The 40,945-nt window shown below is 57.5% G+C and carries 43 protein-coding genes, 1 tRNA gene and 2 pseudogenes (1 of these 46 only partly in view); 11 read left to right on the top strand and 35 right to left on the bottom strand.

Annotation, left to right across the window (positions count from 1 at the left end):
- From AC1DCP_RS11390 to AC1DCP_RS11365, 6 genes and pseudogenes are all read right to left on the bottom strand, one after another.
- A pseudogene (locus tag AC1DCP_RS11390) lies at positions 1-1,996 on the bottom strand (hypothetical protein); the annotation flags it as partial.
- Between the two features lie 66 nt (positions 1,997-2,062).
- Positions 2,063-4,237, bottom strand: a complete 2,175-nt coding sequence (locus AC1DCP_RS11385) for a phage tail protein (RefSeq protein WP_476774290.1) — start codon at positions 4,235-4,237, stop codon at positions 2,063-2,065.
- Entirely contained in the window at positions 4,234-4,650 is a 417-nt protein-coding gene (locus tag AC1DCP_RS11380) for a DUF6950 family protein (RefSeq protein ID WP_476774289.1), read from the bottom strand. The genes AC1DCP_RS11385 and AC1DCP_RS11380 overlap by 4 nt, the downstream gene beginning before the upstream one ends.
- A 6-nt stretch (positions 4,651-4,656) precedes the next feature.
- On the bottom strand, positions 4,657-5,268 hold the full coding sequence (locus AC1DCP_RS11375) for a hypothetical protein (protein ID WP_476774288.1): 612 nt from the start codon (positions 5,266-5,268) through the stop codon (positions 4,657-4,659).
- Positions 5,268-5,996 (bottom strand): hypothetical protein, encoded by a 729-nt coding sequence (locus AC1DCP_RS11370; protein ID WP_476774287.1) that lies wholly within the window; start codon positions 5,994-5,996, stop codon positions 5,268-5,270. The genes AC1DCP_RS11375 and AC1DCP_RS11370 overlap by 1 nt, the downstream gene beginning before the upstream one ends.
- 1 nt (position 5,997) lies before the next feature.
- Positions 5,998-9,063 (bottom strand): C40 family peptidase, encoded by a 3,066-nt coding sequence (locus tag AC1DCP_RS11365; RefSeq protein ID WP_476774286.1) that lies wholly within the window; start codon positions 9,061-9,063, stop codon positions 5,998-6,000.
- A 60-nt stretch (positions 9,064-9,123) separates the two neighbouring features.
- Between AC1DCP_RS11365 and AC1DCP_RS11360 the strand changes: the two genes are divergently transcribed.
- Positions 9,124-9,576 (top strand): YbjQ family protein, encoded by a 453-nt coding sequence (locus AC1DCP_RS11360; protein WP_476774285.1) that lies wholly within the window; start codon positions 9,124-9,126, stop codon positions 9,574-9,576.
- On the opposite strand, the pseudogene AC1DCP_RS11355 reads toward AC1DCP_RS11360, so the two are convergent.
- From AC1DCP_RS11355 to AC1DCP_RS11265, 19 genes and pseudogenes are all read right to left on the bottom strand, one after another.
- A pseudogene (locus tag AC1DCP_RS11355) lies at positions 9,573-9,749 on the bottom strand (phage tail assembly chaperone); the annotation flags it as partial. The gene AC1DCP_RS11360 and the pseudogene AC1DCP_RS11355 sit on opposite strands and share 4 nt — an antisense overlap.
- Before the next feature lie 26 nt (positions 9,750-9,775).
- Positions 9,776-10,147: a hypothetical protein gene (locus tag AC1DCP_RS11350; RefSeq protein WP_476774284.1), complete on the bottom strand. Its 372-nt coding sequence runs from the start codon at positions 10,145-10,147 to the stop codon at positions 9,776-9,778.
- A gap of 2 nt (positions 10,148-10,149) precedes the next feature.
- Complete coding sequence (locus tag AC1DCP_RS11345) at positions 10,150-10,581, bottom strand: phage tail tube protein (protein ID WP_065687863.1); 432 nt, start codon at positions 10,579-10,581, stop codon at positions 10,150-10,152.
- A gap of 56 nt (positions 10,582-10,637) precedes the next feature.
- Positions 10,638-11,042 (bottom strand): DUF3168 domain-containing protein, encoded by a 405-nt coding sequence (locus tag AC1DCP_RS11340; RefSeq protein ID WP_476774292.1) that lies wholly within the window; start codon positions 11,040-11,042, stop codon positions 10,638-10,640.
- Positions 11,043-11,047: 5 nt separating this feature from the next.
- Positions 11,048-11,563 (bottom strand): HK97-gp10 family putative phage morphogenesis protein, encoded by a 516-nt coding sequence (locus AC1DCP_RS11335; protein WP_476774283.1) that lies wholly within the window; start codon positions 11,561-11,563, stop codon positions 11,048-11,050.
- Positions 11,538-11,912 (bottom strand): head-tail adaptor protein, encoded by a 375-nt coding sequence (locus AC1DCP_RS11330; protein ID WP_476774282.1) that lies wholly within the window; start codon positions 11,910-11,912, stop codon positions 11,538-11,540. The genes AC1DCP_RS11335 and AC1DCP_RS11330 overlap by 26 nt, the downstream gene beginning before the upstream one ends.
- Complete coding sequence (locus tag AC1DCP_RS11325; protein WP_476774281.1) at positions 11,887-12,078, bottom strand: hypothetical protein; 192 nt, start codon at positions 12,076-12,078, stop codon at positions 11,887-11,889. The genes AC1DCP_RS11330 and AC1DCP_RS11325 overlap by 26 nt, the downstream gene beginning before the upstream one ends.
- Positions 12,078-12,707 (bottom strand): head-tail connector protein, encoded by a 630-nt coding sequence (locus tag AC1DCP_RS11320; RefSeq protein ID WP_476774280.1) that lies wholly within the window; start codon positions 12,705-12,707, stop codon positions 12,078-12,080. Before AC1DCP_RS11320 ends, AC1DCP_RS11325 begins: the two co-directional genes overlap by 1 nt.
- Positions 12,607-13,062: a hypothetical protein gene (locus AC1DCP_RS11315; RefSeq protein WP_476774279.1), complete on the bottom strand. Its 456-nt coding sequence runs from the start codon at positions 13,060-13,062 to the stop codon at positions 12,607-12,609. The genes AC1DCP_RS11320 and AC1DCP_RS11315 overlap by 101 nt, the downstream gene beginning before the upstream one ends.
- A 61-nt stretch (positions 13,063-13,123) precedes the next feature.
- Positions 13,124-14,395 carry a phage major capsid protein gene (locus AC1DCP_RS11310; protein ID WP_476774278.1) on the bottom strand — a complete coding sequence of 424 codons (1,272 nt, stop codon included), beginning with the start codon at positions 14,393-14,395 and terminating at the stop codon, positions 13,124-13,126.
- A gap of 40 nt (positions 14,396-14,435) precedes the next feature.
- A complete protein-coding gene (locus AC1DCP_RS11305; RefSeq protein ID WP_476774277.1) occupies positions 14,436-15,035 on the bottom strand; it encodes an HK97 family phage prohead protease in 600 nt (199 codons plus the stop codon).
- Complete coding sequence (locus AC1DCP_RS11300) at positions 15,019-16,293, bottom strand: phage portal protein (protein WP_111795419.1); 1,275 nt, start codon at positions 16,291-16,293, stop codon at positions 15,019-15,021. The genes AC1DCP_RS11305 and AC1DCP_RS11300 overlap by 17 nt, the downstream gene beginning before the upstream one ends.
- Complete coding sequence (locus AC1DCP_RS11295; protein ID WP_112515155.1) at positions 16,293-18,011, bottom strand: terminase large subunit; 1,719 nt, start codon at positions 18,009-18,011, stop codon at positions 16,293-16,295. Before AC1DCP_RS11295 ends, AC1DCP_RS11300 begins: the two co-directional genes overlap by 1 nt.
- Complete coding sequence (locus tag AC1DCP_RS11290) at positions 18,011-18,487, bottom strand: AraC family transcriptional regulator (protein ID WP_476774276.1); 477 nt, start codon at positions 18,485-18,487, stop codon at positions 18,011-18,013. Before AC1DCP_RS11290 ends, AC1DCP_RS11295 begins: the two co-directional genes overlap by 1 nt.
- A gap of 84 nt (positions 18,488-18,571) precedes the next feature.
- Positions 18,572-18,769 (bottom strand): HNH endonuclease, encoded by a 198-nt coding sequence (locus AC1DCP_RS11285; protein WP_416333323.1) that lies wholly within the window; start codon positions 18,767-18,769, stop codon positions 18,572-18,574.
- A gap of 334 nt (positions 18,770-19,103) precedes the next feature.
- On the bottom strand, positions 19,104-19,757 hold the full coding sequence (nusG, locus tag AC1DCP_RS11280) for a transcription termination/antitermination protein NusG (protein WP_476774275.1): 654 nt from the start codon (positions 19,755-19,757) through the stop codon (positions 19,104-19,106).
- A complete protein-coding gene (locus AC1DCP_RS11275) occupies positions 19,747-20,967 on the bottom strand; it encodes a helix-turn-helix domain-containing protein (protein WP_476774274.1) in 1,221 nt (406 codons plus the stop codon). Before AC1DCP_RS11275 ends, nusG begins: the two co-directional genes overlap by 11 nt.
- The gene (locus tag AC1DCP_RS11270) at positions 20,964-21,257 is read right to left on the bottom strand and encodes a hypothetical protein (protein ID WP_476774273.1); all 294 of its coding nucleotides are present in this window, start codon (positions 21,255-21,257) and stop codon (positions 20,964-20,966) included. The genes AC1DCP_RS11275 and AC1DCP_RS11270 overlap by 4 nt, the downstream gene beginning before the upstream one ends.
- On the bottom strand, positions 21,254-21,811 hold the full coding sequence (locus AC1DCP_RS11265) for a hypothetical protein (protein ID WP_476774272.1): 558 nt from the start codon (positions 21,809-21,811) through the stop codon (positions 21,254-21,256). The genes AC1DCP_RS11270 and AC1DCP_RS11265 overlap by 4 nt, the downstream gene beginning before the upstream one ends.
- An 86-nt stretch (positions 21,812-21,897) precedes the next feature.
- Here AC1DCP_RS11265 and AC1DCP_RS11260 point away from each other — a divergent pair, with 86 nt between their 5' ends.
- Positions 21,898-23,205 carry a hypothetical protein gene (locus tag AC1DCP_RS11260; RefSeq protein WP_476774271.1) on the top strand — a complete coding sequence of 436 codons (1,308 nt, stop codon included), beginning with the start codon at positions 21,898-21,900 and terminating at the stop codon, positions 23,203-23,205.
- A 2-nt stretch (positions 23,206-23,207) separates the two neighbouring features.
- Here AC1DCP_RS11260 and AC1DCP_RS11255 read toward each other — a convergent pair whose 3' ends face one another.
- The 4 genes from AC1DCP_RS11255 to AC1DCP_RS11240 all read right to left on the bottom strand — a co-directional run bounded on the left by AC1DCP_RS11255 (position 23,208) and on the right by AC1DCP_RS11240 (position 26,159).
- Positions 23,208-24,779 carry an MT-A70 family methyltransferase gene (locus AC1DCP_RS11255; RefSeq protein ID WP_476774270.1) on the bottom strand — a complete coding sequence of 524 codons (1,572 nt, stop codon included), beginning with the start codon at positions 24,777-24,779 and terminating at the stop codon, positions 23,208-23,210.
- A 217-nt stretch (positions 24,780-24,996) separates the two neighbouring features.
- Positions 24,997-25,218: a hypothetical protein gene (locus AC1DCP_RS11250; RefSeq protein WP_476774269.1), complete on the bottom strand. Its 222-nt coding sequence runs from the start codon at positions 25,216-25,218 to the stop codon at positions 24,997-24,999.
- Positions 25,215-25,709, bottom strand: a complete 495-nt coding sequence (locus tag AC1DCP_RS11245) for a hypothetical protein (RefSeq protein ID WP_476774268.1) — start codon at positions 25,707-25,709, stop codon at positions 25,215-25,217. The genes AC1DCP_RS11250 and AC1DCP_RS11245 overlap by 4 nt, the downstream gene beginning before the upstream one ends.
- 219 nt (positions 25,710-25,928) lie before the next feature.
- Positions 25,929-26,159, bottom strand: a complete 231-nt coding sequence (locus AC1DCP_RS11240; RefSeq protein WP_333704466.1) for a helix-turn-helix domain-containing protein — start codon at positions 26,157-26,159, stop codon at positions 25,929-25,931.
- Between the two features lie 94 nt (positions 26,160-26,253).
- Between AC1DCP_RS11240 and AC1DCP_RS11235 the strand changes: the two genes are divergently transcribed.
- From AC1DCP_RS11235 to AC1DCP_RS11220, 4 genes are all read left to right on the top strand, one after another.
- Positions 26,254-26,601 (top strand): helix-turn-helix domain-containing protein, encoded by a 348-nt coding sequence (locus tag AC1DCP_RS11235; RefSeq protein WP_476774267.1) that lies wholly within the window; start codon positions 26,254-26,256, stop codon positions 26,599-26,601.
- A 269-nt stretch (positions 26,602-26,870) separates the two neighbouring features.
- The gene (locus tag AC1DCP_RS11230; RefSeq protein ID WP_333704464.1) at positions 26,871-27,062 is read left to right on the top strand and encodes a hypothetical protein; all 192 of its coding nucleotides are present in this window, start codon (positions 26,871-26,873) and stop codon (positions 27,060-27,062) included.
- A 54-nt stretch (positions 27,063-27,116) separates the two neighbouring features.
- Positions 27,117-27,320 (top strand): hypothetical protein, encoded by a 204-nt coding sequence (locus tag AC1DCP_RS11225; protein WP_476774266.1) that lies wholly within the window; start codon positions 27,117-27,119, stop codon positions 27,318-27,320.
- A gap of 238 nt (positions 27,321-27,558) precedes the next feature.
- Entirely contained in the window at positions 27,559-28,647 is a 1,089-nt protein-coding gene (locus tag AC1DCP_RS11220; protein WP_476774265.1) for a site-specific integrase, read from the top strand.
- Between the two features lie 100 nt (positions 28,648-28,747).
- Here AC1DCP_RS11220 and AC1DCP_RS11215 read toward each other — a convergent pair.
- Positions 28,748-28,832, bottom strand: a tRNA-Leu gene (locus AC1DCP_RS11215).
- A gap of 296 nt (positions 28,833-29,128) precedes the next feature.
- Between AC1DCP_RS11215 and uppQ the strand changes: the two genes are divergently transcribed.
- On the top strand, positions 29,129-29,770 hold the full coding sequence (uppQ, locus tag AC1DCP_RS11210) for a polysaccharide biosynthesis GNAT family N-acetyltransferase UppQ (protein ID WP_003511246.1): 642 nt from the start codon (positions 29,129-29,131) through the stop codon (positions 29,768-29,770).
- Between the two features lie 63 nt (positions 29,771-29,833).
- On the opposite strand, the gene AC1DCP_RS11205 is transcribed toward uppQ, so the two are convergent.
- The 5 genes from AC1DCP_RS11205 to secA all read right to left on the bottom strand — a co-directional run bounded on the left by AC1DCP_RS11205 (position 29,834) and on the right by secA (position 37,622).
- Positions 29,834-31,105, bottom strand: a complete 1,272-nt coding sequence (locus AC1DCP_RS11205) for a GNAT family N-acetyltransferase (RefSeq protein ID WP_003511245.1) — start codon at positions 31,103-31,105, stop codon at positions 29,834-29,836.
- An 8-nt stretch (positions 31,106-31,113) separates the two neighbouring features.
- Positions 31,114-32,529, bottom strand: coding sequence for a Wzx-type polysaccharide biosynthesis protein UppV (gene uppV / locus AC1DCP_RS11200; RefSeq protein WP_019564817.1), 1,416 nt, complete (start codon positions 32,527-32,529; stop codon positions 31,114-31,116).
- A 57-nt stretch (positions 32,530-32,586) separates the two neighbouring features.
- Complete coding sequence (locus AC1DCP_RS11195) at positions 32,587-33,789, bottom strand: acyltransferase family protein (protein WP_081308484.1); 1,203 nt, start codon at positions 33,787-33,789, stop codon at positions 32,587-32,589.
- A gap of 81 nt (positions 33,790-33,870) precedes the next feature.
- Positions 33,871-34,764, bottom strand: a complete 894-nt coding sequence (locus tag AC1DCP_RS11190) for a DMT family transporter (protein WP_013761727.1) — start codon at positions 34,762-34,764, stop codon at positions 33,871-33,873.
- A 149-nt stretch (positions 34,765-34,913) separates the two neighbouring features.
- Entirely contained in the window at positions 34,914-37,622 is a 2,709-nt protein-coding gene (secA, locus tag AC1DCP_RS11185) for a preprotein translocase subunit SecA (protein WP_065688010.1), read from the bottom strand.
- 243 nt (positions 37,623-37,865) lie between these two features.
- Here secA and AC1DCP_RS11180 point away from each other — a divergent pair, with 243 nt between their 5' ends.
- The 4 genes from AC1DCP_RS11180 to mutT form a co-directional block, all read left to right on the top strand.
- A complete protein-coding gene (locus tag AC1DCP_RS11180) occupies positions 37,866-38,729 on the top strand; it encodes a peptidylprolyl isomerase (protein WP_013761725.1) in 864 nt (287 codons plus the stop codon).
- A 92-nt stretch (positions 38,730-38,821) separates the two neighbouring features.
- Positions 38,822-40,063 carry a bifunctional glutamate N-acetyltransferase/amino-acid acetyltransferase ArgJ gene (argJ, locus tag AC1DCP_RS11175; protein ID WP_065687837.1) on the top strand — a complete coding sequence of 414 codons (1,242 nt, stop codon included), beginning with the start codon at positions 38,822-38,824 and terminating at the stop codon, positions 40,061-40,063.
- Positions 40,064-40,081: 18 nt separating this feature from the next.
- Complete coding sequence (locus AC1DCP_RS11170; protein WP_013761724.1) at positions 40,082-40,858, top strand: GNAT family N-acetyltransferase; 777 nt, start codon at positions 40,082-40,084, stop codon at positions 40,856-40,858.
- Positions 40,855-40,945, top strand: the beginning of a protein-coding gene (gene mutT / locus AC1DCP_RS11165) for an 8-oxo-dGTP diphosphatase MutT (protein WP_003511235.1). It continues 323 nt past the right edge of the window; the window shows 91 of its 414 coding nt (coding positions 1-91); its start codon is at positions 40,855-40,857; the stop codon falls past the right edge of the window. Before AC1DCP_RS11170 ends, mutT begins: the two co-directional genes overlap by 4 nt.

Below are 40,945 nucleotides of genomic sequence, written 5' to 3'. Positions count from 1 at the left end.
GCATGGGTTCGCCAAATGCGGTGAGGTCGGTTGAGCCATCGCGAACATTGCCGCGAACGCCGGTTGTTGGCCCTGCGAGAGCGCCGGGCGTTCCCGTGACGGCGTAGCCGATGGAAGATGACGTGACCGCGCCGGGATCGCCGGTCAGAGCGACCGTTATCTGCCGTGCACCGGTTTTCGTGACAGTGGAAATCGTGCGCGCCGTGCCGCCCGACTGTATCCACTCGAAACCGAAGTTTGCGGGGTCGGTGACAAGTGTTGTGTCAATGGCAATTTCGGTTGCCGCATCGCCCCCGGCATAGGTCAGAACGATATTCGCCCCGGTTCTAACGGCGGCGCTGATATGCAGGGGAAGCCAGTTCCCGCCTGTCGCCAGAATTCTGGCAACACGTCCCTCGTAAGCTCCCTTGCGGGCCGACGCAGGGCCAGTCAGGTGGACGCCGTCTTCGACGGTTTGAAGGTGATACTGCGGGCCGACCAGTTTGAACTTTACCGGATGTTCAAGGGCGGCCTGCAATTGCGCCATCGGCACGCCGGAGGTCGCCAGTCCGTAGCTTGGTGCGGTCCAGTTCGAAAGCTGCTCAAGCAGGATAACCGTCTCGGGGGCCGCACCGCTGTAAATTGCGAAGTCAGCAGAAACGTCTGTCTGTAATTCAAGCAGCTTTGCGAGATAGGCCGCCTGCGTATTGGCGATATTGGCCTGACCCTGATCGTAGACCATACAGGGGATTTGAAAATCGAAGCCGTTCAGATCGGCAATGATCCTTGCGCGTCTGACGCCCGCAAGCAGGTTGGCATAGGGTTGCGTTCCCTTTTTCAGGTTCTCATAGCTGAAACCCGACATACCGAAGCTGGCAACGAGGCCTCCTGCTGCAACCGGGAATCCCTTCGCGGTATCTGTGAGAACATATCCCAACTGGGTCGCCGGACTTTCGCGACTGGTCAGTTCGCGAATGTCGACAAGACTGTAAAGTCTTTCCAATGGCAAAGGCGCATCGCCCGCAACATCTCTTCGGGGACGTGCACCGCCCTCAAACATCACCGCCCGACCGGGGCACGGCGCATTTGCTGAAACGACAGGCGTCGAGGACGCGCCCTGTTCAAGAGATTGCCCATATGTCGGTACGAACACGAGCTTGGAGATCGTCGCAAGAAGAGAGGTTTTTCCGACACCCTCTTCACGTCTGGCAACGTAGCTGCCACCGTTTTCCTCGATATAGGAAACGAACTCGCCGGAGACCTTCGGCGCAAATGCACCGTGTTCGCCAAAAGTGATATTAACCAGATGGCCGGAACCGGTCAGCGCCAGAACGCGCGAAATGCCCGCGACTTCGCGCTCGAACACCTGAAGGTCGGCCGCACTGATACCCTGACTGACAAATGCGCCGTTGCTGTCAAAGCCGAACAGCAGATATCCGTCTTCCGTGACCCACGCATAAAGCAGGTCATCCGCAACGGCCGGAACGCCGGGAGCCGTCGCGATCTGCGCCCACAAGCTGCCAAACTTGTCGAAACCGGCCTCCACGTTTCCGGCGCTGTCTCCAAGCAGGACGTTAGTCCAGTCATCTGAAAGTGTTGGTGTGTCGACTGGCGCAGGGAAAAGGCGTGTCCGGCTTTCGCGCAGGAGATCGGAGAATTTTTCGTCGATCATATCGCCGACCCGCTGCCAACCGGCCGGAGCCGTGTTCCAACGATACTCCCCACTGTTTGACACGGTTCCGCCAACGACTGGATCGATATGCGTTCCGGTATCAGACACAGCAACGCGTCCCGGTTGACCTGCCCTTGTGCCATTGGTGGCAGCAAGAGCCGCCCAGGTTGACGCGATGATATAGCCTTCTGCTGACGCTTGAGCCGCCGAAAGGGCGGAATCGATCTGATCTTGGATCACTTGCCCAACATCATCCCTGATACGCCGCTTTTCAGGTTGCGACGGCCGCGAATGCGGACCATCAGCGTAAACAGCATTAAAGGCGTTGCGAATTTCGTTCGCCATGATTTTCTCCAAGGAGCATCGCTCCGGCCGCGACCAGAGACATTGATTTCAATTTTGTTGAAGCGGTTATCCGACCGTGAAGGCACCCGTCGCGACGGGTGCACTCTCCACCCCTGAGCGATTGACTGACGTTATCCAGCCATAGCGCGTACCCGCACTGATTGATCTTTCGGCGCTGTCCGCAGCGTTCGGGCTGCCATACTCGACAGGCCCGACAAAGGAAGAGGTCGCGAAGTCGTTCACGGTGCTCCAGTAGATTTTTGCACCGGCATAATTTTGGCTATTGGGAGCGATCCACGAAAACAGAGCAGTAGCAACGCCGGTTGACACAGAGTCCACATCGATCAGGCCGGGCGGCACTGGATCGGAGGTTGAAGTCACAACCTCCGTTGCAGAAAAGTCCCCGTTCTTGCCATTCGAAGCGGCAAACCCCGCCTGAACGTCCAGTTGCCTGTCCGATGGCACAATGTCAGTGGAAACGGTGATGAAGCCGCCTGATGGCTGAACATCAGAAAAACCCTTCTGCACCCAATCTCCCGGAGAGCCGCCGCCAGCATCAGAAACCCTATATCTGACAATGGGGGTCAAACTCCCATCGTCCGGCTGATTGATCCGAACACGCAAATAGACGGAACCGCCGTTAGCCTCGACAACCACCGAGTTGATAACGGCGGTTTCGATATCGTCCGCGTTCAGTCGAGTTGGAACCGGAGGCGCTGCACCCTCATCCGTGGCAGGGTTCCATTCCTCTATGTTCGCCGGGTGCTTGATGAAGTCCATCGAGAAACCACCTTGCAATATAGAGAGTGTGGATTTGCGGTTTTCGATCAGCTGGCTGTTCAGGCGCGGCAACATAAATGGTGCGTTGACCCTGACCCAACGGGCATAAACCGCGTTGATACCTGAAAGGCGCACCACAAGATTGCCCCTAATTTTCTCCCTGACCCGGAGCCAGTCTCGCTTGCCAAGCCGTCTCGCCTGCCGCCATTGCTGACACCATTGATAATCGGCTTCCTGCGCCAAGACGCGACCGGCTGTTAGTTGTGCCGAGAAATCTTCGAAGAAATCGGTATCGCTGGTGGCGTAGCCCGTGGCGGGGTAGGTGAACTTCGGAATGAGACGATTGATTTCATCTTCTGGCAGAACATCATACTCGATCTGATAGCCAGTAATATCGGCGTCCGTTAAAGTGGCAACGCGACTTTCACGGAATTTGCCGACCGTGAACAACAAGGCCCCGTCGCCTCGTTCGCAAATCCAGCCGTCGCAGGTTGCCAGGATGGCGTTTGTCCCGACCTTCGGGTCGTTTTCGGTGCTGTCGAATCCGTTGCACTCGTAGCGTTTTTCCGTTCCACCGCCTGCCAGGGCGATATCTTCGTCGCAGATATTGGCTTCCTCGATCCACATGTCGAGAAGCGGCAGGATAGCCCGGTTAAAATCCCGTTTGTGGCCGAACTCATTGAAGCACTGATGCCAGCACATAATGAGAGCGGAATTCCTCGACCACACCCACGCCGCTGCGTTCGACGGATCGGAACTGACGCGGTAATCGAAGACATAGGCGAGGTCAGCCTCTACCGAGAGCTGCGGAGCACCATATGGAAATCGCGTATTCTGGTCCTTGGCTGCGGCGTTGGTGGCGATGTAAGCTATGGACGCCTGCCCGTCGCCACGGTGATTGTGCGTCCAGACGCCGCTCGCGCCCAACTCTGAAACAATCTCGCCGTAGGCAGTCTCCGGGTTATTACCAAGCCTGCGAAGGATCTGGACATTGGAACCGTATCGGTCGCCTTCGGTCGTGGTGCCGCCAGCATTGATTTCAACCTCATCGTCATGAAGCCAGTACCGGTTGACACCCCTGATACGGTGGCCGGCTATTGCCTGAACGGAAAAAAGCTTGGAGCCTTTTGCGGTCCAAAGCATCTGCGCGCCAGCGAGACGGCAACGACCAACACCCCACTGACGGTAAGGTATGGACTGAATTTTCGGGACGCGGCCATCCTCCGGCTTTGGCGGTTTGGGTGCCATCAGAGCCTGAATGCCGATCGTCAGCGCCGTGACCGCGATTGCCGACGCGATAGACGCGTAGGTAATCGTGGCGGCACCAATGGTAAAACCGGCCGAGCCAAACACCGCCGTGAAAATCGGCGTAAAGATGGGGTCGAAAAGCACTTGGCTGTAAAGGCTGGTGGTGTGACCAAGACCATACCTTTGCAGCATCATTCGTTGATGAAAGCTCATGGCAAAAATCTCCAAGCCGCCACAAAGTCAGCTTGCGTTGCCCGCACGCCAGCGGGAGAAATGGAAGCCCACAAGGGGCCAAACCTCACAGCGCCAACCAGTGTGAGGCGCATATCGGATGAGTTTTCACCTGCCAGCATGCGGACGATGCCGATATCACCATCTTGCGGAGACTGGACGCGCCGGGCGTTTACCGCCGACAGGTGACGCTCCGCAAAGGCGACTTCGCCGCCGTGGGCAGCAATCAACGCTCGCGCTTCATCGCGAGACCGATAAGTCCCGCGAAACTGCGAAGCGGGATCAACCCCCGAGTGTTCCAGACACCACGACGCAGGGAACGTAAAGCAGTCGTCGCCGCCCATCCCGCCCCATCGAAACCGATGCGGCAGGGCCAAAAACTCGTGAATGTTCATGGTGCCTCAGTAGTTAGGCCATACCGGATTGATGGCGCGGGCAAGTTCGCCCGTTCGGCTGCAAAATTCATCCGTAGGCGATATCGCCTTCTGCATGGCATCCGACCACAAGACCCTTGCGGCGCGGGAGCGGGTATTTTCGCCGGCTACGACAGCGAGGCCGAGGGAGAGGGTTGCTGACTCTCCGGCTTTTGTCGGTTGCCGGGCTTCTTTGGGGTGTGACGCACTCCCGGTCCAGATCGGTATAACCTTGCTCATTGGCTGGTAGTATTGATCGAGCGTCGTCAAACCGACCTGCACGAGGGCACCCCGAACAGGCGGAATACTGTCGAGCATCGCGGCTCCGGTCGCCGGGTCGATACCGGACACGAAAAAATCAACCGCATCGGACGTGCCATTCACCAGAACCTCAAGCGAGGGAATGCCGATCAGGCGACCGCCACCAAGATAGACTGTGCCATCCTCGTCAACCCCGTCAAAGCCCGCAGGCACATCGTTGACCCCGAACCACATATGCAGCGGCGGATCAGTGCCAATACGCAGAAACACGCCGAGCTGGTGCGAACCGCGTTGAGCCTCGATAATCTCAGGCGGCACATAATCGACAGAATATGCCATTAGAATGCCTCGACGAACTGGATTGTCTGACGCGTTACGAAGAATGCCTCCACCACTGACGGCAATGTGAAATCACCCTTGAACTTCGCAACGAAGCGCGGCCGGGCGAATTCCACTCGAGTTCCGGCCGCCGTCGCCTCACGCAATGGCGGCGATAGCGCAAGCGTGTAAACCGGAGCCTCTTCGTCGGTTACGGACAGAACATCCCAATACCGATAAGCCCGCCATCCACGCGTCGGATGATAGATCGAGAACCAGTCAGACCACCGTAGCGGGCGCGCCAGACCGTAAACCCGCATCTTCAGGATGCCGGCATTCAGTGCCGCACCCTCGACAACCTCACCCCATACAGTTGCTTGCGAGTATCCCGTCTCATCAGAGAAGAATGCACCGTCCGAATGAGGAATGCCCCGGATGATTGGCGTAGGAAGTTTCGGCAATTTGGGGAAAGGTCCGAACCAGTCGGTAATGATCGGCACATTGATGAACCTGAAACCGCCGTTCAGTCGAGCGCCGAGCCAGTTGACGTATTCGTAGTGCTCGGGGTCTTTAATCATGCAGTCTTCGTAGGTGGCGGACACGATACCGCCACCACTCACTTCTATGGCAAGGGTTTCGCCAAGCCCGTTTCGACCGCCATCCACGGCGGAACCCGGCACATCAAAGGATGTGCGCACCGGAGCCAGAAAATCCGCCTCCAATGTTGGCTGGTTGAGAAACCTAGACATGCTACCCCTTTTGTGACGCGTATTTCGTTTGCAATGTGCCGAAACCGCCCCGGCGCATGTCGTCGTTTTGCCTTGCCAGCGCCTCGTCAACACCTTGCTTGACCAGAGTTCGCACATGGTCATCACCATTCGCGCCGCTGACTTGCACAGTTAAGGCAGTCTCATTGCGGACCGTCTGCATGTTGGATCGCGGCGCGAGATTCGGTGCTTTTGGAGCAAGCAGCTCTTTCGATTTACCGTGCGGGATCACTTGCGACCCCTGCGGAAGGTTGACGATTTCCCAGCCACGCTCGCCAACGACCGCAGGACCGCCCGGAGAATAGTTGGTGCCGTTTGCAAACATGCCTGTGATCTTGCCGGATTTGGCGAGGTTCCATTGCGAACCGCCGCCATTGAAAAGACCACCCAACCAAGAGAACAGGCCACCACCACCGCCGCCACCGCTTGCAGCTGGAGCTGACGGGAAGAACGAGGTTGAAAGCTGCCCCAACTGTCCGAGACCTTGCGTTGCCGCGCCGGAGCTGGATGCGACCTTTTGCAAAGCCCCCGCAGCTTCGGTCGCACGCCGCGCCTGAAGTTGGGCGGCATCAACCCATGTCATCGAAACACTGTCGGACGAGTTGCCGGACAGCATTTGCAGCTGCGTGCCGTTCTTGCCCATCCGGCTAGCACCGGTAGCCAGGCCGACATGTCCGCCCGCCTGATTTGCGCCAAGCCCACGGCTCTGCAACAACACGTCGCCCCGCATGATCTGGCTTGGATCGACAGATTGCCCCCAGTTCTTGAAGGAATTGGCAGTGAGCGATCCGGTGCCCTTTAGGCCAACCTGCGCAAGCGAAGAGTTGACGAATGCCGCACACCACGCGGTTTGGGCCGCGTCGATATCAACGCCACCCTGCTTCAGGAAAGCGTTGATGCTGGAAGCGCTCGTGTTTTCATTCTTGCCCAAAAGGCCGGACGCGAGATCAACCGCACCGGAGGAACCGGCCGAGGCCGCACCGCCACCTTTTACAGCCCCAAAGACAGCGCCGATGGCGCCGCCACCGCCAGCCGCTCCGGCCGCACCGCCGCTTGTGCCGAGCACGCCATTGATGATCTGGTCGAACACCTTGTCCCAAAGCTTGGAGGCTTGGTTCATGAGTGCATTCTGGATAGCGCCGCCAAGCGCTTTGCCGAGGTCACCGCCACTGGATAGTAACTCACCCTTGAAGTCTCCGAAGAATGTCTTCAGTTCATCGCGGGCATCACCAATGCGGAGGTTTTGCCGAATCTGGTTCGCCTCGCTGCCACCGAGATCTTCCGACAATCCGTACTGGCGCAGCGTTGTGACAATCTTCTGATCTTCTGCGGATAGTGAACCAAACCGCCGATCCATGAGGAGGTCTTGCGCAAGCTTCGCTTTCGACAGGGTTTCGGAATACTGCCGGTAAAGCGAAACCTTTTTTTCCAGTTCGGCACGCTGCTCGGCCGACAGTGACCGACCTTTGTCTTCCGCCTGCTGAAACAGATCGAGCGCAAACCGGGCCGTATCCGCTTCAATACCGAACCTGCCCAACAGGTCAATTTCCTGCTGGACCTGCGCAATACGATCATCCGCGGACTTTTTCAGGTCACGGTAGGCGTTGGCAGCTTTCTGCGCGGCAGTTTCCGCCTTCTTGTCGGCGTCTTTCGAGCCGGGCAAACCTTCCAGCTCGACAAGCGGACGCCGTTCAGGAGTAGGCGGATTTGCAACATCGAAGAAGCCCGGGTTTTGGATCGGGCCATCGGCCGATTGACCATCGCGGCCGAGGCGGCGCTTATCCGGGTCGTAGCTTCTCCATGTCGAGATATCCTGCGATCTGGCGACAGCATCATTTGCCTTCTGGACGCTTCCCGCCGCACCGAGCGCAGACGTAGACAGCGTGTCGAAGAACTTTGCAAATTCAGTGAGCGCGGGAATGCCAGAACTGTTGATTGCCGCAGCGAGTGCCGTCTGCACCCTCTCGACATCGGAAGTTTCAAGCTTTCCTTCGTTGGCCGATTTGGTGAACTGCTGGAATGCAGCCTGTAGCCGCTTGATAACTTCTTCTTCTTCACCCGCCGCGCGAAGTTGGGAAACAACATCAGAAACGGTGATCCGCGCCGCGTCCAACTCCTTACGGACACTGGCCAACGACTTTTCGTTGATGAGGGTGATACCCTCTTTAAGATCGGCGGCCTCTTTGGCGCGGTTCAGCTCATTGGCATAATCGCGCAGCATGGGGATGGTATCACCCCATTTTTCGGCAACCGCCGTGATGAGCTGCGCTTGCTCCTTAAGCTTTTCTTCGACCTCTCCGCTCCCCGATACGACACCGGAGAAATACTGAACAGCGGCGGCGGTTGCGCCGATTGCGCCGATTGTGACGAGTGATATCGGATTGACCAGCTGCAGAAAGGCACCGGCCACAGCAGGGCCGATCCTCTGACCGCTCAACCTGATATCATTAAAGACCTGAGCAACCTGCGGGCCTTGCTGGAGCGCAACGGTGTACCACGGCATAAAGGCCGCAGTGGCGGCGATATCAAAGCCCTGCGCGGCAAGGTTTGATGTCTGGAACGAGTTCGCACCATCACGACCGCCAGAGGTTACGACAGTGGCTTGAAGCGCCTGATTGCGACCCTTGATGGCAGCGGTCGCCGCGAGCGCCGCTTGACGTTCGCGTCCAATAGCCTTCGCCATTTCGTCGGTGGAAATCGCACCAACAGCGTGAGCCTGCCTGATTTCAGAAACAGCGTTTTTGTAGTTGTTGATCGTGTTGAACAACGGGCTGTATTTGGCCCGCAACCGTTCAAGCTCTTTCCCTTGATCGGCAAGCGCGCCAGTCCACTCTTTTGATGCCTTCGCTCCGATACCAACCATAGCATTGATGCGATTTTGCATCGTCGTGGTGATAGACTTGTCGATTGCGTTTCCAGCGCTGGCGAACTGCTTTTGCACAGTTGACGCCAAGCCGGACACGTCACGCTCGATACGCTGGATGCTGCGGCGAAGCGTGGCCTGATCAGTCGATATCGAGATAATCAGGTCGTCGGTATTGTCAGACATAGAAATCACACTCTAAAGCTGATTGCCGTAACATCGAAGGGCAAGATTAGTGGAGGTACGATGCCGAGCTGCAAAAAATGCGGAACCACATTTTGGATCGGCAGCACGGACTATTGCGTCGATTGCGAGGAGAAAGCGAAAGGCGAACTCTCACGGAACGCCATCGAGTCCATGATTTTAACGACAACAATTGACGTTCCGGGTCGCGAAATGGAAAAGTCGATTTCCATTGTTGCAGCTGAATCAGCCATCGGCATGAACTTTTTCAAAGACATCGCGAACAACTGGCGTGATTTTTTCGGTGGAACATCAGCGACCTCACAGAACGCGCTGAAAGACGTTCGAAACGAATGCCTGCAAAAGCTGAAGGCAGAGGCTATCAAAGTTGGCGCGGATGCCGTTATCGGGGTTAGTTTCGATTATAACCAGATCAACACTAGCGGTCCCGGGGGCATCTTATTCGTTGTTGCAACAGGGACCGCCGTAACGTTGAAACCGCTACGGCAGAACTAACCATATTTATGGAGAAGATCCGCCAATTCCTTATCGGAAGGCGCTTTCGTTTCCGGCTCTTCACCGTTTGCGGCGTTGCGACCGCGTATGGCTTCAAAGAACTCGGTGAGCGTCATCGCCCAAAAATCAACCGGCCTGAAACCAAGCCCGCCGATGCCAATCCGCATCCAGTCCCGCCATGGGAAAGGGTCGTCCGGCTCTACTCTGCCGCCTTTTCGGCGGCTACTGCGTTTCCCTCGTCACCGTCGAAGTGATGCATGAGAACGGAGAGGTAGGCGGACTTGCAGTCGCCAAAATGCTTCAGCTTGAGTTTCATGATCGCAGCAAGAGCATCACCCTTGATCGTGAGAAGCTCGATGCCGGCAACTGTGGCGCCGACCTCGACTTCGGAAAGGCGGGTGAACAATTCATTGAGTGACCGGCATTGCAAACGACTGGAGAGCGCTGACAGCCGCTCCATTTCAGCGGCAATGACAAGTTCGACGCCGTCAATGACGAGACGCGCTTCGCCGCGCGCCTCGTTGACGGGAAACTTAAAGACCGGCTTTGCGGCCTGTTTCACGTCTTCCATGTTTACGCCTCCGCCGTGAATTCGAGGACGTTAGCCGCCTCGAATGTCGCGCTGAATTCCATGTTCGGCTCCACGTCGCCGCTGAACTGGAAATCCGTTACCATCCAAGAGCCTTCATAAGTGCCATCGCCCGGAACGATCACCTGTGCGTCAAAGGGTTCGGAGGCGCGAACTTTATCGAGAAAGCGCTTGGACGAGGCGTTCTTTACGAAGTTCCCGGAGCCGGAAAAGGTCCGGTTGGAAATGCCAGGACGACTGGTTTTCTGAACCGGACCACCGGGATTGGTGCAGCTGGGAATTGTGGTGTCCACCGAATTGGCAGAGAGATTGAAACTGCGCGTCTTGACGCCGCACAATGGGTCGAATTGAGCCGGGTCTGCGCCATCGCTGATTTTGATCAGCAAAAGGCGGCCAAGCTGCTGGCCATCAGCCATCTTGCTTTCCTTCCATGATTTTGGATTTAGGGTGAAACTAGCCGTTGCAGATCGCGCTACAGCTTCTCGACATACGCCACCATTTCGATGACGGCGTGAGAGGTTTGCCCGTCACGATCGCGAATCGTCCGCGTCTGACGATGATTAATTGAAACAAGCCTGTATGACGGCATAGGAATAGCCGCATGATGCAGTGCATCGACCACAATACCGGCGACCTGTTTAACTTCGCGAAATCCCGGTTCATGGGACCATGCATGCAAGGTCAGGTAAACATCACCTGCCGTCAGCCCCGATGCGTCGGACCGAATGAACTGGGCTTCGCCAATGGTCACATACGGCACAACGGCATTCTCGGGTACCGCGTCATATATCCCGTCACCAACCTCGCCTACCAAGGCGGCGTTGGCTGACAGAAGGGTGAAAATACCCCCCTGCAATTCCAACTCGGGATTAGCCATCAGGCTCACTTTCTCTTTGCCTCGCGGATCGCCTTATTCACTGCGGCGCGGATGCGCTTCCGGATTTTCGGCTTCATGGCGCGATATGTCGTAAAAACGTGAGGATGCGGCCGGGAGCCGGGATGCATATGGACAGCATTGCCATCGTTTAGCTTTTGCCCGACAACTGTACCGCCACCCTTGGCAACATTGTGCGGACGCGTTCCAAATTCCAGAAAGCGCCAGATGAATTTGGCGAACAGACCCACAGCGTACGGGTCTTTCGTTGCGCCGATACCGATCTGCTCTTGCGCGGGCCGATCTTTGAGAAAATCTGCCTGAATACTCTCCATGTAGTCCAGCGTCTCGCCCGTCGGGGCAGAGTTGCGAACACCCTCGGCCAGTTCATCGCCCGCAACCTTCTTGGCGTCAGCCGTGTATTTCTCGACATTCGGCGCAAGCTGGTTCAAGCGAGCCATGAGCTTTTCGCGGCCACGTAACTCTCCTTTAAACATCTCAATCCGCCCCACCAGACTGCACAAGGAAATCTAGCCAGGCCACGTCATTCGTCAGGGTAATGTCTCTGATATTGAAGGTCGGGCCGCGCCAGATGCCGTCAATAAATTCGCCCGAGCGCACATCGCGCACCCGCCAGTCTGTCGATACCTGTTTCGTGAGCGACGAGGCGCGGACGAAAACCACCTGTGTATGCCGCCCCGAAAGACGTCCAGCCATGACGTCTTCACCACCACGCAAATGGATTACACCTGCGCGAACATCGAACTGCTGTTCCCATCCGCCCTTGGTATTGCCATAGCCATCATTGACGTTGACACGCTTGTCGAATGCATACCGATGGCGCAGATCACCCGCGCCGCGCCTTGTCGCCATCTGATAATTTCCCCCTTAACGGAAGTTCCACGGCCTTTCCGGCCGCCTTGGCTTTGTTCGCGCAATCGCGCTTTACCGTGCCCTCCCATCCGGCACGGTAAACGATAGTGGTCGCGGTGAGCGGCACATCGTATTTGAACTTCTCGGTGAATTTGACGCGGGCCATCACGCTCCCCTCCTGAAATTGATCAAGAGGGAGTCGAAGTCCGACCATTCGCCCATGGGCGCGTTCTCACGGCCACGGTAAACAGATCCGACACGCGACAGGATTGCAGCACGGATTTCGTATGGAATGCCGTCCGCGTAACCCGCATCGAGCGTCACTGTGATCCGTTCGCCAAAACGAGGAAGAGGCCAGACGTAGCCGGCCTTGAGGACAATCGAGGCTTCCAGCCCATCGAGCTGAAGGCTGTAGCTGTCCGCAGTGACAGTCTGGATGTTGCCCGATTGATCGACGTAGCCGATTTCTTTGATGGCACCCGTAAATACAGGCCCATCAGGTAGTCGCCGGAAATCCCGAAAGCCATCACACTGACTGAGCAGTGTTTGCGGCATGAGCCGGATATTGCAATAGCTTTCGACGTAAGCGGTTGCCTCACGGACGATATCGGAAAGCAAACCGTCATCGTCCGAATGATCGACGCTAAGGCGCACCTTAACGTCAGCAAGAGGAACCGCCAGTGCATCCGGGTCTTTAGCTACCGCGTTCGCCGCATACCACATCAGCCTGCCCCCGATTTGCTTTTCTTGCCCGATCGGCAGCGCCGTCGCCCAGCGCCTTTTCCAGTTCGGCAACACGGCCCTCCAGCACGCCGCCACGTTCTGTAGCCTCGGCAAGCGATCTTTCAGCAACTTCTGCACGCTGCTGGAGCGCATCCTTTTCGCCGACGAGAACGACAATCCGCGCTTCGCTTTCTTCCAGTCGCGTAGCGAGCGGCCGCAACTCTTCCAGTTCCTTGAGCAGATTTTCGTTGTCGAGCGTCAGCGCAAGAGTGACTTCGGAGGATTCATCATCCTTCACCCATTCCGCCAAACCCGCATCAACAAGTCGTTGCGCCTCCTTGTCGGAAAACTGGTCGTCAAGCGGGGTATCCCCCGGCGCCAGCGAGAAATTCGCACCGGCCAGACCTAAAAGCATTTTGATTTTCATGTGAGCCTCCATCGGTTTTGTCAGCGGGCGCGATGTCGCGCCCGCCTTGCAAAGCCGAGCCTTAGGCAGCGGTTTTGAGGTGCTTGATGGCAGCAGTATCGCCCAGCTCGCCATCGAAGCGGATCAGGCCGGCAATACCAACCTGCGGCCAGAAGCGTTCGCGCAACACGCCGATGACGGGAGAGCCGACCTTGCGGACGAAGTACTTGGAGAAGTCACCGAACACCATGATGCGCTTGTCCGCCGCGATTTCTTCCATGTGCTGATTGATGGAGTAAGGCTTACCGTTGAAGCTGTCCGGCGTGCCTTTCTGGACATCGCCTTTCTGCCAAAGGTAGTTACCCTGTCCATCTTTCAGCTTGCGAGCGGCGGCAAGCACCTTGTCATGGAACATGTAGCGGCACTTCGGAGAGCCTCGATATGCAGGATCGACGGAATGCTCCAGGTCCATAACGTCATCCCAAGTGAAGCCGGTGGCAGCGGCCGTCACTTTGCCCTGACTGGATGCAGTTACCAAGCCGTTCGGCTGTCCGACGTTTGTGCCAGACGTCAGGCGGCGGTTGCCGATCCGGCCGAGGCGCTCACCGACCAACGAACCGAGCAGCTGTTCCATATTGAAGATGGAATCCGCATCGAGTTCGAACGACCATTTTACGAATGGCGTAGCGTAGACAAAAGCTTCCAGAAGCTTTTGTCCGAACTCGACGTCACCGCTGTTGTCGTCCAGCACGTCAGCGCCTTCGGCCTTTGCGGCGGCCTCTTCGTTGGTGTCGTCAACGGTCGGGACTGTCATGGGGTTGCCGCTTGCGGTCGTAATGACCGTGCAGATGTTTTCATCGAACAGCGGACCCCACGCTTTCATCGACTTGATGATTTCGTTGGCAAGCTCGGTCGGCACGGTGTAGCCGCCAGCGGCCGCAACGCTGGCAACCTGCGTTCTGGTTTCGAATTTGGTTGCGCCGCTGCGCAGGACGGAACGCTCTTCCGCCGTCAGCTCGGACGGATCGACACCGCAAACGACCTTCGCGAAGACGCTGCGATATTCAACCTTGCCACCCTGCGGATCGTCGGAGGCGCGATATTCTGGCGTGTCACGCAAGGGGCGCTGCTGCGCGCGGCGCTCATCTTCGCGGCGCTCCAGCTTTGCGAGATCATCCTCGCGTTTGATGAGAGCTTCCAGCCGGTCATATTCGGCCATCGCCGCATCGTGCTGGCCTTCGAGTTCGGTAGCGCGGGCAGCATCGGTGTTTTCCCCGATGCTATCGAGGCGTTCACGCGCTTCGGTAACAATGCGCGCCTGCTTTTCACGCAGTTCTTTGAGTTTCTGCGACATAAAAATCTCCATGTTGTGGTGAGGCAAAAAAGAAGCGCGGCTATTTCCGCAGCGCGAGGTCGATACCGACTTTCATGCGCAAGCGGCTTGCCGGCAGGATCGATCGGATTTCAGAGGCGGCGCGGGCATTATCCCGCGACCGCAAGGCAACGGAGGTTCCCGAGTAGGCGGGGTTCGCCACGATCGAGACCTCATAAAGCTCAACATTCAGGATGCGCCGACGCGGGGGATCGACCGAGAAATCCCATTTCTCGGAAATAGTGTCCGGCACGTAGAAGCCGAAAGACATTCCCGAGATATCGCCGCGCTGAATGAGTTCACGGACATCGCGGCCATTGGTGGTGTTCGGCAGGTCGATTTCAACCGCCAAACCCTTGGTGTCCTCTTTCAGCCGAAGTGTTCCGGCTGACTTCCGGCCCAAGATGCAGCAGGGGTTATGCTGGTAGAGCGCAAGGACATCTTCGCCGTTGATCGAGCGCTTGAACGCCCCCGACTCGATAACCTCAATGAACTCTTCGGCAATATCCGTTTCCTGCCCGAAGACTGCCGCATAGCCTGCGACTGTCATTTTTTCACCGTCCGCCCTTGTTTCCACCGGGCGGACAAGAGCGCGTATTTCCCGTTCAATCTTGCCGGTCATCATCCACCTGATTTTCGTTGGTATCGTCACCAAGAGGCGGACCGCCGTTATGGCCCACGCCCGCAGTGTTCGTTCCGATTGGAACCGTGCCGCTCTGGATATGCAGACGGTCGGCGGCGGGATCGGGGTTTTTGGGTCGCCCCTCGATTTCCCGCGCTTCGTTCGGTGTCAGCAACGCCGCGTTCACGCCCGCAGCAAGAGCGCGAAGCCGGCTTAGGTAGTCGCCACGCATCAGGCCGTCGAGATTGTGACGGACATAGCGACGGGTCGAGAACCTTCCGAATAGCTTGAGGTTCAACTCACCTTCGAAGGCGATGGCCCACTGGCTGACAATGTGCTTCACCAGATGAAGGTCGTTTTGCTCCACGTTCGAAAAGGTGGCACGGGACAGGTCTTGGAGGAAGTTCGGCGGTATCTGCCACGCGCGCGCGATTTCCTGCACCTGATAGAGCCGGGCTTCGGTCATCTGCCCCTTCGCAGGGTCGTAACCCACCTGCGTGAGCTTGTATCCCGAAGGCAATTGCACAAGTGGCAGATGGTCTTCGCGAGCCGCTTCAACGGCACGCTTCACATCTGACCGCGCCCGTTTCATCGCCTCTGCGTTGGCTGGCAGCGGACCTTCCAGCGCGAGAGGCGGGACACCGCCGCCAGCGAAGAAGTTTGATGCGTAATCGTTCATTGCCAAAGCGAGCTGGATGGCCTTTTCGGCCATCGCAACAGGGCCACGATGGTTGACCATGTTGCGCTTGAGCATGAACGGAATATCGATCACATCAGCGGCCGGGTACTCTTTCCCGTCGAACTTGTAGAAAAGCTTTCCGCCACGTCGAACAACCGAACAGGAGCCGGGATCGATAGGCCATATGGCTTCTACGCTAGCGCCCTTTCGCTCGATCCATGCAAGACCGCGTCCACCTGTGAACACCTGTTCCCAAAAGTAACGACGAAACTTGGAGGTATCCATTTCGTCGTTGGGGTTTTCCTCGATCACGGCGGCGAGTTTGCCGCCGTGCCGAACCGGCCCGCTTTCGACCTTACGGTAAACATGGAGCGGCAGCGATGCCAGTGTCCGGCTAAGGAAGAGAACCGCCGCCTGCACCGCTGGCACTTTGAGCGCGCTTTCAATCGTCACCGAAGGGAGCGAGCCGCCCATTCCGCCGACGCCGAAAAACTCCATGAAGTTTTCAGCACTGACGGGAATGGATTGCGACTCCAGAGAAGCGGACCGCTTCTCCAGTTTCTTTTTCTTCGAACCCATCAGGCCACCATCGTGTAATCAGGATCGTCCCAAGGTGACGCGACTGTAGCCGCAGCGACCGGGCCAACTTCCATCAGTTTGATTGCGTTGAAGAGAGCGCAGAGCGGATCGATTTTCGCTTTGCCTGCGGTTTCCTTGGTGATGAGAACGGCGTTGCCGCGCTGTTCCGCCTTTGCGTTGCCCACGCAGAACGTCATGAGACCCTGCCCGGCATGCCAGAAGGTTTTGTCTTTCAGCTTTCGCTCAAGGCTCCAGACTGCCGAGGACAACCGAAAACCTTGAGGAACGGACGTGACGAGCGGCCGGCCAATACCGTAGCGCGCCAGCTCATCAACCATTGCGCCGACACCTTGCGGGTCGAGACCAATTCCGTATTCGTCCGGCAGCAAACCGGCGTCGCGGACCTTCTTGCAGATTTCCACCACGCCGACGATGTCAGCCGTGGCATCATCGCAGAACGTCAACGACCCTTCTTTTTCGGCGTCCAGAAGATTGGTCGCGATGTCTTTACGGAGATTCAGGACATCGCGCTGACACCAAGCGTGGACCCAGCAGAGCCAATCTTGCGTGAGGCGATGACGTCCGAGGACAGCCAGACCCAAAAGGTCATCAAGTCCGCCACCATCGATTCCGACCGTAGCGACCTCCGATTGCTCCAGAAGATATTCGAGGCTGACGAGTTTCGGCAACGCCCGCTCTTTCCAGAAATGAGAACCGCGCCAGCCGCCGAGAGATTGCCCTACCTCAACGTTGAAATGTTGCGAGGCAAACAACAGAAGGGCGGCAAGCCCTTTCTCTTCCGCCGCCGCCAGCTCGTCCACAAGGAACGCTTCGTCAACGGATCTATTGAGGTTCGGATTGACGATTCCCCAATTTTTGGGATTGCGCCAACCATTGTCGTTCGCCACCTCGAACGGAAGTTCGTACAGGATCGGCAGCAATGAGCGCTTCAATTCGCCGTCCCGGACCTGCCGGGCAATATTCAGTTCGTCCTTGAAAACTCCGGCGGGCGGCGCTTTTGATTGCGTCGTGATGATAAGCAGGAAGCCATCCGGCCGTGCAGCAAGCGAGCCGCGAATTTCGGTCATCAGGTCGGCGGCACGCGGCTTCTGTGCAAACACATGCAGCTCATCTATGAGGATGAACGTCGCCTTGCTGCCGGTGATAACATCTGCCTCCGCAGCCTTGATAACGATGATCGCGCCAGAGGTGCGGTGCGTAATCGTCTTCTGGTGCGTCTGCGGATGGAACAGCGCAGTCAACTGTTCATCAAGCTTGATGATGCCGATTGCCTGCCGAAAGGCGATTTCCGCGATCTTCTTTGTCGGCGCGATCAGCAGCAATTCCGCTTCCGGTCGCATATTCAGGATTGCGGCAGTAACGATGATGCCGGCGGCGATAGAGCTTTTCCCGTTCTTCTTCGGAACCAGCAGGAAGAACTCACGGATCATGCGCCGCTTGGCTTCTACGTCGAAAGAGCCAAAGATGACACGCACAAGGTCAAACACCCATGCATCGCAAGCCTCGCCATATGTCGGCTGGCCGATAATATCCGGCACCCGGAGGCGCTTGAAAATGCGGAGCGCCTTTTCGGCCTCAAAATCAAACAGCGGCAGTTTCGGTATGAGCGACTTGCGCTGCATGATCCGCTCTTTCCAGTCCGGGCATGCCGTTGACCAATCGCGGTCTACCTTTGCCTTGGGACTGGAAAGAGCCATCAATATACCCTTCCTCTGAATTTCAGATCGTCGCCCCAGGTATCGCTTTGCTCCGCCTGTTCAGCATCGCGTTGCGCCTGTTCCTTTTTGCCGATCTTTTCGGGTTTCGGTTCTTCGTCGTCGTCACCGCGATAGGCGCGGGCCGCCACCATGGCGTCGTTCTTCTCGATGACGCGGGAGAGTTCCTTGAAGGCACCGACGTTGCCGGCCATCGCCAAGTCCCAAAGCTTCAAGGCTCTGGCCGCTTCCATCTGGTCGCGCGCGGCAGACCGCTGTTCGAGCACCTGAAAATAATTCTTCCGCAAAGTCGGCTGCGAAATCTTCATGGCGGTGGCAATGCGTTCGTTGCTCCAGCCGAAGGCCAGTAACATCTTGACGCGGTTGATGTTTTCGGAAGTTGCTATGTGGGCTGGTCGGCCACGCTTGCCGTGCCCATCGGGAATTGGCACCCCGAAGAGGTCAAATTTATCGTCCATCCGAAAAAAAATCTCCGCATGAGAGGGACGGCGGTGCGGAGGCGCTCGCCTTCCGAGAGATCAGACCCACCCCTCCCTTCGGGGTCAGGTCACGCCAGCGGCCCTTGCGGCCTTGGCTTTCGCCGTCTTCGTGTTGTGACAGGGCAAGCAAAGGAGTTCGACGTTTGCCGGATCAAGTTCCGCACCGCCGTCTTTTCGCTCGTGGATGTGATCGCCAATGATGCGGCCAGTGGCTCCGCAACGCTGACATCTGTTGCCGCGTGTCCGCTTTAGTGATGACATCAGCGAGCGCCATTCCGTAGACTGATAGAACGCTTCGGCTTTCTTCGGGGGACTACCGATACGGTCAGGTAGTCTGCCGAGACGTGAAGGAAGAGAGGATAGATTGCCCATATCCCTTAGACGAAAAAAGCGACCCCGGAGGATCGCTTTTCTGTTTGGTTCGCCATGGCCTGGACATAGCTTGCGCACCAGCCCTGAATCGGTCCCTCGTCTGCGAGGGCGTCAAGGCGGGGGCTGACCGGTGTACCAACTTCGGGATTGTTATCCCCGCGTTCTACCGCGTTCTCAGAAGCTCACTAGCAGGATCATCAGCTCGTCCGTTGCCAACGTATAGTCACAGCTTTTCGAGGTTTGCAAGAGGGACAAGCATGGGCACTGGCTTGCCGAGCAGCATGATTTCAATCACCGCATCACCTATGCCATCGCCCGGCGCCGTCACCACTGAACCACCTATTCCACCGAACGGACCTTCGGTGATGCGGACCTTTTCACCAGCGCGAACGATGATACCGGGTCGCTCGTAGTCGTAGGCTCCTGCTGCCGCCTTCTCTATGTATTTGTTGACATATTCCTCATTGATGGGAACTGGTGTTTCCCATCCACCAAGCACGCCAATGACATGCTCAACGCTTTCGATACCCGCCATCGCTGTTGTTGAATATACGCAACGAACGAGGACGTATCCGATCAGGACGGGAACATCTGCGGCCGGAATTACCCGCCCACGGCGATGGTAAACCTTGCCCTTTCTCATCGGGACGAGGGTTTCAATATCGCAATCTTCAAGTGATTTTTGCACAGACTTTTCGCGGCCGGTCATCACCCGAAGGCAAATCCATCGAGCATGATTCGGATAGTCCGCCACGATTCGGCGGCTTGCCATGGATAGCCAGCGTATCTTCGCGGCCTGCTCGTCGGCAATTCGTGCGAGCTTGATAAGACCGCTATCCGAGACAGCGCCGTCGAACAGATTGCCTCTATGCTGCATCATCGTTGCGTCCCTCGTTAACGTGCGCCTCAAAGGCGGCCCAAGCTTCGGTCACCGCCAATTCCAAATCCGTGACTTCTGCCGGTACTGGTGGAAAGAACAGCCATTCGACGCCGTTCGGAACTTCGGGCCAAGGAAGCCCCATCCGCTCAAAGAGACGCGCCCAAGCCTTCGAAAGATCGCCGTCGCGATGCGCCTTCTCGAAACCTTCCGATATTCTGAAAATGCTTGGGGGAACCGTCACGCCCTTTCGGTCGCCGGATCGCTCGTCCATCGTGTTGACCTTGGGCCAACCATATTTGCGACGATGATCCCGCAAGGTCGCTTCCGCCTTCTCACCACCAGCATCCACGATCCGGCGAAGGAACGGGGCGAGTTGGGGCATGACCGATGAGATGGGTTGAAGCAACTCGGCACAGCGCCGCGCATGCCAAGCCCTCGTAAATGGACCGTGCACAACAGGCAGCGCGACATCCGACTTCGGATCATCGAGCTTTTCCCAATCGCGGCCAGTCAGGTACGGCCCTGCCCACGGTACTTTCACACCCTTGGTTGCATTGGCCCGTTCGATGTAGAGCGGGGATTTGGCTATGCACTCAGCCCGCTGTGACGGCGTCAGCGCCTGCCATGCACGTTCGGCAGCATAGGCGCTATCGATCTTGCGTGTCGGCCAATCGCCGTACCAACGCCGAAACGCCCTAGCCACAGCCTTGGGGTCTTCCTCCCCTTCCGAAACAGCGTCGCGCGCATCTCCCTCTTGCTGATAATCAGTATTTGCTGAATCTAAGTTATTACTATGTGCCGATTTTACCGGCGACGGCGAAACCGGCGACGGCATTACCGGCGACGGCTTTTCAGTCTGCGGTAAAGATGCAACATTTTGTGGCGCTCCAGCGTCCGTTGCGGCGCGCGGTTCATCGAAAATCACCATGCTTGCAGCGCTGAATCGACCTTCGTCGCGCGTCTGGTCGCGTTCGGCATAGCCGGTTTCAACAAGCTCCGCGATCATCTTGCGAACTTTGTCTCGTCCACAACCGCCCTTGTTGATGATATCGCCAACCACAACGGTCCAGTTGTCCGGCTTAGACAGGAGATAGCAAAGCAGCCACCGCGCATCCATGGACAGCCGCTTGTCTTCAAGCACATGGTTCGGGATGGCAGAATAACGTGCGTTACGCACGCCGCGCCGGATAGTTGCTTCGCCGCTCATGCCGCACCACCTTTCCGGGCCAGCGCTTCCATGAAGCTACGTGCGGCGCTTACGACAGCATCTGTTTCGGCAGGCAGCCGCCCGAAACGGTCCCGCGCTAAAAGAAGAGCCGAAATCTCGATGTTGACCAGTTCTTCACCGCGTGCGAACCGGGCGTTGCGTAGGACGCGATAGATGGCGGTTTGCTCACGGTAGAGCAGAACGACCGGTATTTTGAGCAGCCAGCGCGCCCGCTCCGCATCGTTGACGCAATCCTGTAATTCTTCGACAACCGGAGAGATTCCTGTCATGCCCGGCCCCTTTCTTTCCATGCCTGATAGTCGGCGCGCAGATCGCGAAAAGCTGTCTGCGCCCGAGCTTCTGTGTTGAGTTGTTTTTTGCTGGTGATGCCGATTAGCTTCTTGAGCGTCGTGTCGGCATGGTCCTTGTCGTAAATGGCGCGTGTCGGATCGCGGCGCTCCAGGTATCGATGAAACAGTGGCTCCGCGCAGAGGATCGCGGCGTTAGCTGCAAAGTCGCCATCGCGCAGCCGATCTTGCGGGTGCGGAGGTGGTGACCTGCCTTGGCCCGACCGAAAGGCTACGATTGCCATACGCCGCAGTTCAAGGAACAGGGTGGCATCCGAAAGCGCGCCACTGATAAGCTCGATTTCATCGGGCAAAGCGTCAGCGTAGATTGTGCAAAGCACTGAATGCTCGCCGGTCGAGCGGCGGGCGATCACATGCGTTTGTGTGCCGTCCGTATCGATTTCCCACCGGTCGCCGTGGCACCTGTCGGCAATGGCAGCAATACGGGCGACGCGCGCTTTCTGGCGCTCGAGCGAGGCGTGGGATGACGTCATCATGCCGCACCACGCGAAAGAAAATTAACTCTTCCGAAAATTGCGTCGAGGTAGCTTAGTACTACAATTAATGGATGTAAGGGGGAGAGATGAACCTCGAAATTTTTGAAATGTTGAGCAGGCCTTTTCAACCCCAGTTTGTTGAGAAGGATATCACAGATACATCTGTTCAAGTCGCAAAGCAGTCTTATGCACGTCTGATCGCGATGCTTGGCGATGGGGTAGCGAGGAGCGTCTTGTCCGGTGAGCACTACCTCGACTTGGTGAGAGCGATCGAGGGAAGTTTGATAACCCACCTTGAAGCATCGATTAAGCCTGGAAGAGTAGAGAAACCGCTGGTTCCGATGATCACGGAAGACGGTGCAACTCTTTGGATCTCTGATTTCGATCAGCGTTTTCGAGGACTCAGCGGCATGTCGCGTCCTGTACTCGCTGTATTTGCACTTGCAGGGTTGTGTTACGAAACGCGTGCACTCTGGACCATCGATCCTGAACTTCGCAGGATTGACACGCCCATTATTACACTCGATCTTACCACAGCGATGGAGAGCTACGGTTTCTGGAAGGCTGTACAGCGACGGGATATTGAAGGCTTCGATATGTTTGGTACACGTCAAGCAATCGAAAGCTTCATTGCGGAACAAACCACGCGTATTGACCAATCGCTTTTGCGGTACGGATCTAACGCAGTTGAGATGCAAGATCTTGTCATAAAGACAAGTGAGAACTCCGCAAAACTCTTCGCAGATGTCAGAACTAGTCTCGCGGATGCAACCACCGCCGTTGAGAAGGTGAAACAAGAAGGCCTTGAAAATCAAGAAAGGCTCGAGAAGATCGTAAGCGGTGTGGACGCGGCCGAAGGGCACGTTAGCGCATTTGCCGCGTCCGTGCGTGAGGAGCTTAGCATAGACACGACCAAAAGCCTTTGGAAAGATAGAGCTTTTTGGAGTGCAACTTCCTTTTGGATATCGGCCGTGGTTGTCGCTTTCGCGATATTGGCTCCTCCATTGTGGGCATTGACACACATCGAAACGGTGCTCGCTCTCCTGAAGCGAATAGGCGACGCGGCAACGCAAGGCTTGCCCGTGGACGCGACGGCCGCGCAACTCACCGCCGCTACCATAAGTCGGTTGGTGGTGATATCTGCGCCTTTGGGCCTCTATTTCTGGGCTATAAAGCTTCTGGTACGCTTCAACACACGCTCCATGGTTCTGATGGATGACGCGCGGCAACGACACACCACGATGGACACATATTTTCATCTTATAGAACGCAGCGGTGCTACGACGGAGGAGAGGGGATTGATGCTCAACGCTTTGTTCAGACCATTGCCCGGACAAGGGCAAGAGAATGTCGAGCCACCGAATTTCATGGAGTTGGTCAAAAAGCCTGAATGATATCATTCCGCCCCGCCTTGCGGTGTACCGGCTTGATTTCCCCAAAAGTTCCACATGCCATTTAGACGAATATCGCCTTCAGCTAAGCTGTCGCGGCGCTGGAAAAGCTCAATTTTGCGGAGAGACGGCCATTGCCGCTCGATCTGCGCAGCAAACCATTCCGGTTTGCGGCTATGTTCCGTTTTTGGTTCGGAATAGAGACTTTCGGGCTGCGTTCCCATTTCCGGCGCAAGCGAAATCTTGCCGCGCTTCCCGATAAGCAGCAGTTCATGCCGATCCCGAACCCACCGGCCCATGCCGATGTGCACTTTATCCCACACCTCGCAGGTCACATATTCGAAGCCCCACGCCTCCAAGACGGCGATGCCATCAGGAACGCGGTTAGCTGTCACCCAAAGGAACAGCACGGCATCCGGCGTGAACGGCGTCCTGTCGCCAGCGCACAGTGCCTTGATTTCGTCCACTGACATGGACGGGTATTTGAGGCCCTTGTCCTGTCCGGTTTCGTCGCTCCATGCCTCCTGCTCCCAAGGCGGGTCAGCGTAGCCGATGGCATAGGCGCGGCGGGGGAGGTCGCCGCCCCACTTGCGCCCGGTTTCGGCAATCAGGCTGACTAGGCGGATGCGCGATGCCCGGTTGCTGGCTCGTATCGCCGTGCGGATTTGTTTGCTTTCGGCAGCAATTGCCTTATCCGCCGCGATCAGTTCTCGCGCATACTGTTCTTGCGCCTGCTTAGTTTCCAGTCGCTTGAGCTGGTCCAGCGTCACGCCTTTGTCGTGGCGGGTGCCGCGCAGCATTTGCAAGGCCGTGGCCGAGATTTTCTCGCCGCGCTCAACGTCGAGTTGGATGGTTCGTTCTTTTTGCCCGGTCGCAGCGGCTGTTGCGGCGGTGAAGCGCTCGGCTTTGGAGCCTTCGCAAACTTTGCGAAACCTCGTATGCTGGTTTTCGCCCGCAGCCGTTTCCGGGTGCTTGATAAGGTAAATCTCCTTCCGGCGCGCAAGGAAAAGCGCCCGATCAGTAGGCGTCAGATCGGCCCGGATCAGGTTTTCATCAATCTCACAAAGCTGCCGGTCAAGCTCGTCACCGTCATGGTGGAAGCATAGAACCTTTATGCCGAGGCGGCGGCAGGCTTCCAGCCGGTGTCCGCCAGCACCGAGTTTGACGCTGGCATCCGATTGTCTGCCATAGACTTCGATGGGCTGACGCTGGCCGGCGCGCGTGAAGGCATCCATAAGAGCGAGGACGGTTTTTTCGTCCAGATCACGCAAACGGTTGCCTGCGTCGATGGAGTGCGGGTCACGCGCGACAACAACTTTCATGGCTGGATTGTCGAGCGCATCTGTGTCCGGCAGCTTGCCCAACTCACGAGCGCGAGCCAACACCGCAATAGCTTTTTCGCCGGGCCGAAACAGATTTCCATCCTTCGGGTCGCGCGTGAGATAGCGATGTGCCATTGCAGTAGACGCTGAAATTGTGTCGTTCGCGCCCTTGCACCGAAACTCACCATCGCGAACCGCAGCGGCGATGATCGAAAGGCCGTGGCTTTTGGGCATAGGAAGAGACTGCGCCGCCATTACGCACCACCTTTCCGGGCAGAGAGGCCACGGTCGGTTATGGCGAGGCGGGCGGCACAACCATGGGCGGAAGCGCCGCGCCGCAGCAGACGTTCCGCCATGCCAGGGTGAAACTCAAAGGAAGCAAGGTTAATGGCTTGCCGAACCGCTTTAGGCAACGCGTCGAAACGAGCCATGCGCGCGGTTAGGGTTTCTGGCTGGGAGGACATGTTATCCATCAGTGCGCCCTCGCCAGTCGGTCGAGATACGCTTGCCCATCGTCAGTCACGCAAACGCGCCGGAACTTTTCGAGCCGGACGAAACCCGCAATCATGCAGTGTGCGGCGGCAGGCGCTTCGCCGTCGAGCAGATCACGCGAACCGCCCGCATGTGAAACGCTGCGGAGGAATGCGCGATCTCGTTCCGAAATCGAGCGATTGAACAGGGAAAGGCTGGTCATTGTTCACCGCCTTTCGAGATCGCCTTTGCAAGTATCCGATGAATTTTCGCAACAAGCGAATCCGCAGAGCGCCGCACGTCCTCGGCCTTGGGAAGCATTTCCAGCATTTCCCGGTCGGAGAATTGGCCATCGCTGGCGGCCTCCGAATAGGCCGCAAAGAATTCGGCATGCTCTGTCATCAACTTGGCGGAACCGGAGTGAAGGCAATCACGGCCGCGAGCTTCGCCGGTCGGGTCGAGGACGCTTGCGCCAGTCAGGACGGCCATAGTGCGAGAGACAACAGGCCGGCCCAGATCAGTTTCCAGCACAATGATTTCCCATTGCGCCATCAAGTCGGGATCATGCCAGTTGTTGTATCGGCCGATTTGTCCGACCGAACGGCTAAGCAGCAGCGCCGCGCGATCCATCCCGCCCACAGCCTTGATGAGATCGCGCTGCGCGCCCTTGACCGGGCGGAACCACGGCTGAATTTGGTATTCCTCTTTCTTCATTGCCAAGCTCCAGACGAACGAAAGCGCAATGAGAATTTTTCTGAAAAATTCTCATCGAACGCAGGTGCGCAAAAATGCAAAGTGAGTGGGAGTCAGGCGCCTATGGAGGCCCGCATGCAAAACGAGAGTTACCCGCACTGGAACGACCGGAATATCGCGCTCCGGTGCGGGTCGCGTCAGGCCGGGAGGAGCGCCAACGCGAAGGGAGTGCAAGGCGGGTCATTCTGCCGCCTCCAAACGTCGATGAGCGAAGTTGAATGCTCGGACTATTGCACTCGCAGAAATCAAACCGTTGGTAACATTCTCAATTTTTTCGATGAAATCCGGGCGAGGCAAAATCAAACTAGCCTCCCATCTCGACACCATGCCTTTGGTCGCGCCAACAAGACGCCCGAACGCAGCTTGCGTCAGAAAGTTATTGCGCCGGTATGTTGTGATCGGATGTTCCATAGCTCAGAAGTTTCATAACTTGAAACTTTTTGCAATAGGCTTGGTGTCAACTTAAGCCGACGAAATCTGGCGAAGATGGGATTAAAGTTGCACAATGAGCAACATTGAGCGGATACACTCTGGCAAAACGCCGCGCAGAATCCACTTCATCCCTGAGTGGGCGGAAAAGCGTCACCTCAAGCAAGCCGATATCGTCCGCGAGGTTGGTGCTGATAAGGGGCTTATTTCCAAATGGTTTAAGGGTACGCTCCCCAAACAAGAGTACCTTGAGCGCCTTGCTGCGCTGTTTGGTACTGACATCCCGGGCCTGTTCCGGCACCCGGACGACGATTGGCTCGCGCAGTTCTTCCTCGATAGAACCGAAGAACAGAAGGAAAAAGCGATTTCTATGCTGAGATTGCTCTTCGAAGAAACGGAGTCCAAGGTCAAAAACGGCCGGTAATTGTTTGCCTCATGCGCTTTCGAGCGAATCGCGCCAACTCAAATCCCAACACAGCAAAGCCGCACTTCCTTGCGGTGCGGATTTGTTGCATCTTGTTTCCCGCGAAGTTTCATTGTGTGAAACTTTTTCCCTTGTGTGAAGTTGCAAGTTATGCAACTTTTGTCGGCATCCCACGCCCGTAGCCCAGTGACGGCGCGGGACCAGCCGGGCGGCACACTCTCGAAACGTGAACCAGTCGCCCGGCTCCCTCATCAGGATGGAGACCCGGCATGCATATCAAAACGTCTAATGAAAACGAACTGACGCAGGCGATGGCGGACGCCATCCAGCGCGTGGGCGACGGCTGCACAAAAGCCGATCTGCGGGAGTGGTTTACGGCAGAGGAAATATACCGCTGCGGCGATGCAGCTGTTTCCCGGTTCCACGACATGCGCGTTCAAGACGCGCGTGCTGCGGCCTGAAACGTCCGCTCCGGTTTCCGCCTCATGCGAGGCGGAAACCGGATGGAGAGAGCCTTGATCCAGATTTCACCCATGATCCCGACGGAGCGGCCGCAGCAGCCAACGCCGCCCTACATCCGGTTCTTTCTGACTTGCATTTGTGCCGCCCTCATGCTCGCCGTGATTGGCGCCGCAGCGCTTTGCGCTACCAGCCTCGCCGAGATCAAGCGCCACCACGCCGCCAAGATGAAGATGGTTCCTTATGACAGTTCATACTGAAGCCAGACCTGAAAGCGCGTGCCCATTGCCGCCAGTGCTGGGACTCAATTGCGAACAGGCTGCGGCTTATATCGGGGTTTCCAAATCTCTGTTTGCCGAAATGGTGGCCGATGGCAGAATGCCAAAGCCCAAAAGGGCGAATAGCCGTACGATTTGGGACAGGAGGTCGCTTGAAAAGGCTTTTGGCCGTCTGCCCGGAGGCGACGACGATGAAACAGAGGAATGGGATTTCGCGTAGATGCCCAAGAAATTCGCAAAAAAATATGTAGTCGAAGATCGAACCGGGGGCAGTCTCCGGTTTTATTTTCGGCGCAAAGGCCAACCGAAAGTTCGGCTGCCGGGGTTGCCCGGAACCGATGAATTCAATGCGGCCTACTACGCCGCGTTGGAGGGTGTACAAAAAGAGGATTCCGCCGGCCCTAAAATGGCAGGGAAGGGGACTTTCCGCTGGTTATGCCAGCTCTATTTCCAGAGCGCAGAATACAAACAACTGGACAGCAAGACGCGCTATCGCCGTAAGCTCATCGTTGAGGCGATGTGGAAAGAACCGATCAAGAAGGGAGACAAGAAGTTATTTGAGGACGTGCCAGTGGCTGCATTCACTGCGAAAGCGGTTCGAGTGCTGCGGGACCGAAAGGCGGAAACACCGGATGCGGCGAATAGCTGGCTTAAGGCGTTACGTGCAATATTCGGGTGGGCGACGATGCCAGCCGTGGAATTGTGCGTGACTAATCCGGCCCGAGACATCCCCTATTTCAAAACCGGGTCTGAAGGCTATCACTCTTGGACAGAGGACGAGGTTGACCAGTTCATTGGCAAGCATCCTATCGGCACAAAGGCATATCTAGCCTTGATGCTGATCCTTTTCACAAGTCAGCGCCGCAGCGATATTGTGCTGTTTGGAAAGCAGCATATGACAAAGGGATGGCTGCGCTTCGTCCAGGAGAAGGACAAGAAGCGAAAACCTCGCAGGTTGGAAATGCCGCTGCATCCCAATCTTGTTAAGGCAATCGAGGCCGGCCCATGCGGCGATCTGACATTACTTGTCACCGAGTTCAATAAGCCCTTCACGTCGAACGGCTTTGGCAACTGGTTTCGGAAAAGATGCAATGAAGCCGAGCTGACGCATTGCAGCGCCCACGGCCTGAGAAAAGCTGCCGCTGCACGGCTCGCAGATCGCGGTGCGACGGAACATCAGATTATGGCAATTACCGGCCATACGACGTCTAAAGAGGTAATCCGCTACACCAAGGCGGCTCGCCAAAAAGTGCTTGCAAAGAGCGCCGTAAAGCTCATGGATCAGGCTGTAGACGACGGCGACGACTGACCAAAAGAAGAACAAAAGTGTCCAACTTTTCTAGGTGGTGTGAACTACTTGGACACTTTGGAACAGAAAACCTAAGCAAATCAATATGATTTTTAGGTAATGGTACCCCAAGCCGGGATCGAACCAGCACTCCTTGCGGAACCGCATTTTGAGTGCGGCGCGTCTACCAATTCCGCCATTGGGGCAACGGTGGTAATGCCACGGCGTCTATCACGGCCAATGGCATGCGTGCAACCCCAAAGCTGATTTTTCCTGTCTAATGACGTGCGTTTGCAGCCTTCATTTCAGAGCTTTTACCGGGCGGGGAATGAAAGGAGAGTCGCGTTTGTCCGTCCCGTATCGGTACACCGACGGTTGTGGCGTTAAAGCAATATTAGATACCACTAATAAATTAGAATATACACAATTGCTAATTGAATTATGATGTTTGCGTGGAGTTTCCACGCGGGGCGGGAGAAGCCAGAACTCATAGGAGGAAATTATGAGGGCGCTTTCTCGCAATTTGTTACTGTCTGCCTGTCTGATTTTACCGGTCAACGCCCACGCGCTGGATATCGGGATTGGCGGTGAGAACGGGGTGAATGCCAGTGTGGGCGGCAATGGCAGCGGTGGGCTCGGTGTCGATGCTTCCGTGGGTGGCAGCAATGGCGTCAATGCCAGCGCTGATGTCGGCGGCAGGAGCAGTGGCGGACTGGGCGCGGATGTCAACGCGTCGGTCGGTGGCAGCAGCGGGGTTAATGCGGATGTCAACGCATCCGTCGGCGGCTCKAGCGGTGTCAGTGCGGGCGCCAATGCTTCGGTTGGCGGCTCCAGCGGCATCAATGCCAATGTTGGTGCGAATGTGGGCGGATCGAGCGGTCTTGGCCTTGGTGTCGGGCTTGGCATCGGCGGCTCCAGCTCGCCAGGCAATCCGGGGAACCCCGGTAATCCGGGCAATCCTGGAAACCCCGGCAACACGGGGCCGGTATCGCCCGGTGGCATGCGCAATGCCATACAGGCCTATAACGACATGTCGCGAAACGAGCAGATCAAGCTTGCCCGTCGTTGTGTCGATATTCTCGGCGGCGGATATGACGCCGCACTGACCCAATTGTGCAAGATGATCCGGACGGCCTCGCGCTGACGCAGCGTCAGCCCTGTGGATAGTCAGATACCAAACCGAAGGATGCTGCGGCATCCTTCGGGATTAACTGTTCTTGCGCCCGAAGGAGAGGATTTTCTGGCGCAGGCTGCGGGCGAGGTTGCGGGTGTTGCGATACATGTCCACCTGCGTGGAAACCTGTCGCACGTCACGGTCGCTGTTCTGCGCAAGCCCGACGACCAGAGTGCCCATTTCCTGCCGTTCCTGCCAGAAGCGGCTCATGATCGGATGATCGGGCACTGCGCAGCTGTCGCTGCGCAGAATATTGGCGTCGTCCAGCTGCCAGTCGGTCAGTTTCTGCACCAAAAGTTTGCCGGGTGAAAACCGCGAATAGGATTCGTCAAAGGCGGTCTTCCACGTATAGGCCTCGCCAGCCGTCATGAAGACGATCATGGAGGCGATGGCGCTGCCATTGAGATCGATGGTGTGAATGCGCACCGCATCCGCTTCGGCCAGATTGGTGATTGCCTCGCGGGCGAAGGCGGCGCGATAGCGGTCATTCACCAGCGCGCTGCGTTTGCGGCCTTTCCAGCCACTCGCTTCCAGCGCCAGGAATTCCTCCATGCGGTAGCGTATGTCCTTCGGTTGCCGGGTAACGGTGTAGGAAAGGGCCCCGAGTTTTTCGAGCTGTCGCCACTGCCTGCGCATTTCCCGCAAATGATGTGGCGCAAGTGAATTGCGCAGATAGGCTTCGCCGTCCAGAAGGCTCTCCAGCATCGGCCGCTGATAGTTACCAGTCGTCGTCACCGGCAGGTTGCGGCTGATTGCTATGGCCTTGAACATCCGGGCAAAAGGCCCTTCAAGCCGTACATCCGGCAGTACCAGAACATTCGGCAGGCGCATTTCCCGGTCGGAAAGGGCATCGAAAAGATTGTCGAGCGTTTCTGCGGCACCTTCGGTATCGACCAGCGGCGTGCCGAGAGGGCCGAAGGGGTTGGCCCAGCCACGGATGATGGAGGGACCGATGGAAAAACCTGGCTTTTCCACGGTGAAGGGCATCAGAAAGCGCATGCGGCTTCTAGCGCCGTTCTCGTCGCGAATAAGGGCGAAGCGCACGGACTTGTCATCGATACGCGGCATGGCGGGTGCAAGAAGCCGCCCTGTGAAGAAGACATTTGCCTCCATGACGCGGTTGGACAGGAAGTCGAGTTCTTCCTGCATGTCGTAACCGAGCCGGCCAGGATAGATGCAGAATTCGCGGCCGTCGCGTCCCACGCGCCGGCTGCTGTCGGCCACGGGGCGGTCACGCTCCGTAGACGCCATCAGCGCAGCGATGCGCGGGTCCTGAAAATCCGGATTCTTTGGGTCGCTGGACATGCTTATCGTTACACCGCCTTCCCAGTGTCTTGACCCGCCCGGGGATCGTTGAAGGCAAAAAGGACGATCCCGAGTGTGCGGCGAATGGCAATATGCAATAGCACAGCTTCTATACACATTGCTATCGCGACAGCTGCCGCAGCGCCTGTCAGACCATAGACCGGAATCAACACCATGTTGAGTATAATGTTACAACCGAAGATAATAATATAAAGAGCTACGCACAATTTTTGTTTGCCGGCCATATTCAGCAGCGTTTCTCCCGGGCCGATCAGTGCTTTTGCGAGGAAGCCGGCAAAGAGGAAGAACATCAGCTTGTAACCCTGTACGAAGCCGGGACCGAACAGGGACAGCAGAAACGGCCCTGCCAGAAGCACGAGACAGCCAACGGCAAGCGATGGCCAGAAGGCCCAGCGCGCCGCCTGGCTGGCGAACCCGGCCAGCCCCTGCCTGTCATTGGCAGCAATGAGCGCGGCCAGACGTGGGGCCGCAGCCGCCTGCACGGAAAAAAACACGAATTGCATCAGCACGATGGTTTTTGCCGCGGCAAAATAGATGCCGACCTGATCCGGCGGCAGATATAGACCGACGATTACCACATCTGAGTTGGTCATCAAAAAACCGATGCCGTCGATCAGGAACATCGGAAAGGCAAACCGTATCCACGGACGGAAATGCACCCTGCGGGCAACGCTGCGGAAATGCCGGTTGAGCCGGCGGTTCATGAACACGAAGTGGAAAAGCGTGGTGACATAGGTGGCCAAAAGGGCCGCAAGCATCGCTGTCGTCGCGGTTTTTTCCGCGCCGAGAAGGATCGCCACCAGCATGAACAGCAGGATCAGCACCGGGCGGATGATATAGGTGGGGCTGAGGGCTGAAACCGCCCAGCCGTTGGCACGAGCTGTCCCGTTCAGCACATCGCCAAGCGCCACCATCGGCAGGGTGAAAAGCGCCAGCGAAACCGGAATGAGGTAATAGGCGGAGATGCGCTCGCCGAAGAAATACAGGAAGACGAAACCGAAAAATGCAAGCGCGCTGGCCGAAAGCATGGCGAAGAGACGCGCTGTCGAGGTTAGACCCATGATCTTGTCATGGGCATCCTCCAGGCGGTAGCCGGGCAAAAAGCGGATGACGGTGGTGTGAAAGCCGAGACAGGAGAGGTTGCCGAACAGGATGACCAGAACCCAGACAAAGGCGAACAGGCCATATTCGAATTCGCCCATCAGGCGGGCAAGGATGATCTGGGAGATGAAAGCGATACCGGCGCTGATGATGCGCACCGCAAAGGCGACGAGCGCCATGCGCTGGGCCCGGGAGACATCGTCTCTGCCGGAAACGACGACGGCGATTTTTGCCCCCAGCGGCGCCAGTTTAGCGCGCAGGCCTGCGGGTAAGGCTTTTTCCGCCGTGTTGAGGATAGCCATAATCCACACGCCATCATTTCCAGTTGAGTAGGCAACTGGATTATAAGCACCTTATCATTAACGAAGGGTTTGGGAGACAGGCACCTGTGTGCCGATATTGGCCACCTGCCTCGGTTTGCGGATCCCGTTGAAGAGAAAAAGGGCAAGCGGACTACGGCGTATCGCCTGATGCAGCAGATAGGCCGTTATCGTGGTGGCGACGACGATGATGGCGAATTCCAGGATCGGCGGCAGCGAGATCAGGATGAAGAGGGTGCCGAAGGCATAAATCAGCGGGTGGTGAACCAGGTAGATGGTGAAGGAAGCGTCGGTCATTCTCCTGGCAAGCCGGCTTGGCCGGTCGAAAAAGCGGCAGGCGATATCGATCAGCAGGCGGCTTGCCGCCACGGCGGCGATTGTGGAGACGAGTATCAGCAGGGCCGAGTTCGAAAAAGGATATTCCAACCGCAGCGTAACCGCTGTCGCGATCCCGGCAAACGCGATGACGCCCGTGAGGATGCCCGTCTGGCGGAAGCGGTGAAAAAGAGCCCGGTCGCGATGAAGCAAAGCCCCGATAAGGAAGAACGGTACGTAACGCGCGTAAGGGTCGGAGGCCCGTTCATAGAGAACGAGAAGGCTGTTCCCATTTTTGCCAGCAAGCAGGCCCGAACCGTAAACCGTCAGCTCCCATAAAACAGGGAAGGCGCAGAGCGCTGCGAAAAACGCGGCTGGATATTGACCCCGCATCCTGCCGAACCAGTCTCTTGCATAGGCGAGGGGCGGGCGCCCCGCCAGAAATAGCAGGCCGGCAAGCAGACCCGAATACGCGATAAGGGCGGGTAGGAACCATAGATGCATGATCCATTGCTCACCCGGAAACAGCAAATCCGGCAGGTTCGCGAGCAGCCGGTCGGCGGGAATATCACCTTTGGCGATACCTGCCAGTTTCAGCAGGAAAAGCTGCGATGGCCCAAGCAGGAGCACGGCCACGATGAAAGGGACGCCAAGGCGAAGGAAGCGCTGTCTGAGCCATGGCATCTTGCCCTTCCTGCCGATGACCATGGTGGAAAAATAGCCGGCCACCAGAAAAAACGAAGGCATGCGGAAGGTGACGAGCGCTGCCCCAAGCGCGGTCAGGACTGGGCTGGTCTCGAAATCCTTGATGTCCCAGGGCAAAGCATAGCTGTAGAGCAGGGAGGCGTGATAGGGTATGCCGAGCAGCATGAGGAGTGCCCGCAACGGGTCCCAATAATGCTCATAGTCTGATTTGCCCGGTTGCATTTTCCCCTCGCGTGACGAACGCGATCCCGCCTGATCCGTAACGATCAACACGACTATTGGTGGAAAACGCTAATAAACCCTTCATGCACCCGACGGGGTGGGCGGGGCCTTTTTCTTGGGCATGAGGTCAAGCACCAGTGCGCAGCCCAGAATGATGATACCGGCACCGAACAGCTGGGGAAGCGACAGGGGTTCGTCGAGCACCAGGGCGCCAACAAGCACCGCCACGACGGTGACGGCAAATTCCACGCTGATCGCCTTCGTTGCGCCGATCGAGGAGACCAGCTTGAAATAGGTGATGTAGGTCAGGCCGCTCATGACGACCGCCTGTATCAGAAGATAACCGTAATCGACGAGATCGGGCGTTCCGGGCAAGGGCACAGCGAAAAGAAGCGGCAAGGTCATCAGGCCGCCTGTCAGGAAGGAACCGATGGTTATTTCCCAGGATCCAACCCCCTTGAGGTGCAGGCTCGCAAAATTGCTGCCATAGGCGGCACAGATGCAGGCGGCGACAGCGGCAGCACAGCCAATGACAAAGCCGGATGTGACAGGAACAGCGGGAAAACCAACGAGCAGGACGATGCCGGCAAAGCCGATGACGAGACCGGCAATACCCTGCCGCGTCAGGCGTTCCAGACCCCAAATCTGCGAGATCAGCATTGAAAAAAGCGGGATGGTCGCCACCAATATGGCTGCCATCGCAGTGCCGATCTGAGGCGTCGCGTAGGACAGGCCGATCAGTTGCCCGGCGACCGTCGTTGCGCCGACGATTGCGAAAGCGCGCCAGCTTGCGGAGAATGCCAGCTTCCGGCGTGCCGCACGCGCAATGAGAAAGAGTGCTACAGCGGTTATGAGCGAGCGAAGCGTGACTGCGCCAATCCAGCCGAAGGCTGCGACGACATGTAGAAGCAGCAGGAAAGACACGCCCCACGTAATCGCGAGAAAAATATAGGCGGCAAGATCGCGAGGGGCCATGAAAGCAGTTTCCGCAAGATGATCCGGCTCCCATAGGGAAAGTGCCGATACCAGTCAACACCCCGACCAGCAGCAATGATCCTGCCCAAACAAAATCGCCCGTAACGCAGGTTACGGGCGATCGATTGCTGGCATAAAGCCCTGGCCTTTTACGCCTGTTCGTAAACGCCGTGGCAGTGCTTGTACTTCTTGCCCGAGCCGCAGGGGCACATTTCGTTGCGGCCGATACGGCCCCAGGTGGCGGGGTTGTTCGGGTCGCGCTCCTCGGCCGGTACGAAAGCGACCGGCACGCCCTGCGCCATCTCGTCTTCCCCGGTGACGGGGTCGAGGTGATGCGCGGTCATTTCCGGCAGCTCCGGCTGCTGCGGTTCCTGCTGCACCAGTTCCACGCGCATCAGCTGGGCGGTGACGGCTTCACGCAGGTTGGTAAGCAGCGACTGGAACAGCTCGAAGGCTTCCGCCTTGTATTCCTGCAATGGATCGCGCTGGGCGTAACCGCGGAAACCGACGACGGAACGAAGGTGATCGAGGTTGACGATGTGTTCGCGCCACAGATGGTCGATTGTCTGAAGCACGACCGAGCGCTCGACATAGGTCATGATCTCCGGGCCGAAACGTTCCGCACGTTCAGCGGCGTATTTGTCCGCGGCCTCGGTAACGCGTTGAAGAATGTCGTCCTCGGCGATGCCTTCTTCCTTCGCCCATTCCTCCACCGGCAGGTCGAGGTTCAGGAACTGGGCGATACCGGCCTTGAGACCGGCGATATCCCACTGTTCGGCATAGGCATTTTCAGGAATATGCTTGGTGACGAGCGCTTCGATCACTTCGTGGCGCATGTCGGCTGCGGTTTCACCGATATTGTCGGATTCCATCAGCTCAAGGCGCTGCTCGAAGATGACCTTGCGCTGATCGTTCAGCACGTCGTCATATTTCAGCAGGTTCTTGCGGGTCTCGAAGTTACGGGCTTCGACCTTCTTCTGGGCACGTTCCAGCGCCTTGTTGATCCACGGATGGACGATGGCCTCGCCGTCCTTCAGGCCGAGCTTCTGCAGCATGCTGTCCATGCGCTCGGAACCGAAGATGCGCATCAGGTCGTCCTGAAGCGACAGATAGAACTTGGAGCGGCCGGGGTCGCCCTGACGGCCGGAACGGCCACGCAGCTGGTTGTCGATACGGCGGCTTTCGTGGCGCTCGGTCGCGATGACGTAGAGACCGCCGGCGGCAAGCGCCTTTTCCTTGAGAACCTTGATCTCGGCGCGGATGGCCGCTTCCTTCGCATCACGCTCCGGACCCGGCTCCATGCCTTCCAGCTCGCGCTCCAGACGCATCTCGACGTTGCCGCCGAGCTGGATGTCCGTACCACGACCGGCCATGTTGGTGGCGATGGTGACCGCACCGGGAACACCGGCCTGCGAAACGATATAGGCCTCCTGCTCGTGGTAACGGGCGTTCAGAACCTGGAAATCGGTAAAGCCGGACTGGCGCAGCATGTGGGCCAGAAGCTCGGATTTCTCGATGGAGGTCGTGCCGACGAGAACCGGCTGACCACGATCATGCGCCGCCTTGATCTCGGCGATGATGGCAAGGAACTTCTCTTCGCCGGTACGATAAACCTCGTCGTCCTCGTCGATACGCTGGATCGGCAGGTTGGTCGGCACCTCGATGACGTCGAGACCGTAGATGTTGCCGAACTCTTCCGCTTCCGTCGACGCCGTACCGGTCATGCCGGCAAGCTTTGCATACATGCGGAAGTAGTTCTGGAAGGTGACGGAAGACAGCGTCTGGTTTTCCGGCTGGATCTGCACCTTTTCCTTGGCTTCCAGCGCCTGGTGCTGGCCTTCGGAATAACGGCGGCCCGGCATCATGCGGCCGGTGAATTCGTCGATGATGACGATCTCGTCGTTGCGGACGATGTAGTCCTTGTCGCGGGTGAAGAGCTTGTGGGCCTTCAGCGCATTGTTGATGTGGTGAACTATGGCGACGTTTTCGATGTCGTAAAGCGATTCGCCCTTGAGCAGGCCCGCCTGCCGCAGCAGGTTTTCGAGCTTCTCGGTGCCGTCTTCGGAGAAGTTGGCCGAACGCTGCTTCTCATCGATTTCGTAATCTTCCGGCGACAGAAGCGGAATGAAGGTGTCGATGGTGTTATAGAGATCGGAGCGGTCGTCCAGCGGGCCGGAGATGATAAGCGGCGTGCGCGCCTCATCGACCAGAATGCTGTCCACTTCGTCGACGATTGCGTAGTTGTGGCCGCGCTGCACCATCTGGGCGCGATCATATTTCATGTTGTCGCGCAGATAATCGAAGCCAAGCTCGTTATTCGTGGCGTAGGTGATGTCGCAGCCATAGGCCTCGCGGCGCTGGTCGTCATCAAGCCCGTGCACGATCACACCGGTCGTCAGACCGAGGAAACGGTAGAGCTTGCTCATCGTGGCCGCGTCGCGCTGGGCGAGGTAGTCGTTGACGGTAACGACATGCACGCCCTTGCCGGCCAGCGCATTGAGGTAGACCGCAAGGGTCGCCACCAGCGTCTTGCCTTCACCGGTCTTCATTTCGGCGATGGCGCCCTGGTGCAGGATCATGGCACCGGTCAGCTGCACATCAAAGGGTCGCATGTGCAGAACACGGCGCGACGCCTCGCGGGCGACGGCAAAAGCCGGGATCAGCAGATCGTCCAGCGATTTGCCGTCCGCAAGCTGCTGGCGGAACTCCGCCGTCTTTGCCGCCAGCGCGTCGTCGGAAAGAGCCTTGGTGGCTTCCTCCAGCGCATTGATGGCTGCGATCTTGCTTTTATAGGAGCGGACGCGGCGTTCATTTGCCGAACCGAACAATTTGCGGGCTATTCCGCCGAGGCTGACCATCTTACTGGCCCTTTCTGAAATTCCGTTTTCGCAGGCGGTTTTTTCCATCACGCCGATTTCGGCAACAAATGACGGACTTCGCCCTTCAACGTATCTGGACGCGAGGTTGCGTGACAGATAAGAGGGGGGGCAAATGATGTCAACGGTTCTGCCCGTTACAGAATGGCCACAATCCGGTGTTTGGAAGTTTTTTCAGAGCCGGAAACCATGTCTGGAGCCGGCATTGTCCCCGAAAGGTTCAAAATGTTGCGCTATAATAAAATTGCGGCTGCGGTGATTGTGGCCACGCTCGGCCTCCAGTTTCCTGCCTTTGCACAGGAAGACAAGGTTGTCGCCAAGGTTGGCGATCTGGAAATCCACCAGTCCGAACTCGACCTTGCCATGGGCAATCTCGATCCGCAGCTCGCACAGCTTCCCGACGAGCAGAAGAAGGTCGCAGCCCTTTCCGGCGCGATCGACGTCAAGCTTCTCGTGAAGAATGCCAGCGCCGAAGGTCTGGAAAAGACCGAAGACTTCAAGAAGCGCATGGAGTTCATTCAGGACCGTGAGCTGCACAACGCCTATTTCCGCAAGCATGTGGTTGACGCTGTCACCAATGAAGAGGTGAAGGCGCGCTACGACAAGGAAGTAGCAGCCTTGCCGAAGGAAGAAGAAATCAAGGCAGCCCATATTCTGGTTGCAAGCGAAGACGAAGCCAAGGACGTCATCAAGCAGCTTGATGCGGGCAAGGATTTCGCAGCACTTGCCAAGGAAAAGTCGACCGACTCCAACAAGGATGATGGCGGCGATCTCGGCTGGTTCGGCAAGGGCCGCATGGTTCCGGAATTCGAAGAGGCCGCTTTCGGTCTCGAAAAGGGCGCCTACACCAAGACGCCTGTCAAGACGCAGTTCGGCTTCCACGTCATCAAGCTGGAAGACAAGCGCATCGCACCGCCGCCGGCTTTCGAGCAGGTCGAGCCGCAGGTTCGTCAGCTTGTCATGCGTGACAAGTACGTTGCCCTCATCGAGAAGGCAAAGGCTGACCAGAAGATCGAAATCATGGATGAGACGCTGAAGAAGGGCTACGACGAAGCCACGAAGGAACAGCAGGCACAGCCGCAGCAGTAATAAAACCATGTTACGGGGCGGCCACAGGCCGCCCAGCTTCATCTCAGGCACTTTCAAACCTTCCCCGTTTCCAGAATCTCAGGCGCTTTCCCATGTCCGTTGCCGTTTCCCCGCTCGCTCCGAAATCCTATCCCGACATGCCCGCGCTGCGTGGTGTTCGCATGGCGACGGCTGCCGCCGGCATCAAGTACAAGAACCGGACCGACGTTCTGTTGATGGTGTTCGACAAGCCGGCAAGCGTGGCCGGCGTTTTCACAAAATCGAAATGCCCCTCGGCCCCCGTTGATTTCTGCCGCGCCAATCTCGGCGGTGGCGTGGCGCGCGCCGTGGTGGTCAATTCCGGTAACGCAAACGCCTTTACCGGCGTCAAAGGCAAGGCCGCGACCGAATTGACGGCGAAATCCGCAGCCGCTGCAGTCGGCTGCTCTGAAAATGAAGTGTTTCTGGCATCGACCGGCGTAATCGGCGAACCGCTCGATGCCACCAAGTTCGCCGGGGTTCTGGGCGACATGCAGGGCATGGCTGAAGCCGATTTCTGGCAGGAAGCCGCCAAGGCAATCATGACGACCGACACTTATCCCAAGGTCGCGACCCGCACGGCCGAAATCGGCGGTGTCGTGGTCACCATCAACGGTATCGCCAAGGGTGCCGGCATGATCGCTCCCGATATGGCGACGATGCTTTCCTTCGTGGTGACGGATGCAGATATTGATCCGGCCGCGCTGCAATCACTGCTTTCCGCCGGTGTCGGCTCGACCTTCAATTCCGTGACTGTTGACAGCGACACCTCCACCTCCGATACGCTGATGTTGTTTGCGACAGGTGCGGCGGCTGAGGACGGTCAGGTCAAGGTGACGCGCGCCGATGACGAGCGGCTTTCCTCCTTCCGCGCCGCCTTGAACGATCTCCTGAAAGATCTGGCCCTGCAGGTGGTTCGCGATGGCGAAGGCGCACGCAAGATGGTCGAAGTCACCGTTACCGGCGCGGAAAACGATGTCGCTGCCAAGAAGATCGCCCTTTCGATTGCCAATTCACCGCTGGTGAAGACTGCGGTTGCCGGCGAAGATGCTAATTGGGGTCGCGTCGTGATGGCTGTGGGCAAATCCGGTGAAATGGCCGACCGTGATCGCCTTGCCATCTGGTTCGGCGGCGTGCGCGTTGCCGTCAATGGCGAACGCGATCCGGATTATTCGGAAGCGGAGACCACCGCCGTGATGCGGCTGGAAGACATTCCGGTGAAGGTTGACATCGGTCTCGGTGAGGGCAAGGCCACCGTATGGACGTGCGACCTGACCAAGGAATATGTTGCGATCAACGGCGACTACCGGAGCTGACCGTTGGAGCCGAAGAGAATGCAGGACAATAAAATCGTCAATCTGCCGCTGGTTCGCCGTCTGGAAGCAGTCAGCTTTCGGGCTTGGCCGGCCTCGTCGGTGATTTATGACGGTAGCTGGCAAATCCGCCTGACGGGGTCGCATCCATCAAAACGCATCAATTGCGTGGTGCCGCTCGATCCTTCCGATTATGGAAACTGCGCGGTGCGGCTGGAAAAGGCGCGCAAGCGCTTCGAGGATTTCGGCCGTCCGCTGGTGGTGCGCGAAACGACGCTGATGCCGCCGCAGCTCAAGGATTTTCTGGTAAAGGACGGCTGGTCCATGGTTGAGGAGGTCAAGGTCATGACGGCCGATCTCGCTGGCATGGAACTGCCGGAAACGCTGGTCAGCCTGCCGAGCCACGATATTGGCCGTTTTGTCGAGGCGAGCATCAAGGTCAGCGATGGCGACCCGACCCTGCGCCCGGCGATCGCTGAAATCCTCAGTTCGATCAAGCCGACCCTTGGCCTGTTCATCAACGAAGAAGCAGGGGGCAGCGCACTTGCCACCGTTATCTGCGTGCAGGATAACGATCTTGCCGGCATTCTTTCCCTCGATGTCGAGAAGTCGCAGCGGAAAAAGGGCCTCGGCACGCAGCTGCTGGCGTCAGCACTGCGCTGGGCCCGCATCAGCGGCGCCAAAAGCGCCTGGTTGCAGGTCGTCTCCACAAATGCGCCCGCGATTGCACTTTATGAAAAATTCGGCTTCACCGAGGCCTATTCCTATCGCTACTGGCGCAAGGCTGGTGAAGAATGAGCGAAGCCGGCAAAAAAATCCTGCTGGTTGCCGCCTGCGCCCTTCTCGATCAGGACGGCCGTATTCTTCTGGCGCAACGACCTGAGG

This window comes from Agrobacterium sp. 10T429 (genome assembly GCF_056393925.1).
Note: the sequence above shows the minus strand (reverse complement) of the source record. Positions and strands in the feature narration are given on the sequence as shown.

Bases quoted from the DNA above. Each gene is read 5' to 3' on its own strand.
- AC1DCP_RS11385 (WP_476774290.1), bottom strand. From the start codon at position 4,237: ATGAGCTTTCATCAACGAATGATGCTGCAAAGGTATGGTCTTGGTCAC.
- AC1DCP_RS11380 (WP_476774289.1), bottom strand. From the start codon at position 4,650: ATGAACATTCACGAGTTTTTGGCCCTGCCGCATCGGTTTCGATGGGGC.
- AC1DCP_RS11375 (WP_476774288.1), bottom strand. From the start codon at position 5,268: ATGGCATATTCTGTCGATTATGTGCCGCCTGAGATTATCGAGGCTCAA.
- AC1DCP_RS11370 (WP_476774287.1), bottom strand. From the start codon at position 5,996: ATGTCTAGGTTTCTCAACCAGCCAACATTGGAGGCGGATTTTCTGGCT.
- AC1DCP_RS11365 (WP_476774286.1), bottom strand. From the start codon at position 9,063: ATGTCTGACAATACCGACGACCTGATTATCTCGATATCGACTGATCAG.
- AC1DCP_RS11360 (WP_476774285.1), top strand. From the start codon at position 9,124: ATGCCGAGCTGCAAAAAATGCGGAACCACATTTTGGATCGGCAGCACG.
- AC1DCP_RS11350 (WP_476774284.1), bottom strand. From the start codon at position 10,147: ATGGAAGACGTGAAACAGGCCGCAAAGCCGGTCTTTAAGTTTCCCGTC.
- AC1DCP_RS11345 (WP_065687863.1), bottom strand. From the start codon at position 10,581: ATGGCTGATGGCCAGCAGCTTGGCCGCCTTTTGCTGATCAAAATCAGC.
- AC1DCP_RS11340 (WP_476774292.1), bottom strand. From the start codon at position 11,042: ATGGCTAATCCCGAGTTGGAATTGCAGGGGGGTATTTTCACCCTTCTG.
- AC1DCP_RS11330 (WP_476774282.1), bottom strand. From the start codon at position 11,912: ATGGCGACAAGGCGCGGCGCGGGTGATCTGCGCCATCGGTATGCATTC.
- AC1DCP_RS11325 (WP_476774281.1), bottom strand. From the start codon at position 12,078: ATGGCCCGCGTCAAATTCACCGAGAAGTTCAAATACGATGTGCCGCTC.
- AC1DCP_RS11315 (WP_476774279.1), bottom strand. From the start codon at position 13,062: ATGAAAATCAAAATGCTTTTAGGTCTGGCCGGTGCGAATTTCTCGCTG.
- AC1DCP_RS11310 (WP_476774278.1), bottom strand. From the start codon at position 14,395: ATGTCGCAGAAACTCAAAGAACTGCGTGAAAAGCAGGCGCGCATTGTT.
- AC1DCP_RS11305 (WP_476774277.1), bottom strand. From the start codon at position 15,035: ATGACCGGCAAGATTGAACGGGAAATACGCGCTCTTGTCCGCCCGGTG.
- AC1DCP_RS11300 (WP_111795419.1), bottom strand. From the start codon at position 16,293: ATGGGTTCGAAGAAAAAGAAACTGGAGAAGCGGTCCGCTTCTCTGGAG.
- AC1DCP_RS11295 (WP_112515155.1), bottom strand. From the start codon at position 18,011: ATGGCTCTTTCCAGTCCCAAGGCAAAGGTAGACCGCGATTGGTCAACG.
- AC1DCP_RS11290 (WP_476774276.1), bottom strand. From the start codon at position 18,487: ATGGACGATAAATTTGACCTCTTCGGGGTGCCAATTCCCGATGGGCAC.
- AC1DCP_RS11285 (WP_416333323.1), bottom strand. From the start codon at position 18,769: ATGTCATCACTAAAGCGGACACGCGGCAACAGATGTCAGCGTTGCGGA.
- nusG (WP_476774275.1), bottom strand. From the start codon at position 19,757: ATGCAGCATAGAGGCAATCTGTTCGACGGCGCTGTCTCGGATAGCGGT.
- AC1DCP_RS11275 (WP_476774274.1), bottom strand. From the start codon at position 20,967: ATGAGCGGCGAAGCAACTATCCGGCGCGGCGTGCGTAACGCACGTTAT.
- AC1DCP_RS11270 (WP_476774273.1), bottom strand. From the start codon at position 21,257: ATGACAGGAATCTCTCCGGTTGTCGAAGAATTACAGGATTGCGTCAAC.
- AC1DCP_RS11265 (WP_476774272.1), bottom strand. From the start codon at position 21,811: ATGATGACGTCATCCCACGCCTCGCTCGAGCGCCAGAAAGCGCGCGTC.
- AC1DCP_RS11260 (WP_476774271.1), top strand. From the start codon at position 21,898: ATGAACCTCGAAATTTTTGAAATGTTGAGCAGGCCTTTTCAACCCCAG.
- AC1DCP_RS11255 (WP_476774270.1), bottom strand. From the start codon at position 24,779: ATGGCGGCGCAGTCTCTTCCTATGCCCAAAAGCCACGGCCTTTCGATC.
- AC1DCP_RS11250 (WP_476774269.1), bottom strand. From the start codon at position 25,218: ATGACCAGCCTTTCCCTGTTCAATCGCTCGATTTCGGAACGAGATCGC.
- AC1DCP_RS11245 (WP_476774268.1), bottom strand. From the start codon at position 25,709: ATGAAGAAAGAGGAATACCAAATTCAGCCGTGGTTCCGCCCGGTCAAG.
- AC1DCP_RS11240 (WP_333704466.1), bottom strand. From the start codon at position 26,159: ATGGAACATCCGATCACAACATACCGGCGCAATAACTTTCTGACGCAA.
- AC1DCP_RS11235 (WP_476774267.1), top strand. From the start codon at position 26,254: ATGAGCAACATTGAGCGGATACACTCTGGCAAAACGCCGCGCAGAATC.
- AC1DCP_RS11230 (WP_333704464.1), top strand. From the start codon at position 26,871: ATGCATATCAAAACGTCTAATGAAAACGAACTGACGCAGGCGATGGCG.
- AC1DCP_RS11220 (WP_476774265.1), top strand. From the start codon at position 27,559: ATGCCCAAGAAATTCGCAAAAAAATATGTAGTCGAAGATCGAACCGGG.
- AC1DCP_RS11205 (WP_003511245.1), bottom strand. From the start codon at position 31,105: ATGTCCAGCGACCCAAAGAATCCGGATTTTCAGGACCCGCGCATCGCT.
- uppV (WP_019564817.1), bottom strand. From the start codon at position 32,529: ATGGCTATCCTCAACACGGCGGAAAAAGCCTTACCCGCAGGCCTGCGC.
- AC1DCP_RS11195 (WP_081308484.1), bottom strand. From the start codon at position 33,789: ATGCAACCGGGCAAATCAGACTATGAGCATTATTGGGACCCGTTGCGG.
- AC1DCP_RS11190 (WP_013761727.1), bottom strand. From the start codon at position 34,764: ATGGCCCCTCGCGATCTTGCCGCCTATATTTTTCTCGCGATTACGTGG.
- secA (WP_065688010.1), bottom strand. From the start codon at position 37,622: ATGGTCAGCCTCGGCGGAATAGCCCGCAAATTGTTCGGTTCGGCAAAT.
- AC1DCP_RS11180 (WP_013761725.1), top strand. From the start codon at position 37,866: ATGTTGCGCTATAATAAAATTGCGGCTGCGGTGATTGTGGCCACGCTC.
- argJ (WP_065687837.1), top strand. From the start codon at position 38,822: ATGTCCGTTGCCGTTTCCCCGCTCGCTCCGAAATCCTATCCCGACATG.
- AC1DCP_RS11170 (WP_013761724.1), top strand. From the start codon at position 40,082: ATGCAGGACAATAAAATCGTCAATCTGCCGCTGGTTCGCCGTCTGGAA.